62 protein-coding genes are annotated in these 54384 nt (G+C 66.1%); 38 read left to right on the top strand and 24 right to left on the bottom strand.

The features are described 5' to 3' along the window. Positions 1-196: 196 nt before the first annotated feature. From LGY53_RS14165 to LGY53_RS14115, 11 genes are all read left to right on the top strand, one after another. The gene (locus tag LGY53_RS14165; protein WP_225727132.1) at positions 197-1045 is read left to right on the top strand and encodes a helix-turn-helix transcriptional regulator; all 849 of its coding nucleotides are present in this window, start codon (positions 197-199) and stop codon (positions 1043-1045) included. Next, positions 1042-1248, top strand: coding sequence for a DUF397 domain-containing protein (locus tag LGY53_RS14160; RefSeq protein ID WP_225727131.1), 207 nt, complete (start codon positions 1042-1044; stop codon positions 1246-1248). Before LGY53_RS14165 ends, LGY53_RS14160 begins: the two co-directional genes overlap by 4 nt. 303 nt (positions 1249-1551) lie before the next feature. After that, entirely contained in the window at positions 1552-2088 is a 537-nt protein-coding gene (locus LGY53_RS14155) for a DUF3558 domain-containing protein (RefSeq protein WP_225727130.1), read from the top strand. Positions 2089-2122: 34 nt separating this feature from the next. Beyond that, the gene (locus LGY53_RS14150; protein ID WP_225727129.1) at positions 2123-2626 is read left to right on the top strand and encodes a hypothetical protein; all 504 of its coding nucleotides are present in this window, start codon (positions 2123-2125) and stop codon (positions 2624-2626) included. Further along, the gene (locus LGY53_RS14145) at positions 2623-3816 is read left to right on the top strand and encodes a hypothetical protein (RefSeq protein WP_225727128.1); all 1194 of its coding nucleotides are present in this window, start codon (positions 2623-2625) and stop codon (positions 3814-3816) included. Before LGY53_RS14150 ends, LGY53_RS14145 begins: the two co-directional genes overlap by 4 nt. Positions 3817-3957: 141 nt before the next feature. Beyond that, positions 3958-4737 carry an ESX secretion-associated protein EspG gene (locus tag LGY53_RS14140; RefSeq protein WP_225727127.1) on the top strand — a complete coding sequence of 260 codons (780 nt, stop codon included), beginning with the start codon at positions 3958-3960 and terminating at the stop codon, positions 4735-4737. Between the two features lie 206 nt (positions 4738-4943). Next, complete coding sequence (locus LGY53_RS14135; protein ID WP_225727126.1) at positions 4944-5261, top strand: WXG100 family type VII secretion target; 318 nt, start codon at positions 4944-4946, stop codon at positions 5259-5261. A gap of 19 nt (positions 5262-5280) precedes the next feature. After that, positions 5281-5592, top strand: a complete 312-nt coding sequence (locus LGY53_RS14130) for a WXG100 family type VII secretion target (RefSeq protein WP_225727125.1) — start codon at positions 5281-5283, stop codon at positions 5590-5592. Next, positions 5589-7049: a hypothetical protein gene (locus LGY53_RS44135; protein WP_225727124.1), complete on the top strand. Its 1461-nt coding sequence runs from the start codon at positions 5589-5591 to the stop codon at positions 7047-7049. Before LGY53_RS14130 ends, LGY53_RS44135 begins: the two co-directional genes overlap by 4 nt. A gap of 17 nt (positions 7050-7066) precedes the next feature. After that, entirely contained in the window at positions 7067-7549 is a 483-nt protein-coding gene (locus LGY53_RS14120) for a SitI3 family protein (protein WP_225727123.1), read from the top strand. 545 nt (positions 7550-8094) lie between these two features. Next, complete coding sequence (locus LGY53_RS14115) at positions 8095-9522, top strand: pyridoxal-dependent decarboxylase (RefSeq protein WP_225727122.1); 1428 nt, start codon at positions 8095-8097, stop codon at positions 9520-9522. Between the two features lie 188 nt (positions 9523-9710). Here LGY53_RS14115 and LGY53_RS14110 read toward each other — a convergent pair whose 3' ends face one another. Beyond that, entirely contained in the window at positions 9711-10490 is a 780-nt protein-coding gene (locus LGY53_RS14110; protein ID WP_225727121.1) for an enoyl-CoA hydratase-related protein, read from the bottom strand. An 80-nt stretch (positions 10491-10570) separates the two neighbouring features. Between LGY53_RS14110 and LGY53_RS14105 the strand changes: the two genes are divergently transcribed. The 4 genes from LGY53_RS14105 to LGY53_RS14090 are packed head-to-tail and all read left to right on the top strand — an operon-like array spanning position 10571 to position 12026. Then, positions 10571-10849 (top strand): CopG family transcriptional regulator, encoded by a 279-nt coding sequence (locus LGY53_RS14105; RefSeq protein ID WP_225727120.1) that lies wholly within the window; start codon positions 10571-10573, stop codon positions 10847-10849. A 1-nt stretch (position 10850) separates the two neighbouring features. Beyond that, complete coding sequence (locus LGY53_RS14100) at positions 10851-11234, top strand: DUF11 domain-containing protein (protein ID WP_225727119.1); 384 nt, start codon at positions 10851-10853, stop codon at positions 11232-11234. A gap of 23 nt (positions 11235-11257) precedes the next feature. Further along, positions 11258-11677 (top strand): GNAT family N-acetyltransferase, encoded by a 420-nt coding sequence (locus tag LGY53_RS14095; protein ID WP_225727118.1) that lies wholly within the window; start codon positions 11258-11260, stop codon positions 11675-11677. 40 nt (positions 11678-11717) lie between these two features. Then, the gene (locus LGY53_RS14090) at positions 11718-12026 is read left to right on the top strand and encodes a hypothetical protein (protein WP_225727117.1); all 309 of its coding nucleotides are present in this window, start codon (positions 11718-11720) and stop codon (positions 12024-12026) included. Here LGY53_RS14090 and sigJ read toward each other — a convergent pair. Further along, positions 11968-12888 carry an RNA polymerase sigma factor SigJ gene (gene sigJ / locus LGY53_RS14085; RefSeq protein ID WP_225727116.1) on the bottom strand — a complete coding sequence of 307 codons (921 nt, stop codon included), beginning with the start codon at positions 12886-12888 and terminating at the stop codon, positions 11968-11970. The two genes, LGY53_RS14090 and sigJ, sit on opposite strands and share 59 nt — an antisense overlap. A gap of 26 nt (positions 12889-12914) precedes the next feature. Next, entirely contained in the window at positions 12915-13994 is a 1080-nt protein-coding gene (locus LGY53_RS14080; RefSeq protein ID WP_225727115.1) for an FAD-dependent oxidoreductase, read from the bottom strand. 175 nt (positions 13995-14169) lie between these two features. Between LGY53_RS14080 and LGY53_RS44130 the strand changes: the two genes are divergently transcribed. The 3 genes from LGY53_RS44130 (at position 14170) to LGY53_RS14065 (ending at position 16228) form a co-directional block, all read left to right on the top strand. Next, the gene (locus LGY53_RS44130) at positions 14170-14835 is read left to right on the top strand and encodes an LppP/LprE family lipoprotein (RefSeq protein ID WP_225727114.1); all 666 of its coding nucleotides are present in this window, start codon (positions 14170-14172) and stop codon (positions 14833-14835) included. Positions 14836-15061: 226 nt separating this feature from the next. Further along, positions 15062-15592 (top strand): hypothetical protein, encoded by a 531-nt coding sequence (locus tag LGY53_RS14070; protein ID WP_225727113.1) that lies wholly within the window; start codon positions 15062-15064, stop codon positions 15590-15592. A gap of 48 nt (positions 15593-15640) precedes the next feature. Next, positions 15641-16228 carry a hypothetical protein gene (locus LGY53_RS14065; RefSeq protein ID WP_225727112.1) on the top strand — a complete coding sequence of 196 codons (588 nt, stop codon included), beginning with the start codon at positions 15641-15643 and terminating at the stop codon, positions 16226-16228. A 4-nt stretch (positions 16229-16232) separates the two neighbouring features. Here the strand turns inward: LGY53_RS14065 and LGY53_RS14060 are convergent, their stop codons facing one another. Continuing rightward, a complete protein-coding gene (locus LGY53_RS14060) occupies positions 16233-16565 on the bottom strand; it encodes an MmcQ/YjbR family DNA-binding protein (protein ID WP_225727111.1) in 333 nt (110 codons plus the stop codon). 89 nt (positions 16566-16654) lie between these two features. Here LGY53_RS14060 and LGY53_RS14055 point away from each other — a divergent pair, with 89 nt between their 5' ends. After that, positions 16655-17260: a bifunctional 2-polyprenyl-6-hydroxyphenol methylase/3-demethylubiquinol 3-O-methyltransferase UbiG gene (locus LGY53_RS14055; protein ID WP_225727110.1), complete on the top strand. Its 606-nt coding sequence runs from the start codon at positions 16655-16657 to the stop codon at positions 17258-17260. Positions 17261-17264: 4 nt separating this feature from the next. On the opposite strand, the gene LGY53_RS14050 is transcribed toward LGY53_RS14055, so the two are convergent. Together LGY53_RS14050 and LGY53_RS14045 are read right to left on the bottom strand one after the other, a co-directional pair. Then, complete coding sequence (locus tag LGY53_RS14050; protein WP_225727109.1) at positions 17265-17588, bottom strand: antibiotic biosynthesis monooxygenase; 324 nt, start codon at positions 17586-17588, stop codon at positions 17265-17267. 76 nt (positions 17589-17664) lie between these two features. After that, entirely contained in the window at positions 17665-18951 is a 1287-nt protein-coding gene (locus LGY53_RS14045; RefSeq protein ID WP_225727108.1) for a cytochrome P450, read from the bottom strand. 324 nt (positions 18952-19275) lie between these two features. On the opposite strand from LGY53_RS14045, the gene LGY53_RS14040 reads away from it, so the two are divergent. Further along, positions 19276-20214, top strand: a complete 939-nt coding sequence (locus LGY53_RS14040; protein WP_225727107.1) for a hypothetical protein — start codon at positions 19276-19278, stop codon at positions 20212-20214. Here the strand turns inward: LGY53_RS14040 and LGY53_RS14035 are convergent. After that, positions 20211-20546, bottom strand: coding sequence for a cupin domain-containing protein (locus LGY53_RS14035; protein WP_225727106.1), 336 nt, complete (start codon positions 20544-20546; stop codon positions 20211-20213). The genes LGY53_RS14040 and LGY53_RS14035 overlap by 4 nt on opposite strands. A gap of 71 nt (positions 20547-20617) precedes the next feature. Here LGY53_RS14035 and LGY53_RS14030 point away from each other — a divergent pair, with 71 nt between their 5' ends. After that, positions 20618-21553 (top strand): GlxA family transcriptional regulator, encoded by a 936-nt coding sequence (locus LGY53_RS14030; protein ID WP_225727105.1) that lies wholly within the window; start codon positions 20618-20620, stop codon positions 21551-21553. A 71-nt stretch (positions 21554-21624) separates the two neighbouring features. Here LGY53_RS14030 and LGY53_RS14025 read toward each other — a convergent pair whose 3' ends face one another. After that, positions 21625-21969 carry an MmcQ/YjbR family DNA-binding protein gene (locus LGY53_RS14025; RefSeq protein WP_225727104.1) on the bottom strand — a complete coding sequence of 115 codons (345 nt, stop codon included), beginning with the start codon at positions 21967-21969 and terminating at the stop codon, positions 21625-21627. A gap of 127 nt (positions 21970-22096) precedes the next feature. On the opposite strand from LGY53_RS14025, the gene LGY53_RS14020 reads away from it, so the two are divergent. The 3 genes from LGY53_RS14020 to LGY53_RS14010 all read left to right on the top strand — a co-directional run bounded on the left by LGY53_RS14020 (position 22097) and on the right by LGY53_RS14010 (position 24760). Beyond that, a complete protein-coding gene (locus LGY53_RS14020; protein WP_225727103.1) occupies positions 22097-22879 on the top strand; it encodes a CPBP family intramembrane glutamic endopeptidase in 783 nt (260 codons plus the stop codon). A 171-nt stretch (positions 22880-23050) separates the two neighbouring features. Next, positions 23051-24148 (top strand): agmatine/peptidylarginine deiminase, encoded by a 1098-nt coding sequence (locus LGY53_RS14015; protein ID WP_225727102.1) that lies wholly within the window; start codon positions 23051-23053, stop codon positions 24146-24148. Positions 24149-24169: 21 nt separating this feature from the next. Beyond that, the gene (locus tag LGY53_RS14010) at positions 24170-24760 is read left to right on the top strand and encodes a TetR/AcrR family transcriptional regulator (protein ID WP_225727101.1); all 591 of its coding nucleotides are present in this window, start codon (positions 24170-24172) and stop codon (positions 24758-24760) included. A 40-nt stretch (positions 24761-24800) separates the two neighbouring features. On the opposite strand, the gene LGY53_RS14005 is transcribed toward LGY53_RS14010, so the two are convergent. Next, the gene (locus LGY53_RS14005) at positions 24801-26420 is read right to left on the bottom strand and encodes a DUF885 domain-containing protein (protein WP_225727100.1); all 1620 of its coding nucleotides are present in this window, start codon (positions 26418-26420) and stop codon (positions 24801-24803) included. Between the two features lie 45 nt (positions 26421-26465). Between LGY53_RS14005 and LGY53_RS14000 the strand changes: the two genes are divergently transcribed. Further along, positions 26466-26630, top strand: coding sequence for a hypothetical protein (locus LGY53_RS14000; RefSeq protein ID WP_225727099.1), 165 nt, complete (start codon positions 26466-26468; stop codon positions 26628-26630). 49 nt (positions 26631-26679) lie between these two features. Here the strand turns inward: LGY53_RS14000 and LGY53_RS13995 are convergent, their stop codons facing one another. The 3 genes from LGY53_RS13995 to hemW form a co-directional block, all read right to left on the bottom strand. Continuing rightward, positions 26680-26907, bottom strand: a complete 228-nt coding sequence (locus LGY53_RS13995; protein WP_225727098.1) for a hypothetical protein — start codon at positions 26905-26907, stop codon at positions 26680-26682. Positions 26908-27446: 539 nt separating this feature from the next. Further along, on the bottom strand, positions 27447-27719 hold the full coding sequence (locus tag LGY53_RS13990; protein WP_225727097.1) for a hypothetical protein: 273 nt from the start codon (positions 27717-27719) through the stop codon (positions 27447-27449). Positions 27720-27858: 139 nt separating this feature from the next. Next, the gene (gene hemW / locus LGY53_RS13985) at positions 27859-29019 is read right to left on the bottom strand and encodes a radical SAM family heme chaperone HemW (RefSeq protein ID WP_225727225.1); all 1161 of its coding nucleotides are present in this window, start codon (positions 29017-29019) and stop codon (positions 27859-27861) included. 327 nt (positions 29020-29346) lie between these two features. Between hemW and LGY53_RS44395 the strand changes: the two genes are divergently transcribed. The 6 genes from LGY53_RS44395 to LGY53_RS13960 all read left to right on the top strand — a co-directional run bounded on the left by LGY53_RS44395 (position 29347) and on the right by LGY53_RS13960 (position 35523). Further along, positions 29347-29439: an Ms4527A family Cys-rich leader peptide gene (locus tag LGY53_RS44395; protein ID WP_374111177.1), complete on the top strand. Its 93-nt coding sequence runs from the start codon at positions 29347-29349 to the stop codon at positions 29437-29439. 136 nt (positions 29440-29575) lie between these two features. Continuing rightward, positions 29576-31375, top strand: a complete 1800-nt coding sequence (locus LGY53_RS13980) for a nitrite/sulfite reductase (protein ID WP_225727096.1) — start codon at positions 29576-29578, stop codon at positions 31373-31375. Between the two features lie 30 nt (positions 31376-31405). Then, positions 31406-32125 (top strand): phosphoadenylyl-sulfate reductase, encoded by a 720-nt coding sequence (locus LGY53_RS13975; RefSeq protein WP_225727095.1) that lies wholly within the window; start codon positions 31406-31408, stop codon positions 32123-32125. After that, complete coding sequence (gene cysD / locus LGY53_RS13970) at positions 32104-33051, top strand: sulfate adenylyltransferase subunit CysD (RefSeq protein WP_174867322.1); 948 nt, start codon at positions 32104-32106, stop codon at positions 33049-33051. Before LGY53_RS13975 ends, cysD begins: the two co-directional genes overlap by 22 nt. Further along, on the top strand, positions 33051-34346 hold the full coding sequence (locus LGY53_RS13965; RefSeq protein ID WP_225727094.1) for a sulfate adenylyltransferase subunit 1: 1296 nt from the start codon (positions 33051-33053) through the stop codon (positions 34344-34346). The genes cysD and LGY53_RS13965 overlap by 1 nt, the downstream gene beginning before the upstream one ends. A 376-nt stretch (positions 34347-34722) precedes the next feature. Beyond that, positions 34723-35523, top strand: a complete 801-nt coding sequence (locus tag LGY53_RS13960; RefSeq protein ID WP_374111179.1) for a sirohydrochlorin chelatase — start codon at positions 34723-34725, stop codon at positions 35521-35523. Positions 35524-35642: 119 nt separating this feature from the next. Here the strand turns inward: LGY53_RS13960 and LGY53_RS13955 are convergent, their stop codons facing one another. From LGY53_RS13955 to LGY53_RS13940, 4 genes are all read right to left on the bottom strand, one after another. Next, complete coding sequence (locus LGY53_RS13955) at positions 35643-36335, bottom strand: TIGR00266 family protein (RefSeq protein ID WP_225727092.1); 693 nt, start codon at positions 36333-36335, stop codon at positions 35643-35645. A gap of 101 nt (positions 36336-36436) precedes the next feature. Further along, the gene (locus LGY53_RS13950) at positions 36437-37057 is read right to left on the bottom strand and encodes a TetR/AcrR family transcriptional regulator (protein WP_225727091.1); all 621 of its coding nucleotides are present in this window, start codon (positions 37055-37057) and stop codon (positions 36437-36439) included. 372 nt (positions 37058-37429) lie between these two features. After that, positions 37430-37927, bottom strand: a complete 498-nt coding sequence (locus LGY53_RS13945; RefSeq protein ID WP_225727090.1) for a hypothetical protein — start codon at positions 37925-37927, stop codon at positions 37430-37432. A gap of 215 nt (positions 37928-38142) precedes the next feature. Next, complete coding sequence (locus LGY53_RS13940) at positions 38143-39084, bottom strand: YafY family protein (protein WP_225727089.1); 942 nt, start codon at positions 39082-39084, stop codon at positions 38143-38145. A 96-nt stretch (positions 39085-39180) separates the two neighbouring features. Between LGY53_RS13940 and LGY53_RS13935 the strand changes: the two genes are divergently transcribed. The 3 genes from LGY53_RS13935 to LGY53_RS43950 all read left to right on the top strand — a co-directional run bounded on the left by LGY53_RS13935 (position 39181) and on the right by LGY53_RS43950 (position 41109). Next, positions 39181-39591 carry a VOC family protein gene (locus LGY53_RS13935; RefSeq protein WP_225727088.1) on the top strand — a complete coding sequence of 137 codons (411 nt, stop codon included), beginning with the start codon at positions 39181-39183 and terminating at the stop codon, positions 39589-39591. 205 nt (positions 39592-39796) lie between these two features. Beyond that, positions 39797-40339 carry a sigma-70 family RNA polymerase sigma factor gene (locus LGY53_RS13930; RefSeq protein ID WP_225727087.1) on the top strand — a complete coding sequence of 181 codons (543 nt, stop codon included), beginning with the start codon at positions 39797-39799 and terminating at the stop codon, positions 40337-40339. After that, complete coding sequence (locus LGY53_RS43950) at positions 40336-41109, top strand: anti-sigma factor (protein ID WP_305082707.1); 774 nt, start codon at positions 40336-40338, stop codon at positions 41107-41109. The genes LGY53_RS13930 and LGY53_RS43950 overlap by 4 nt, the downstream gene beginning before the upstream one ends. 1 nt (position 41110) lies before the next feature. Here the strand turns inward: LGY53_RS43950 and LGY53_RS13920 are convergent, their stop codons facing one another. Beyond that, positions 41111-41905, bottom strand: coding sequence for an HAD family hydrolase (locus LGY53_RS13920; protein ID WP_225727086.1), 795 nt, complete (start codon positions 41903-41905; stop codon positions 41111-41113). An 82-nt stretch (positions 41906-41987) separates the two neighbouring features. Beyond that, positions 41988-42626, bottom strand: a complete 639-nt coding sequence (locus LGY53_RS13915; protein WP_225727085.1) for a TetR/AcrR family transcriptional regulator — start codon at positions 42624-42626, stop codon at positions 41988-41990. Between the two features lie 74 nt (positions 42627-42700). On the opposite strand from LGY53_RS13915, the gene LGY53_RS13910 reads away from it, so the two are divergent. Next, positions 42701-43711, top strand: a complete 1011-nt coding sequence (locus tag LGY53_RS13910; protein ID WP_225727084.1) for a threonine/serine dehydratase — start codon at positions 42701-42703, stop codon at positions 43709-43711. A gap of 48 nt (positions 43712-43759) precedes the next feature. On the opposite strand, the gene LGY53_RS13905 is transcribed toward LGY53_RS13910, so the two are convergent. Beyond that, entirely contained in the window at positions 43760-43918 is a 159-nt protein-coding gene (locus LGY53_RS13905) for a hypothetical protein (RefSeq protein ID WP_225727083.1), read from the bottom strand. 15 nt (positions 43919-43933) lie between these two features. Here LGY53_RS13905 and LGY53_RS13900 point away from each other — a divergent pair, with 15 nt between their 5' ends. Continuing rightward, positions 43934-44836, top strand: a complete 903-nt coding sequence (locus LGY53_RS13900) for an aminoglycoside phosphotransferase family protein (RefSeq protein WP_225727082.1) — start codon at positions 43934-43936, stop codon at positions 44834-44836. A 224-nt stretch (positions 44837-45060) separates the two neighbouring features. On the opposite strand, the gene LGY53_RS13895 is transcribed toward LGY53_RS13900, so the two are convergent. Then, positions 45061-47004, bottom strand: coding sequence for an Hsp70 family protein (locus LGY53_RS13895; RefSeq protein WP_225727081.1), 1944 nt, complete (start codon positions 47002-47004; stop codon positions 45061-45063). 541 nt (positions 47005-47545) lie between these two features. On the opposite strand from LGY53_RS13895, the gene LGY53_RS13890 reads away from it, so the two are divergent. Then, complete coding sequence (locus LGY53_RS13890; RefSeq protein WP_225727080.1) at positions 47546-48307, top strand: SDR family NAD(P)-dependent oxidoreductase; 762 nt, start codon at positions 47546-47548, stop codon at positions 48305-48307. 28 nt (positions 48308-48335) lie between these two features. After that, the gene (locus LGY53_RS13885; protein ID WP_225727079.1) at positions 48336-48938 is read left to right on the top strand and encodes a DinB family protein; all 603 of its coding nucleotides are present in this window, start codon (positions 48336-48338) and stop codon (positions 48936-48938) included. An 8-nt stretch (positions 48939-48946) separates the two neighbouring features. Here LGY53_RS13885 and LGY53_RS13880 read toward each other — a convergent pair whose 3' ends face one another. From LGY53_RS13880 to LGY53_RS13865, 4 genes are all read right to left on the bottom strand, one after another. Next, entirely contained in the window at positions 48947-50527 is a 1581-nt protein-coding gene (locus LGY53_RS13880; RefSeq protein ID WP_225727078.1) for an FAD-dependent oxidoreductase, read from the bottom strand. Beyond that, a complete protein-coding gene (locus tag LGY53_RS13875) occupies positions 50527-51531 on the bottom strand; it encodes a diiron oxygenase (protein WP_225727224.1) in 1005 nt (334 codons plus the stop codon). Before LGY53_RS13875 ends, LGY53_RS13880 begins: the two co-directional genes overlap by 1 nt. A 173-nt stretch (positions 51532-51704) precedes the next feature. Next, complete coding sequence (locus LGY53_RS13870; protein ID WP_225727077.1) at positions 51705-52925, bottom strand: Hsp70 family protein; 1221 nt, start codon at positions 52923-52925, stop codon at positions 51705-51707. Between the two features lie 571 nt (positions 52926-53496). After that, positions 53497-54141 (bottom strand): hypothetical protein, encoded by a 645-nt coding sequence (locus LGY53_RS13865; protein WP_225727076.1) that lies wholly within the window; start codon positions 54139-54141, stop codon positions 53497-53499. Positions 54142-54384: the final 243 nt, after the last annotated feature.

Here is a 54384-nt window from a genome sequence, read left to right as displayed (position 1 = left end):
CGATGGCGACCGGGCGCGCGTTCAGTAGAGCACCGGTAATTGGGGCGAGGAATCTCTTCGACACACGGAACCGGCCGAATGGTCGCAAAGTTCCGATGGTTCCCGCAGCGAGGTTCCAGTTACGAACGCAACTGACTAGTGAGACTACGAAAGGGGATTCGTCGTGACACCAACAGGTTCGACCCTCCCGCGTCGCATGCTGGGCCGCCAGTTGCGCGATCTCAGAGAGAAATCCGGGGTGAGCGCCGACGCCGCCCGGCAGGCGATAGGCGTTGCCAAACAGACGCTTTGGCGGATGGAGACCGGACAGGAGGTGCGGTTGAATCCACTGTTCATCGAGCGGTTGTGTCAGATGTACGGTGCGACGGAGAAGAAGACGAATGTGCTTCTCGGGTTGACCGAGGAAACCAAACGCACCGGGTGGTGGTACGCGTACAACGACGCAATCCCCGATGGCTTCGACCTTTTCATCGGAATGGAAGAGGCCGCCAAGAAGCTCATTTCGTATCAGAACGCGCTGCTGCCGGGGCTGCTTCAGACAGATGAGTATCGGCGAGCGATGATCTGGGTGGAATCGCCCACGATGCCCGGCAGCGAGGTCGAGCGACGCATCGAGATGTTCGCTCGCCGAAAGCAACGACTGACCAGCGCCAAGAGACCACTGACGCTGGAAGCGATCATCGACGAGTCCGCGCTGCGGAGGGCGATCGGCGGTTCGTCTGTGATGTCGGATCAGCTGAAACACCTTGCGCGAGTGGGCGAGTTGCCGAACGTCTCGATCCGGGCGATACCGCTCAGCGCGGAAGCATACGGCGGACTGATCGTCGGACCGTTCGTCATCCTCGAATTCCCAAGGCACCCAACGGCTCGCCTCACCGAACCGCCCTGCGTCTTCGTGCAAGGCTTCACTGGCGAGCTGTACCTTGAGAAGACCGAAGAAGTGCGCCAGTACCAACGGGCATACACCGAACTTCAACGTTGCGCCCTGGATGAGGGACAAAGCCGGGCCCTCACCCTGAGGATCGCGAAGGAGTACCTGATATGAGCAGCGACCTTTCCTCCGCCGCCTGGTTCAAGAGCAGCTACAGCAGCCCTAGCAAGGACTGCGTCGAAGTCGCTTTCCTCGATCGGAACCGGGTCGGGGTGCGCGACTCGAAGAATCCGTGCGGGCCAGCCCTGGTGCTCGCATCAGATCAGTGGGCTGCGTTCGTCGCGGATATCGCCACTGGACGGTTCGACCAGCGCTGACGCGGAAAGAATCTGCCGTCCGAGCGGGTGGGCGATTCCCGCGATCCCCGGATCGCCCATTCGCCGGACAACAGGGCAAGTGACCAGCTGGTGTGAAACATGCCCTAACCTGCGCAGCCGTATGCTTGCAAGCCCATAGACCCACCGGTAGCGTCTGCATGAGCTGACGTAAGGTCGGCAAGTCTGAGGGGGCGGAGAGGCCGGTCCGACCCCTACAGGCCACTAGGCGGGTACCGGCGTGTAGGGAAATCGATGACGAGTAGGTCGAATTCTGCGCGGCTGGCAGCCCTAGCGCTCGGTGCAGTGTTCGTGCTCGCGGGGTGCGGGTCATCGAAGGACGGGACTCCCGAGCCGACGTCTGGTAGCGACAAGTCGACTTCCTCGGCGAAGCCAGCTCCGGATGTACCTGCTGGATACAACGCCTGCAAAGACGTTCCCCAGAGCATTCTCGACTCCGAGCAGCTTACAAATGAGGGCCCAGAAGACTCAAATGCGCCGCAAGGCGGGATCATCTGGCGTGGCTGCATGTATTTGCACCATGGTGGGTACGCCTCTTCGATTCAGACAACCAACGCCACGGTGGATGCGGTCCGTGACCAAAAGTATCCCGAGACAACAGAGTTCACCATCGGTAGTAGGCGAGCAATCTCTACTCGTCGATTCGTTGGGCCACATATAAAGGACTCGTGCACAGTTGATGTTGAGATGAAGGGCGGCAGCCTTGAAGTCGACGTTAACAACCCGCCCGATCAGTCCTCGGTGACTAAAGATCTCGATGCTTGCGATATCGCCAAGTCTTTAGCGCAAAAGATTGCACCCACCCTGCCTGCTGGAGCCTGACCGTCATATTAAATTTCTCGTCGGGAGGGAAAAGATGAGCGACGACAATACTCAATCACATCGGCCGTTGGCGAACATCCTGAAAGAAGTCCAGGATGGACATGTGACGATCAAGCTATCGCCGGAGGATTTCGTAAATATCGACCGCGATTGCGAAAGTTTCAAGGATATAATCCGGAAGATAAGGGAAAAAGCCACAAGGATCTACGCAACCGGAAGTTGGGGACTCGGAGAAAACAGTTCGAACGCCTGGGGTGGCGTAGGACACGCTGTAGAAGGCACAAAAGAGTTGGTCTCCAGCGACACCCTTGTCAATCGGTTCAAGACCAAGGCGCAAAACGACCCAAACAGCCTTTACGAGATCATGGACCAACACATGAAGATCGTCGAGGACATCCAGAACGCCCACCGGATCGTCCGTGATCGCATGGTCGAATCAGACGCCAACTTCGCGGCCGCATTCAAGACAGCGAACGAGGCCCCGGACACCCGGCCGAAGGTCGAACCCCCCGCTCTCGAGTCGAGGCCGCACAAATGACGACAGAATACGAGGGACCGAAGATTCCAGGCGGCGGAGAGAATCCGAACAGCTGGAGCCACAAGGATATTCACAATACTTTCCAGCCGCTCGACCCAACGAAAGCGGTGCAACCCGGACAAGAGTACGCCGAAGCCTGGAAGCTCTGGGAACAAGGGTTGACCACCTTCAACCGCTCTATCCAGAAGTCGCTCGACGGCGCATGGCAGGGTGGAAAAGCGGCTCCTCTAGCCATGCAGGCAATCAAGGACTACATCACCAAAGCCCACGAGCTGAGCGGGCCCATATCCGAGATGCAGGACCGAGTCGACCAAGCCTTTAATGCGGTCAGCCGAACCCAGAAGGCGATTCCCGGATTGGTGGATGGTGACCAGCACTGGTACAACCCGTGGAGCTGGGGCAAGAACGGCGAGAAGTCGCGGAAGCAATCAGAAGCTCGCGAAGCGATGGAAAACGATTACGTGAAGCCCATGTCCGCCGTCGACGCCAAGATTCCGGTTTTCCCCACCCCGAGCAGCCCGACCAACCCGGTCGACATCCCCAACGCCCCGCCCGGCGGATGGGACTGGCAACCGAGCAACCCCGGCCCGAGCACCCCGGGCCCGCAGACCACCCCTGGCCCCAAAACTCCAGGCGACCCGGGCCCAGGCACCAACGACAAAAACGATAAGAACGACAAGAGCCAGCAACCGGGCACGGATAACCCGTCGACCAACCCGACGTCGACGAATCCGACCACCACGCAGGACCCGTCGACTCAAAACCCGTCCAACACAAAGACTCCCACCACACCGACGGGTGTCGATCCGACGAAGACGAGCCCGACTTCGGTGAATCCGACGACGACCAGCCCGTACGTTCCGGGCAGGCCGAACTCTCCGAGTCCGGGCACGACTCCGGGTGCGCCGAAGACGACGACTCCGGCTCCGCGGCAGAACATTCCGGGTCTTCCGGGTTCGCCCGCCGCGACTCAGGCGGCAGCGGCGGCGGCACGAAATGCCGCGGCGGCGGGTACGGCGGGCGGCTTCGGTATGCCCGGTGGGGCTCGCGGTAAGGGCGACGACGACAAAGAGCATAAGATCCCGGATTACCTGATCAACCAGGAGAATACCGAGGAGCTGCTGGGCGAGCAGCCGAGGACGCTGCCCGGCGGTGTGATCGGGACGAACCCGGAATTCACGGACGGCTGAGCGGCACAGCGGTTTTCGCTTCACCAGGCGTCGGGGGCCACGCCCCACCCCGGCGCCGATGCCGCGTCCAGGTGATGCTGGGACGCGCCTGAACGACCGGTATACGGGACGATCTGGAATTACCGAGGAGAACGAGCACGCATGGCCGAATGGAGTTGGGATCCGGACGATTTCGCGGCGCTGTGGTTCAGCGACGCCTACGACCGGTTCCCCGACCCGCTGCAGTACACGAGCCGCTTCGAATTCCGCGACGGTTTCGCGGCACACCGAAAGGCCGTGCACGCCCGCTATTCCCGGGATGAACGGTACGAGATCCAGGCCGCGCTCGATACTCTCGGTCGCGCCGAGCTGCGGATCGAAATCATCGGCGGCACAAGCAAACACAAGAACAGCACCGGCCCCGGCGATGTCCGCGAGTACCGGATCGTCGGCGCGCGCACCCAATTCGGCGCCGTGGTGATGAGCCAGTACGGCGCCGACCCGGATTACGGCCCGATCCGGGTGCGCACCTTCAGTTCGGAGAGTCTGCCTTCCCGGCTGGCCGCGAGCCTCCCGGCCTGCCCGCCCGGATCCGGCAAACCCCTCATGCTGCACCCGGACGACCTGCGCCCCCGCCGCGACGGCTACATGGAGGACGTCGCCCGCAACACACCGCGCGAGCAATACCAGCGCCTGGTCAACCGCCCCACCGACGGCGGCGGCACGGCGGTCCTACTCGCGGGCCCCTTCCACGCGAACACCAAACCGTGGAATGTCCTCACCTGGCGCGACATCAACAAAGACGGCCGCTACACCGAACAACGCGCCGAACACATCACCGTCCGCCCCACCACCGTCCCCGACCTGACCGCAACCTTCACCACCTGGATAGACCGAGCCCAATCCCGCCTCGCCGACAAAAACAAAGAACCCTGGGACTAGCTTCGGGCCGGGTTCCGATTACCAGAGAGTGAGAAAGCGATCGGTGACGATCCGACTGGCCCGAATCTCGCCCTGTTCAGCAGGCCGCGACCTTCAGACCCTTCCATCGCTAACGTTGCGTCGACGCCTCGACTAGTCGACGGTAACGGCATGATGCCGAGTGGCTGGTGTAATTTCTGTATCACTGGGCGAGGGAGGATGCCTCTATGACACAGGCGTGGGACGGGAGATTCGAGGTCGTCCCAGCCGAGGTCGCCGACGCCGGCCGCTATGTCCAGCTTACGGCGCAGGAACTGGTGGCTGGCCTGCGCTCGATCGATGCCGAGGTCAACAAGCTGCTGGAGAACTGGACTGGCAACTCCGCGACCTCCTACCGATCGGGCTGGGAAGAGACTCGCAAGGGCGCGGAAACCGTCCTGGAAGCATTGGCGACGTTGGCCGAATTGCTCGGCGTGGTCGCCGACACCCACACCGATCTCGACACACAGCGCGCTGCAGGCACCAGCTCACTGGACCTACCGTAGGCATGGGGAGGGCAAATTCATGACCGACTCATTCCGGGTGAACCTAGACGAGCTCGATGACATCTCCAACCAACTCAAGGGCTTTGTCGGGTTCCTCACCGAAAGCATCGCCGGAATCCAGCAACGCACCGCTGGCGTGCAGTCCAACTGGACCGGCCCGTCCGCCATTGCTGCCAACGAGGCGTTCACAAAATGGGTGACCGGCGCTCAGGATGTCGCTGAAGGCATCGAGACGATGCGCACCGCAGCCATTGCTGCGCGGGACCGCTACCAGACCGCCGTCACGACGAACCTGCAGATGCTCGGACGCAATACAGGCAGTCAGTCGTGACCGTTCTCGACGTCTCAGCGCAAACCTACTACGACGCTGGCGACATCTGTGCGAAAGCGTCCTCTGGCTACTTCGAGGCTTTCAAAGCCGCGATGCAATCATTCGGCGACACAACCAATATGGCCGGAAGTGTCGGCGACGGAAAGAAGTGGGCCGAATCTTACGACCAGCAATGCAAAGACATCTACACGATGTCCATTGACATGGTGCTGGCATTGGACGGCTATGCCCAAGTGCTCAAACAGGCCGGCTACAACCACGCTCTTGCCGACTATGACAAAAACAGCGGTCAACCCGAGCCAGCCGCTCCCAACCTGAATCCGTCGTTCACCCTCACCCCACAAGAACTAGCCTCACTGCTGGTACCACCTTCTGCCGGCGGACCCGGCCGCGGGCTCGTCGACGACGGCCTGGAACTCGCCGTGAAAGTCGGCATCCCTATTCCCGACGGAGACACGACCAAACTGTCGCATTCCGGCGACGTCTGGAATAGCCTCGCCAATAACGCCACTGTGACCGCGACCCCCGGTGAGCTCGAACGTGCGGCCGCGCTATTCGAACAAGTGACCTCTCCTGACGCGAACTTCATAGACGAAGATCTTCGCGAGCTCAAAACCGCCGCAAGCGACCTTTCCGGCGCCTACGGGGAATTGGCCCAAGCCTGCCGGGATCAGAAAAAAGCCCATGACGACATGCGGGCCGATCTCGAGCAACTGGTCAAAGACCTCGCCACAGAGCGAGCCACAGAAGTTGTCGTCGACCTCACGCTCTCGGTGCTCGCCTCATGCATCAGCTTCGGCGTAGGCGCCTCGGCGGTGGCCGCCAAAGCCGCAGTCAAAGTCGCCAAAATAATCGAGAAATTTGCCGACCTGATCAAGAAGGCCGTCCAGGCGGCGAAAATCCGGGCTGCGGTCAAGATCGAACGCGCCACCGCAAAAACTAAGGAAACCATTCAACGCATAAAAGAACTCGGGACCAAGCTGGTCGAAAAGTTCAAGAGTAGGCTTAACCCTTCGGACACGACCAAGCCGTCCGGAAAGGCCGATCCTAATTCCATCCCCAGTGGCAGACGAACGCAAATCGATCCCAATGAACGGGATCCAGCCAACATTCGCGCCCTAACGCGGGAAAATGAATCCGCCGATATCTTGTCCCGCGGCGGATACAAGGTCGAACAAAATCCAGATGTTCCCGGCACGGCCAAGAACCCTGATTATAAGATCGAAGGCAAGATATTCGACAACTACGCGCCATCGACAAGTAATGCTCGAAATATTGCGTCAACTATCGAAGAGAAGGTTTCCTCTGGCCAGACCGAGCGAGTCGTGCTAAATCTCGCTGACAGCAATGTCGACTTGGCCGTTATGAAGGCCCAGCTGAAAGATTGGCCGATACAAGGTCTCAAAGAGGTCCTTGTCATCGATAAGACCGGAAGTATCGTTCCATTATTCCCGTAGCCAGAAGGAGGCATTGAATGGCGTTGGATTACGTGTTCAAGATAGCGACGCAGACATCTGTCGATGAATTTTCCAACACCTTGATAGATATAACAAAAGCCTTGGACATTCTCGATACCGAATCGAACACTGAGGCATTGCAGTCGGACGGTATCATCACTCACCTCGGAACCTGGATCAGGGTAGGCGTCGCTACGCCATCACGTTGGGGCGATCCAGTAGCGGAAGACTTCGGATTCTCTCCGACGTTATTCGCAAGATTCAGATACGGAAAGAATTCCCCTACATCGGCCCAGGGCGATGATCTGGTAAAAGTTGTCGCCGGGCTGCTGGGGCGCGTAGCGGGCGATGCCCTTCTGTATCTAGAGGGCTCTGAAAAATTGTGGCTCCTACGACGCGACGGCGACCTCCGTCTCAGCGAAGACGAGGCCGTCTGGGATGCGGGGAGACTCAGTTCTATCCACATGCCATATAGCCGTAAGAACTACTTCTTCTCCTGACCTCGATCTTTCGCTGAACCTTCGGCCCGCCGTAGTCGGGCTGGGACTGTTGCGGCGGGTCAGCGCCTCGCAGGTTGTTCAATGCCGTCTTCGCGGCCTGTCGGACGTGTTCGTGCGGATCGGCCAGATACGGCTCGATCGCCGGAATCGCTTCGATGATTCGCCATCCGCCGAGAACTTTCGATCAAATCGGGCAACGACAGCGCGGCGAGCCGCGAACGCATTTCCGGCAGAGGTCAGATCCTCGGACCAGAGAGGTTTATTCATCCAATCTCCCTCTCGATCAATAGATGCCTTGCGGCCAAGACGTTGGTGGCCTGCCGGCCCGGAGGCGTCATCAACGTCATTGCCGCTCACACCTAGCAGACACCGCACGCTTTCTTGATGTCGTTGAGCGTCATGTCCGCGACGAAGGCCCGCCCGATAGCTGGCTCGAATAGCCGGTGGCCAGCGGCGAAGGTTCGGCAAACGATATCCGACAAGACCCGGAATATATTGGGCCGCAGGCTATTTACAAGCGAATCGGTTGACGGTTCGGTGAGGGGATGAGTGATCCGCTGAAGGAGCAAGAGGACGCGGTGCGGGCGTTGGAGTTGGTGCACGGGGCGGCCGGGCCGTATCTGGCGAGCCTGTCGGAACGGAAGGTGCACGATTCGGCCAACGACGTGCTCATCGATCGGCTCGATGGTCCACTGCCGGAACAGGGTTCGGGCACGGTGGCGACGATCGAGCGGTTGCTCGCCGTCGCGCCGGAGGCGGCGACGCACGCGTCCGGACCGCACTTCTATCACCTCGTGGTGGGCGGTGCGACGCCCGCGGCGATGGCGGCGGACTGGTTGGCCTCGCTGCTCGACCAGGCTGCAGGACTGTGGATCGGGTCGCCGCTGGCGGCCAGGATGGAGGCGATCGTCCTCGACTGGCTGAAGGAATTATTCAGCCTGCCAAGCGATTTCGGTGGCGTACTGACCCCGAGTGCCACCTTCGCGAACCTCACCGGTCTGGCCGCGGCCCGGCGCTGGTGGGCCGAGCGACTGGGCTCCGACGTCACGTCGCAGGGTTTGTCGGGTCTGCCGCCGATGCCCGTGTTCAGCAGCGGATATGTGCACGCCAGCGTCCGAAAGGCGTTGCAGATACTCGGTTGCGGGCGCGATACGGTGCGCACGTTCGTCCGCGACGACGCCGGGCGGCTCGACCTCGCCGCCATGGAGGAGGGGCTGCGCGGGCTCGGCGGCATGCCCGCCGTACTCGTCGGCAATCTCGGCGAGGTGAACACCGGCGATAGCGACCCCATCGCTGAAATGGCCGATCTGGCGGCCCGTTACCACTGTTGGCTGCATGTGGACGGCGCGTTCGGGCTGTTCGCGGCGGCGTCGCCGCGCACGGCGCACCTGACGCGCGGCGTCGAACGCGCCGACTCGATCACCGCCGACGGGCACAAATGGCTGAATGTGCCCTACGAGAGCGGCTTTGCGTTCGTGAAGAACAAATCCACACTGACCGAGGCATTCGGCGGCTGGGGTGCGGCCTACCTGCCGGAGTTCGATGAGGAGTTCCCGAACTTCAATATGCTCGGTCCCGAATCATCCAGGCGGGCACGGGCATTCCCGATCTGGGCGACACTGCACGCCTACGGGCGGGACGGCTACCGGGAGATGGTGGAACGTCATCTCGACGTGGCCCAGCGACTCGGCCGAATAGTCGACGCCGCACCGGATTTCGAACTGATCGCCCCGGTGCAGCTGTCGGTGACCTGCTTCCGCTATCGCCCGCCCGGCGTCCCCGAGCCCGAGCTGAACGACCTCAACGCCCGCCTCGGCCGAGCCGTACTCGCCGACGGCCGCGTCTACGTCGGCACCACGATTTATCGCGGAATGACCGTGCTGCGACCGACTTTCGTCAACTGGCGAATCACCGAAGCCGAGGCCGACCTGCTGATCGAGGTGATCCGCGAACTAGGTCCCGAGCTGAACTGACGCTCGCGGTCCGCACCGCCATTCCGGGCGCCAGGCTCGTCGCCGGTAAGCAACGGCATCTGGTGCTGCCGCAGCTCGTGCCGAACAAGTTACCGAGTTCGATTCCGGCCACCAGCGGCTGCGCCACCGCCGCGGCGGCCGAATACCTGCTGCGCGGAAGGCTTCCGGACACCGACATGCGCGCCGGACTAGTCGGGCCAGGCCGGTTTGCGTTTTTCCAGGAACGCGGCCATGCCCTCGCGGGCGCCGGGCAGTTGCGATGCGGCGGCCATCACTTCCAAAGCGATTGTGTAAGCGTCGTTTTCGGGGCGGTCGAGTTGGGCGTAGATGGTGCGCTTGCCGAGCGCCTTACTGGCCCGGCTGCCCCGAGTCGCGCGGGCGAGCAGTTCGGTGACCGCGGCGTCGAGGTCGGCGTCGGGCACCGCGCGGTTGATCAGGCCCCAGTCCGCGGCCGTCGCGGCGTCGATGACATCACCGGTCAATGCCAACTCCAGCAACCGTTTTCGCCCGATCGAGCGGGCCACCGGCACCGCCGGCGTGTGACAGAACCAGCCGCCTTTGCCGCCTGGCAGTGCGAAGCCCGCCGATTCCGCCGCCACCGCAAGATCGCACGACGCCACCAGCTGGCAGCCCGCCGCCGTCGCCAAACCGTGCACCCGGGCGAGCACCACCTGCGGCACCGATCGCATGGTGCTCATCAGATCGGTGCACACCGTGAGCAACTCGCGCACGCCGAGCAGATCTCGGGTCGCCACATCCGCGAAATCGTGCCCGGCCGAGAACACCGGGCCCACCGCGCCGAGCACGATCCCCGTCGCATCGGTCTCCCCCGCCGCCCGGAATGCCGCGAGCAGTTCGCCGAGGTGTTCCGCCGACAGCGCGTTGCGCCGCTCCGGGCGGTTCATGGTGATCCGGATGGTGTCGCCGTCCCGGTCGAAGAGCAGATGCCGATATTCCAAGGCCGTCATGACTACACGGTAGTTTGTGAATTAAGTAACCAGTCGCCGAATCGCTGGCTATGCCAGGGCACCCGCCGCATCATTGGCAGATGCGATTGACCGTGAAGCTCGATTACGACGTCGCGCAGCTCATCGAAAGCACCGCCAGCAAAGCAGGCCGATCCAAGACCCGCATCGTGAACGATGCCCTGCGCCAGGCGCTCGCTCCCCTCGCCGAACAGCCCGCCACATCCGCTTCGTATCAGGTCGAGATCCCACCCCGTCCCGCCGACGAGTCCGATCACGCCGCGATCACCGAGGCGATGGCCCGCTACTTCGGCCTCCCGGCACCGCCACCGCTGCTGCGGGTGGTGCGAAACGAGGATTGACATGCGTGGATTCGCCGTGGCGCTGGCCGGACTTTCGGCTGCGCTGGCCTTCGCCGCACCCGCACACGCCGCGGGACAACCGGATCTGGAGGTGTACACCGCCTGCGGCGGCGCCCTACCCGGCATGCCGCCGCCACTGAGCGTCATCGTCCGGAACATCGGATCGGCGACGGCCGAAAATGTCACCGTGGATTATTGGTCGCCGTTCGGGCCGACGGGTTCTCGCTTCGCCGCGGCGATCGAGCCGGGCGATATCGTCAACTATCCCGTCGGGCAGGCTCGCACCCTCGAACTGCTCGCCGCCTCGGTCCGCAGCGGCACCCCCGACGCGGACCCGGCCAACAACGTTGTGGTGCAGCCGATGTTCTGCCTGCCGTCGATGTGAACAGGCACCCGTAGGCTCGTGCGGTGACCATATTGCGATCGGCCACCGAAGCCGATATCCCTGCCGTACTCGGCTTCTGGCGGACCGCGGCCGAGGACGCGCACCGGCCCGCCGACAGCGCCGCCGCGCTCGGCGCACTGCTCCGGCGCGATCCGGCGGCGCTGGTACTGGCCTGCGACGATTCCGGCATAGTCGGCACCGTGATCGCGGGCTGGGACGGATGGCGCTGCCACATCTACCGGTTGGCCGTCGCGCCGCATCGCCGCCGCACCGGGATCGGACGGCTGCTGGTGCAGGCCGCCGAACAGCGGTTTCGCGAGATGGGCGGAATACGGGCCGACGCAATGGTTCTCGACGACAATACGCTGGCGCACAGCGCGTGGAAGGCGAACGGGTATGCACCGCAATCCGAATGGTCGCGGTGGGTGAAGCCGTTAAGCTAGGGCATCATCGGCTGATCCGGCGACGAGACGAGGGCGAAGAGTGACGGCTGGGTTGCGGCGAATCCGATTGTCGGACAAGGCGATCGACACCTCGCTGGTCTATGGCGAACCGTACGAGACCGACGACGGCACCACGATCATCACCGTCGCCCGACCCGGCGGACTGTTCCGTCCCGCGGCGCGGCCCGCCGGGATATTCGTCATCCGGGAGGGCAAGACCAGGTGGGTGCCCGCGGCCGACAGTCACCGCCTCGCCCTGGTCGCGATAGTCGGCGGGCTACTGCCCGCGATCATTGCTGCCGTCGCGGTGCTGCGCCGTCCCCCGTGGCCGGATCTGCCCGGCCGCTGAACATGTGAGTGAGCTTGTCCGGGTTCACGATCGAATAGATACCGGTGATCAGCTCACCATCCGGCTCGACGACCAGCGCGGCACGCAACGCCCCGTCCTGTAGCGCCAGCATCGCGGGGACCCCGTTGACGGAGGCGGGCACGAGTTCGATGCCCGCAGCGCGCGGATTCGATCCGAACGCGGCGAAGTAGCGGGCGACGGCGGCGCGGCCGTGAATCGGACGACGGGCCACCGCTATTCGACCGCCACCGTCGGCCCATGCGGTGACCTCATCGGCCAGCGCCGCGGCCAATTCGCCGACCGCGCCGCGCCCGGCCGCCGCGAAGAAACGGCCGACGATCTCCGCGTGCCGATCCGGATCGACCGGAAAACGCCTGCGGTGCTGGGCGATATGTGCGTTCGCGCGGTGATAGAGCTGACGCACGTCGGCCTCTTCGCGGTCGAGCAGATCGGCGATCTCGCGATACCGGTATTCGAACGCGGCGCGCAACACGAATACCGCACGCTCCGGCGGCGTGAGCCGTTCGAGTAGCAAAAGCATTGCCAGCGTTACGGTTTCGCGCTGCTCCACGGTTTCCAGCGGGCCGAGGTCGGCGGTGCGGACCGGGGTCGGCAGCCACGGGCCGAGATATTGTTCGCGGGTGGTGCGGGCGGCGGTGAGCCGGTTCAGGCACAGGTTCGTCACCGCCTTGGTGAGCCAGGCGGACGCGGTGCGCACCGGGACGTCGGCTGCGGCGCGCGCCTCCCATTTGAGGTAGGCGTCCTGCACGACGTCCTCGGCCTCCGCTGCGTCACCCAGCAGGCGATAAGCCAGCCCGAACAGTCTGCCGCGCTGCTCCTGGAAGATCGCCAACGTCTCCATGCCCGCAGCCTGCCATCCGCGCGCGCTCAGCGCCGGACCGCCCACATCGCGCCGCGCGAGATCAACTCCTTGAACCACGCCGAGGCGCGGCCGGTGAGCACGAGACCGGTCGGGCTGTCGTCGAACCGGGTGAACTGGGTGACGCCGTCCCCACGGCCCAGGCTGATGTTCTGCCAAAAATAGCGCAGCACAATCGGTTTCGACTTACGTCCGCGAAGCGCCCTGGCGATCTCCTGTGCGACGTACGGACCCATCTGCATACCGGTCTGGCATGACATGCGCACCCCGTCACCGGCCGCGTCGCCGACGCCGTACACCTCCGGATGTGAGATCGACCGCAGGCGATCGTCCACGAGCAACCGGCCGCGCGCATCGGTGGCCAGTCCGGCCGCGCGGGCCAGCTCGGGCACCTGGAATCCGGCGGCCCACACGATCAGGTCGGCGGGGACGGTCCGCCCATCCTCGGTCACCAACCCGTCCGGCCCTACCTTGGCGACGCATACTTCTTCCATTACCGATATTCCCTTATCCGCGAACGACTTTCGAAGATGACGCTGTGCACGTTCGGAGAGCCATCCGCCCACCGGAGCACTCGAAACCAGTTCGACCCGCAGCCGCGGATACGCCTGCGCGATCTCGGTCGCGGCCTCGATACCGGTCAGCCCGCCACCGACCACCACGACCGAACCGTCGAGCCCGCACAGTTTTTCGCGCAACCGGAGCGCCTGGGTTCGCTCGGCCACCGAGTACGCGTGCTCGCGCACACCGGGGACCGCGTCCAGATCGGCGTCGCTGCCCAGTGCGTAGATCAGCGTGTCGTAGCCGACCGGAGCGGAATCCGTTCGCACGATGCGGTTTTCGAGATCAATGCCGGTTACGGTCGCCACCGTGAGTTCGACCGCGGTACCGGCGAGCAGCCGCCGCAGCGGGCGGTCCGGCAGTTCCTGCCCGGCCGCGAGCTGATGCAGCCTGATCCGCTCCACGAAACGGTCGGTCCGGTTGATCAGCGTCAACCGGATGTCGCGGCCGCGCAGCAGGCGGGCGGCGCGGGCCGCGGCGTTGAGTCCGGCGTATCCGGCCCCGAGCACGACGATGCGGTGCGTCACGAGAAACCTCCTGGTCTGAAAATTCGGATCGGAGGGGTGAACCGGGAACCTTCGTGTTTTGTGACAACGAAGCATCCGTTGCGCGCCAACGTGTCTCGCCGCAGCCCCAGAACTGGGGTCGTAACCGAAATGTCCCATTACCGATTTATCAAATGACAATTCAACGGGAGGTCAAGTGAAGAAGATCATCGGTGCGTTCATCGCCGCCATCGCGGTGACCGCAGCGGTCGGGGGATGCCAGAGCGATTCGAGTACGTCGGCGACCGGAACGACCCATCCTGGGCAAACCATCACGCAGGCACCCGGCCCGGCGCCGACACAACCGGGCAATACCGATCAGCCACAGACGGGTAACACCGACCAGCCGCAGTCGGGTGGCCAGCCCGCGAACAGCGACGCACCGGCCACCAGCGGTAAAGGCCGCTGCGTCGACGTGAATTCCGCCGTGGTGGGCAGGGCGGTCAAGTCGCTCGGCCCGTCGGTGGGCGGCGATTCGTACTACGTGGACAGTGCGCTCGACGCACCCATCGGATCGTGCCCGAAGCTGCTCTGGGTGCTCGTCGGGACGCCGCACGGGACCGCGAGCTCACCATGGCACGTGCTGTTCTTCAACCACAACGGATATCTCGGCACCGCCACGGCGAAGGCGACGTCGTATACGAAGGTGGTCGGTTCGACCGAACGCAGTGTGCAGGTGCAATACCGGTGGCTCCAGGGCAATGACGCGAACTGCTGCCCATCCGGTGGTCCGGTCGTCATCAGCTTCGACCTCGGCGCCGACGGCCGGACCGTGACACCGGATCCGGCGATCCCGGACCAGGTCGCGAATCCGAGGCGCTGACCACGGCGGGGGCCCGCCCTCGCTCAGGTCTGCCGCTGATCCGGTACACGTCGCACTGATCCACGGTCGGTGTGTATCCCGTCCGGGGGATACGACAGCCGAGTTTTGGGCAGCGATCGAAAAGCCGCACTTCGACAGTGGTTGCCGCGCGAAAATAGGGATGGCCGAAATCCGGCCCGCAAGGGGAAGTGTCGACCCTGGCGGTCGACGGAATGTGGGGAAAGCCATGAGAGCCAACAAGTTCGCCGCCACTGCCCTGCTAGCGATCGGCGCCACCGGCGTCACCGCGGGCGCCGTACAAGCACAGCCCGCGCCAGGCGTGCGGGGTGTCGATCACGGCGTCACCTTCACCGCCGCACCGACAGCCGACCATCTGGGCGTCACCGCCACCGTCGAGGCAGGGCATTTCGCACTGACCCCCGGCGCGGTGACGCTCACCAACGCCGAAGGCGCCACCGTGGCAACCCTTCCGCTCGATCTGCGGACCGCGGGCGGCACCGTCGGGCTCGCCCCGCTGATCGGCAACGAAGGCCGAACCCTCACCCTCACACCGCAATCCGATGCGGCCCAGACCGCGCAGGCCATCGACGAGGCCTCCGACACGCTCGCGCGCAAGCAGTACAACGCGGGCATCGGCGCACTGATCGGCGCCGGCATCGGCGCGGTGATCGGCTTCTTCCTCGGCGGCGTCGGCGCGCTGGTCACCATCCCGATCGGTGCGGGCATCGGTGCGCTGATCGGTTTCGCCACACCGTAAAACCGGTCACGCCACGACAATTCGGACAACGCCGGGTAGGAATATCCGGTGAACACTTCGCGACCGGAACCCAGGCAGTGGTCGTGGGCCCGCACCCTGGACGATGTGGCGGAGCGCCGCCGCCACATCGAGCCGCTGATCGGTGCCCGGCTCACGGCCGTCCGGTACTACCTGTGCGACTACGACCGCGAGGAGCGCAGCCCCGAATTGGTCGGCGCGGGGCCGATTTTCGTAGAAGGCCCGGAACCGCTGTGGCGCTGCGACGGTTTCGACAGCCTCGACTACGGGTTGGAGCTCGAGACCGATTCCGGGCTGATCTACTCGCTCACCTGGGATCCGCTGGGCGACCGCGAGGGCATCGGGCTACGCCGGATTCCCATGCTGGGCAGCGGTGTTCAGGCGGATGCCGATATCACCGTTTGGCGCGGCGGCGAGATTTGGCCGCTCGGCGTGCCGTTCACCGATATCCGACTGCACTACGAGCCGTATCCGCCCGGATTCTGGTGTCCGCGTATCAGTTTCCACTGGCGGGACCGGAAACTCGAGGTGATATTGGGCGAGTCGGCCGACGGCGTGCTTGTTCCGTCGGCCGACAATGTCGCGGTGCTGTACCCGGAGACCGAGCTGCCGGGCTGACGTTTCATCCGTCGAGTAGGTGGCGGGGTGCGGCCTGCCGCCAGGAGTCGAGGACTATGGCTTCCAGTTCGGCGCGGTCGTCGAGCGCCGCCAGCCGGACCCGGACCCAGGCGTTGCCCGACTCGTGCGCGGCGATCCAGAATTTGTCCGGTTCCGCGACCACCAGTTCGTCGCGGTCGATGATGGGGCAGCGCACCGCCATCGACGACTCGGCCTCCGGCAGGGTCAGGAACAGTTTCTTCGTCACCCGGAAGATCGGCATGCCCCAGGCGAACTCCTCCGCTGCCTCGCGCAACGACAAAGCGAAGGCGCGGACATCGTCTCCGGTGAAACTCATGCACCATATCCTGCCAGGGTATGTGGACTATGCCGGTCCGATGCGGGCACAGGCAGGCGGCTGGTCGGCAGGCGTGCCAAGATCGGCACATGGAGGTTCCCGACGCGCGACGGTGGAATATCAACATCCACTTCCACGATTTGGTGGTGCGGGCGGTATCCGGCGCGGCCGATGTGCTCGATATCGGTTGCGGGGAGGGGATGCTGGCGCGACGGCTGCGGCGCGAAGCCGATGCGGTGACCGGAATCGATCTCGACGCGGCGAGTATCGAGCTGGCGAAGGCGCAGTCGCCCGGTGGCGAAATCGATTACCTGCGAGCGGATTTCCTGGCCCATCCGTTCGAACCGGAATCGTTCGACGGGATCGTCTCGGTGGCGACGCTGCACCATATGGATCCCGAGCGCGGGCTGAACCGGATCAAGGAGTTGCTGCGGCCGGGCGGTACGGCGGCGGTGATCGGCTTCGCCCGCAACGAATTTCCCGCCGACCTGCCCCGCATGCCTGCGACGGTGCTGGCGTATGCCTGGCATGTGGTGCCCAAGAAGCAGTGGCGGCATCCGTCGCCGATCGTGTGGCCGCCGCCCGACACCTACCGAACGATGCGCAAGCTCACCGAGCGAGTGTTGCCGGGCGCGCGATTCCGGCAGCACCTCCTGCCGCGGTACTCGATCGTCTGGACGAAACCGTCGAACTAGGCGCTCAGCCCTCGGCGTCGATATCGACGTAGTTCGCCAGATCCGCTTCGATGCCAACGCGTTCGAAGAACTCGACCGGCTGGAATTGCGCCGCCTCATGGGATCGATCGACGGCCGACTTGGCTGCGGCAAGGTCGTCCTCCGATGACCACTTGACGATCGTGACCGCATTGAACCGGCCAGACCCGGAACGCTGTTCCAGCAGGGTGTCCGCCAAGAACCCCGGCTGATCCCGCAGCACGGAGTGGGTTCGCCGCACATTGGCCCAGAACTCGTCCCGCGCCGGCGCGGGAACGACGAACTTGTCGATTCGGTACACGACTGGCATTCAGACCTCCACAGCGTTCGATCAGGAATTCACCGTGAGGCTAAGACCTGAACAACACTCGAGGTCAAGCATCGCGCTAGCGCGATGTGACGCGCATGAGGATATCGTCGGCGGCCCACAGCACGAATCGTTCGATCGGCACCACCGGATGATCGGCGACGAGCTCGAAGTGGAAGCGCCGCAACAGGATCGCGAGCATCAGCTCGGCCTCCAGCTGGGCCAGCGCCGCGCCCTCGCAGCTGCGCGGGCCGAAGCCGAATGGAAGGTAGGCCAGGCGCGGGCGTTCGGCGCTGCGCGCCGGAGTGAACCGCTCCGGATCGAAAACCTCCGGTGCGGGCCAATATTCGGGGTTCAGGTGGATGGCCCAGATCGGGCAGAAGATCGTCGTGCCCGCGGGCAGCAGATATTCGCCGAGCCGGAGTTCTTCGGTGGTCTCGCGGGCGCCGTAAGGCCCTGGGGGATATAGCCGCATCGACTCCTTCAGCACCATGCCGAGATAGGTCAGCTGCCTCAGGTCGGCGTAGTCGGGGGCAGGACGGTCGCCGAGCACTTCGGCGAGTTCGGCGGCCACCCGGTCGGTGATATCCGGATGCCGCGCAAGCAGATAGAGGGTCCAGGACACCGCGACACCGGTGGTGTGGTGCGCCGCAAGCATTGTCATCAGCACCGAGTCGCGGATCCGCGCGGGCGGCTGACCCGCCGCGGCCAGGGCGGCGATGAGATCGCTGCCGCCGCGGTTCGCCGCGAGCACCTCGTCCACGCAGTGACGCAGATAGGCCAGCGCGGCCTGTGCCCGTTCCGGATTCGACGGCGCGTCCGGCTGATACAGCCGGGTCAGGTATTCGCTCAACACATCGTGGAACGCCGCCACGATCCGGTCCGGTTCGGCCGAATCGCTGCCCAGCGCATACGCGCAGATCAGCCGCAGTGACAATGCGCTCAGGTCATGTTGCAGGGCGATCGGTCCGTCGGCGGCCGCCCAACGGTCGGCCAGATCACCGGCCAGCGCGACGAATTCGCCGAAATGCGCCTCGTGCGAGGGACGTCCGGCCAGCACCGAGAGCAGCGCCCGCCGCCACGGCGTGTGCCGGGCGGCGTCGATCGTCTGCAAGTTATCCGATTCTTGTAGCGGCGCAAGGAATTCGAACAACTTCTCCGGCCGCTTATCGATCTTCGCCGCTGACTCGAGCAGCACCGGATCGGCCACCGAGACCGCGGTATCCGCGCCGGGCAGCCGGAAGCGTGCCACCGGACCGTATTCGGCGTGCAGCTTCAGCTGATAGTTGTGCAGGCCACCCGCTTCGGCGATATCGGCGAAACTGTCGGTGTCCGGGCCTGGAATCCGTGCGGCAGCACTCGTCATAACATTCCTCCAGATCCCGTCCGAGCGACGGCCCGGACGCCAGATGTGATGCCGGTAGGTTGTGCTCCCCCGCCATGCTTCCCCTCCCAGCCGACCGGTGCAATCGCGAAAACCGCTGTCGGCGGCCGGATATCGCGGGGCCAGGGCCTGTCCTCGCGGCCCGGCTGGCCGCATCAGCGGTCCAGCTCGTCGCCTGGCAACGCGGAGGGGCCGATACCGGGGTTGTATTGGCGACGACAATGCGGCGAGCTGGACCGTGGAGGCGCCGGATGGGACTCTGCGGGCGCACCCTACGGTGGTATAGCCGCATGGAAGGAGGCCGGAATGTTCCGAGCGCTGCTGGTGCTCCGCATCAATGCGCACACCATCGAACGAATCGACCTGGCGGACAATACCGTTCACACGGTCATCGCCGATACCGGCCCGCATCCGGACGGCGTCGCCTACGATCCGAGCACCGACCGGATCTATTGGACCACCATGGGAACACCGCGCCGGGTGCCGGGCAACGACCGCGATTTCACCCGTCGGGACGGTTCGGTGCGGTCGGCCCGGCTCGACGGATCCGATTACCGTCACGTGGTACCGGACGGCGGGCTCACCACCGGGAAACAGCTCACCGCCGATTTCGCGACGCAGCGCCTCTACTGGTCGGATCGCGAGGGCTGCAAGGTGAGCCGGGTGAATACCGACGGCTCGGGCCGCACCGACCTCGTCGTCAACCCGCGCACCGACCACCGCATGTCCGAATGTGTCGGTATCGCAATAGATTCCGTCAACGGTCAGCTCTACTGGACGCAGAAGGGTCCCGCCGACGGCGGGCGCGGCCGGATCCTGCGCGCCGGACTGGAGATCCCGGCCGGTGAAACCGCCGCGACCCGCTCGGATATCGAAATCCTCTGGGACGCACTGCCCGAACCCATCGATCTGCACCTCGACCCGGCCGGAATGATCTATTGGACCGACCGCGGCGCAGAACCGTTCGGGAACACCCTCAACCGCGCACCGATCCCCCACAAGGACGAACGCGGCGACCCGCCGGAGATTCTGGCCCGCGGCTTCGGTGAGGCCATCGGCGTCGCGGTCGACACCGACCTCGCCTACGTCACCGATCTCGCGGGGACGGTGCGTGCGATACCGATCGATTCATCAAGCAGCGCAACGGAATACGTCGTCGCCCGGTTCGCCGGACAACCGCTGACCGGCATCGCGGGCATTCCGGCCCGAACACCCGCGCACGACCGGAACGAACGCGCGGCCTAACCCTCCGGGTAGAAGACGAACAACGTGCAGCCGGTGGCGGAGGCGGGCACATGCCACGATCCGGCCGGGGCGTGCAGGAAGGTACCCGCCGGGTAGTCGCGCGCGCCGTCGTTGAAGGTGCCCGACACCACGAAGACCTCCTCCGGACCCGGCTCGTGCACGTCGCGGCGCGGCCAGGACGTGCCGGGATCCATCTCCAGCACGTTGGCGTGCGCGCCGTTCGCGCCTTTCCACAGGTGACGGGTCCGGATTCCGGGGAAGAGCTCGCGGACAGGCGCCTCGTCGAGGGAGATGGAGGTGTAGCCCTCTTGGGTCAAGATCTCAGGATGCATGCCCCCAACCGTGCCGCAGGCGAGCCGTGGCGGAAAGTGTCAACAAAGACACCATAGGGTACTTTCTTGCCATGCATCGTGTGGTGGCCCTGGTCCGCCCGGTCCAGTCGACCTTCGAGCTCGGCTGTGCCACAGAGGTTTTCGGGATGGTGCGGCCAGGTATCGCCCAGCACTACGAATTCGAGGTGTGCGCCGAGAAGCCGGGGCCGGTGCCGACATCGGCCGGATACTCGATCGCCGTCGCCCGCGGTCTTTCGGCGCTCGACACTGCGGATACCGTGCTCATTCCAGGCTGGACACCGGTTGAAGCGCCACTTCCCGCCGCCGTGCGCCGGGCACTGCTGCGGGCACACGCGCGCGGTGCGCGACTGGTGACCATCTGCACCGGAGTGTTCGCACTGGCGCGCACGGGATTACTGGACGGCCGCTCGGCCACCACGCACTGGGCGCGCGCCGAACAGCTGCGGCGGGAGTTCCCCGAGGTGCTGGTGGAACCGGACCGGCTCTACATCGACCACGGCGACGTCGCCACCAGCGCCGGGGCGGGCGCGGGTATCGACCTGTGCCTGCATCTCGTCCGGCGCGATCACGGCGCCGCACATGCCGCCCTCGTCGCGCGGCATATGGTGATGCCACCGCACCGCGACGGCGGCCAGGCGCAGTACGCGCCGCCCGCACCGCCCGAGGAGGCGCTGGACGGTCTGCTCGAATGGGCGGGCGCACGCCTGGGAACACCGTTGTCGGTGTGCGATATGGCCGCACACCTCAACGTCTCGCCACGCACGCTGGCCCGGCGCTTCGCCGACCAACTCGGTACCGCCCCCGGCGCGTGGCTGCTGTCGCGCCGGATCGCCGAGGCGCGCACGCTCCTGGAGGAGACGGATCTGCCGGTCGAGGCGATCGCGGCGCGGGTCGGGCTCGCCTCGGCGGTCAATCTGCGTCGGCGATTCCGCGCCCAGGTCGGGACGACCCCCGGGGCCTACCGTCGAGCATTCCGGGTGCCGTGAACTCCCCCGAACCCGGCCGCCGAACACGAAATCGACCAGGGCCGTTCAGTTTTCGGCCCACGGCGATGGCATCAAATATGTGTGCTCGGATGGTCGTGTAGAAACTTCGGCACAACCATCCGCCACGCGTCCACCACCAGCTCGCGCATCTCCGCCTCGTCCAGCGCGGCCATCGAACATTCGACCCAGTTGTAGCGCAGATCCGACGGCCACGGCAGCTGGAACTTGTCCGGCTCGGCGGCCACCAGCGCGGCCCGCTCCGCCTTCGGGAAGGCGAAACCCAGCACGGTCTCGTCCCGGGAGAACGCGAGATAGACGATCCGGCCGACCCGGAACTTGATCCGGTCGTGCACGATCACCTCATATGAGCGGGGCAGGATCTTCGCCACCCGGCGAACGTCATCGACCGTGAACACACCGCGGATGATGCCATCCCGCACCGACACCATCCGGCCGTACCAATCTTGTTGTGCGGGTTCAGTACCGCTGCGCCGCCCGAAAACCCGGCGACGATCGCGTGGCGATCTTTGTATCGTGAGCGTCGTGGATTCGCGAGCCCGCCCGGTACTGTTCCTGAGTCTGCTCGCGGCACTGTCGATTCCGTTCTTCGTCCTCGGGGCGGTCACCGGCGGACTGTCGATAGGCGCGATGCGACTGCCGAGCAGCGCCGTCATGTTCGTGCTGCCCGTCGCGGTCGCGGCGGCACTCACCTGGCGCGACGGCGGTGGTGCCGCCACCGCCGGATTGTTGCGCCGCGCTGTCGATCGGCCCGCGGCCCGGCCGCGCTGGTATGTGGTTGCCGCACTGCTGATTCCGGCGATCGCCGTGCTGTCGTATCTGCCACTGCGCTGGTCCGGGCAGGTGGATGCGGCGCTGCCGCTGTCGCCGACGGCGGCGCCCGCGATACTCGTGATGTATCTGCTGGCGGCCACCTGCGAAGAACTGGGCTGGACCGCGTATGCGACCGATCCGCTGCAGCGGCGCTTCGGTCCGGCCGCCACCGGAATCGGGCTCGGCGCGTATTGGGCGCTGTGGCATCTGATTCCGCTGCTGCAGGCCGGGCATCCGGCCCAGTGGATCGCGGGCTGGTTCCTCGGCACCGTCGCCGCCCGGGTGCTCATCGTTTGGCTGCACAACAACACCGGGCACGGAGTGAGTGCGGCGATCCTGCTGCATGCCATGTTGAACGTCACCGAGGCATATACCCCTGACCTGGACAAGCCGATCACCATGATCACCACCGGCGTCCTGACCACGGTGGTAGCGGTGGCGGTTATCGCGAGCCAGCGTACGAACCGGACAGATTCGGCACAACTACCCCGCTGAAGCGCCTGCGGGCCGTTTATAGACGTCCGCGTCAGCGATCTTGACTAAATTTTTAGTCAGCACTACTCTCATCGATTGCCAGATGATCGCCGATAGTTGGTTATCGCACCGGCCCTTTGTGCGGGCGATCACGTAGATGAGCGAATTCATACAGGACAAGGAAGTATCGCGATGCGTAGGCGTCGATTCATCGGTACCGGCGCGACCGCGCTGAGCGGTTTGCTGCTGTCCGCATGCGGCACCGGCGCAAGCGGCAAGGACGACGGGCGGCCATGGCTGATGCCCGACGAGGGACAGCCGCACAAGCGCACCTGGATGGCGTTCGGCGCCAGCGAACGGATCTGGGGTGCGAAGCTGCTGCCGCGGGTGCGCCGCGATCTGATCACCGTCGCGCAGACGATCTCCCGGTTCGAACCGGTGTCGCTGCTGGTGCGGCCCGCGGAAATGGATATGGCGCGCAATATGATCGGCGCAGCGAATATCGAACTCGTCGCCGCCGAACTCGACGACCTGTGGCTGCGCGATACCGGCCCGGTCTTCGTGCGCGACGGATCCGCCAGGGCCGCAGTGGATTTCAACTTCAACGGTTGGGGTAATAAGCAGCAGCACGGCCACGACGCGAAGCTCGCCGGATTCATCGCCGACCGCGCGGGCGCGCAGGTGCGCCACACCGACCTGGTCTTGGAGGGCGGCGGCCTCGGGGTCGACGGTGCGGGCACCGCGCTCATCACCGAGAGCTGTGTGCTCAACAACAACCGCAACCCCGGCTGGAAGAAACCCGACGTCGAGGCCGAACTCCGCAGGCTGCTCGGCATCGAGAAGGTGATCTGGCTGCCCGGCATCGCGGGCGAGGACATCACCGACGGGCACACCGACTTCTACGCCCGCTTCACCGAACCCGGCGTCGTGGTCGCCGGACTCGAAAACGATCCGGATTCCTTCGATTACGACATCACCCGCCGCCACCTCGACATCCTGCGCACGGCCACCGACGCACGGGGACGGCCGCTGCGGGTCGAGGTGCTGCCCGGTCCGTCGACCGTGCGAGAAGCCTTCGCCCACAAGGATTTCGCCGCCGGATATATCAACTTCTACGTGTGCGGCGGCGCGGTGATCGCCCCCGAATTCGGCGATCCGGACACCGATCCGGCGACCAAGGCGACACTGGAGCGCCTTTTCCCCGGCCGGGAGGTGGTACAGATCAATATCGACGGCATCGCGGCGGGCGGCGGCGGCATCCACTGCACCACCCAGCAGGAACCCGCCTGACCGCCCATAGAGTGGAGTGCCGTGCGAGAGACACCAACCCAAACGCAGGACCGGCAGACGCAGATCCTGGAGGCCGCGGTCCGCGTCATCGCCCAGGACGGCGTGCGCGGGCTGCGCATCGAGAAACTTGCCGCCGCGGCCGGGGTGTCCACCGCGCTGATCTATTACCACTTCAAGGATCGCGCGGGCATCCTGCGAGCGGCGCTCGGTCACATCAACCAGCGCGCCGAGCGCTACACCACGGCCGGCACCGGCGACCCCCGCGACCGGCTCGAACAGATGCTGCTGCTCGAACTGCAGGACGATGCCGATGTGCGCGAAAACAGCGTCGCCTGGGGCGAATTGCGGGCCACCGCGGTCTTCCAACCGGACCTGCGCGAACAGTTAGAAAGCACAACGCGCCGATGGAACGACGATGTGGAAAGCCTGGTGCGCCAAGCACAATCGTCAGGCGCCGTAACCGCGGACGTGGATCCGGCCGCCGTCGCCGAACATCTCACCGCGCTGGTGGAGGGGCTCAGCGAACGCTGGCACAGCGGCTCGACGACGCTCGACCGCGCCCGGGCGGTTCTCACCCGGGCGATCGCACTCGAGCTCGGTGAACGCGCCTGAGCCGCTTAACCTTTCAGATCGGATAGTCGAATCCCGAGCGTCAATCGATGCCGAGCAGGGTCCGCAGATGCCTCGGCGCGGGCGAACCGTGCGCCAGCATCGCATCGTGCCACGCCCGCTCGGTGGTGCCTGCGGGCCGCGCCGCGGCGATCGCCGAAACCTCGGTATAGCCAACGAAATACGTCGACAGCTGAGTGGAGCTGAGCAGCGTCCGCCGCCACTTGCCCGCCGCCTCGCCCTCCTCCTGGAAGCCGCGGCGCAGCATCAGGTCCATCGCCTCGGCCTCGGTCATACCCTCGCAGTGCACCCGCTGGTCCAGGATGGCGTTGATGGTCATCCGCAGCCGCATCTTCAATTGCTGCAGGCGCACCCGCAGACCGCCGAATCCGTACCGCGCCATCAGCTCTTCGGTGTACACCGCCCAGCCCTCGACGAAGGTGCCGCTCCAGCACAGCGCCCGCGCCGGGGTCGAACCGCGGAACCGCCGGGCATGGGCCAGTTGCAGATAGTGGCCGGGCATGGCCTCGTGCACGGTGAGATTGCGCAGCATATGGTCGTTGTATTCGCGATAGAACGATGCGACCCGCTCGGCCGGCCAGTCCGCCGGAGTCGGCGAGATGGCGAAAAATGTTGGTATATCGGCCGTTTCGAGCGGACCGACCGGATCGCAGTAGGCCACCGCGACACCCCTGGCGAATTCCGGCATCGGCTGCACCACCAGCGAGTCGTGCACCGGCGTCACCAGATCATGTTTCACGACAAAGTCTTTCGCGTCGGCGAGGGCGGCGACGGCGCGCGCCACGACCGTATCGTCGTCCGGGTGTTCGGCAGCGACACGGTCGAGCGCGGTGCGCACGGTGTCGTCATCCGGACGCGCGACACCGAGCAATTCGCCCGCGACGGAACGGATTTCGTCGATGGTCTGCTCCAGCTGCCGCTCCGCGCGGTCCAGCAGATCGGCCGCGGACAGGTCGGTGTCCAGGGTGTGCCACAGCTTGGCATCCCACTGCCGCCGCCCGAGCCGCGCCGTGCGAGTGGTGGAGCCGTCGAGCCGATTGGTCAGCCAGGCGACGAATTCGGTGATCGCGGCGATCGCCGCATCGGACACCTTCGTCACGTTCGCGCCGGGCACCTGCGCGGCCAGCGCGGGGACCTCGTCGCGAATCAGCGCGGCCACCCCGCCGAACTGGGCGATCGCGGTCTCGATATGGACGCGCGGACAGTCGCCGTCGAGCGCGACCCGGGCGGTGGCGAGCGCGTCCGGCACCAGCTCCAACCGGGCGGCGAGCTTGTCCAGCCGCTCACCGGCCGGCGCGAACGGCCGGGCCAGCAGGCCGTACAGCAGCGGACCGGGGTTGTGCACCAACGGATTCCATTCGTGCTCGCGCACGTCTTCGAGCATGAACAGTCTGCTGTCCACCTCGTGCTGCAGCATGGCGTGGTCCACCCTGTCCTCGGGTGTGAGCTCCAGTTCGTCCACCTCGGCCAGCGCGTGCGATGCCTCCCGCAACATGGCCGTCTGGTCGCGCACGGCCGCGAGGGACCAGTCCGGCAGCTGATCGTCCACTCGATGATCACCGGCGAAATAGGCGGCGTGCGGATCGGATTGCAGTACCGCGTCGACGATCCGCCCGGCACGTTCTACGAAAGTTCCCGACATGCGGCCACGCTACCTCGGACCCCGATGCCTGGTTATCGTGAATATGTGGGTGTCATAGGCGAACTGTTTCCCGGCAAGAAGCTGACCGACGAGAGCGGTGAGGACAGCAACGGCGAGCAGCACCGTCCGCGCGTCGAACTCGATCTGGACGCGGGCGTCATCCGCTTGTCCCCACCGAGCCCTCGCCAGGAAGATCCGGCGCCCGAATAGGATTCCGCGCCGATGGCCGCCATCGGACCAGGCGGCCGGTCACGGCAGGTCAGTGGACGGCGAGTTCAGGGAAATTGGGGTCGGTGTCGTTCACGGGGATGTGCGCGCCGCCGCAATCGGCGGTCCTCGAACCACCCGAGAGCGATTGCAGCAGACAGCCGACATTGATCTGCGAGCTGATCGAAGACGATCCGGTCTCCGCGTTGGCCAGCGGAGCTACCGCCAAAAGTGAAGCAGCGCACAGTAATCCACTCGCCATGAATCTTTGAACTGTCATATTTCAAATCTTGCACTGCCGACCGGACGAAGTGGCACCCCCAATTCCTCTGTCCCTGCGTGGCGATGATCACGCCCAGCACCGGACGGAGCGCACCCTCGATATCGGCACGCCGGGCATCTGGTCGGCGCTGAAAGCGGCCGGATCGAATCGCAAGGGGTTCGACTCGATCCGGCCACGTTTTTCAGCGAGCGGCTACCGCCGCAAATGCGCCGCACCCGGCGCGGATCAGGTTCATCCTTGAACCTCCTTGCCGCTGAGAGCTTCCCCGCTCGCGGTACCTGATATCGCGTACCGCTTATGGTGCTTCAGAATAGTTCCGTCGCGCCGCATTCGGAAGCAGCACAGCGTTTTTCGTTGCTTTTGCGACGATTGGGGAGGTTTTGCTCAATATGTCCCGAACAATCGCATAGGGGTTACCCCAGCCGGTGACGCATCACTTCTTCACATAGCGACACACATGGCGAAAATTGTTGACACGCAACGGTAAATACCCGCACGACCCGGCATCGCATCGTGCGCGGCGGTGGTTCGATAGGTCAGATGCGCCCGCCGCCGGCGAGCTTGCCCGCCATGGCGTCGAGACCGAGCATCGCCAATAGCGACATACAGTCCGCGGCATTATGGGCATGACTTGCGACGGTGCGCGCGGCAATCGCGCTTTGCCTGGCGGATTCGGCTCTTTCGGCCGCCCGCGCCTCGGCGAACTCACCCGGTTCGTGAAGCGGGGCGATATCGGCGGGTAAGACGCTGATATCCGAACTGCCGATATCCCGGCTCTCTGGAGGACGACGATGGCTGTCGAGAGACATGGGACTCCTTCGGGTTGCCCGCAGCCTATCTCCCCCGCCCGCGTGCCGCAGCAGGAACTCGACGAACAATTCCGTCCGCCAGCAAGCGGCGTCACCAGCACCTTTTCAGCAATCGGGCAAACACGATCAAAACCGCGCCCTACGGCACGAGCAATTGCCGCACCACATTGTCGGCCAGCAGCCGACCGCGATCGGTCAGGACGAGACGGTCGCCGTTCCGGACGGCGAGACCGTCGGCGATAACGCGTTCCGCCGCCGCGATCTCGGCGGAATCGAGCTCCCGCAGCGGTAGGCCGGTGCGCAGGCGCACCGCGAGCATCACACGTTCGCTGTGCCGCTCGTCAGGGGTGAGCGCCTCCCATCCCGCGGCGGGCAATCCGCCATCGGCGACCCGATCCACATAGCGCGCAGGGTGTTTCACATTCCACCAGCGCACGCCGCCGAGGTGGCTGTGCGCACCCGGCCCGGCGCCGAGCCAGTCGCCGCCGTCCCAGTAACCCAGATTGTGCCGACAGCGCGCGGAATCGCCCGTGGCCCAATTGGACACCTCGTACCAGGCGAATCCGGCCGCGGTGAGGCGGGCGTCGATACGTTCGTAGCGGGCGGCCAGCACATCGTCGTCCGGCGCCGGGAGTTCGCCGCGACGCACCCGCCGGGCCAGCGCCGTACCGTCCTCGACGATGAGCGAATAGGCGGAGACGTGATCGACGCCCGCGCCGAGCACGGCATCGAGGCTGGCGTCCAGGTCCGCGTCGCGCTCGCCCGGCGTCCCGTAGATCAGATCGAGGTTGACGTGTTCGAATCCGGCCGCGCGCGCCTCCATCGCGGCCGCGACCGCCCGGCCAGGCGTATGCGTGCGGTCCAGCACCCGCAGCACGTGCGCGGCGGCCGATTGCATACCCAGCGAAATCCTGGTGAATCCCGCGACACGCAGTCGATCGAAGAATTCCGGCCCGGTCGACTCCGGATTCGACTCGGTGGTCACCTCCGCGTCCGGCGCCAGGGTGAAGTTGGCGCGGACCGCGTCCAGCACCTCGGCCAGGCCGGCGCCGCCGAGCAGCGATGGCGTGCCGCCGCCGACGAAGATCGTCGCCACCGGCGGTGTCGGCGTCGGTAGCGCGCCGAATCGGGCCGCCGCGGCCGCCAACTCCCCTTTCAGCGCCTCCAGCCACGACCGCGGCGAGGCCGAGGTGCCGAGTTCGCCCGCGGTGTAGGTGTTGAAGTCGCAGTATCCGCAGCGCGTCGCGCAGAACGGCACATGCACGTACACACCGAACGCCCCACCCCCGAAATCGTGCAGTACGGGTGTCGTCGACTCGGCCTCCTGGCGAACTGCGGAATTCACCGTTCCAGTTTGACCGCCGCCCGTGCCCGACCCGACCGCGGGCCGGAACACCTGACGTGATCAAGAACTCGATACCGGTGCGGACGGAATGCCGATGATTCGCAAATGATGCGTATCCCGGTTCACATCGCCCGAATCGGGCCGCGTATCGCTGCGCGACGGGGTCGGCCGCTATGACTACCGTCACAGCGACCCCTTACGGTCCAGGGCATTTCCCTCAAGAATCCGGAAAATATCGGACCGAGGTCGGAACCGCCCGGCTGACGTGGCACAATAAGGCTCATGCGCGCTTCGGAGGTACGACTGGTGGCACGTCGCCACGTCGATTACAAGCGCGTTTGCAGCGCTTCTTGTCTGCCCGGTTCCTCGCGGTAGTTCAGCGCGCCGTCTCCGGGTTCACCCGGCAATTCTTCGATATCGACACAGCATCGGTCCGCTGACACCGTAGGCGCGGCTCAGCCCGCCGCGCCCTCAGCACGGACGTATCACAGACCCCAGCAGGAGCGACCCCATGACGTCGAGCACCGACGCCGGTCCCATCGATCAGCCAACCCAGGGACAGCGGACGAAACCGGAACGTCCCGCGTCCGAGCGCCGCGTCCGGCCGGACCGTCCCCAGCCCGCCGCGGGCACCGCGCCCCGGGAACGCACCGGAAAGCCGGTCCGCCGCAAGGCCGAAGGCCAGTGGGCGCTCGGCTACCGGGAACCGCTCAACCCGAACGAGCAGTCCAAGAAGGACGACAACCCGCTCAACGTGCGGTCCCGCATCGAGAACATCTACGCCAAGAACGGCTTCGACTCGATCGACAAGGGCGACCTGCGCGGCCGCTTCCGCTGGTGGGGCCTCTACACCCAGCGCGAGCAGGGCTACGACGGCAGCTGGACCGGCGACGAGAACATCGATCTGCTCGAGGCGAAGTACTTCATGATGCGCATCCGCTGCGACGGCGGCGCGCTCGATGTCGGACAGCTGCGCGTCCTCGGCCAGATCTCCACCGAATTCGCCCGCGACACAGCCGATCTCAGCGATCGCGAGAATATCCAGTACCACTGGATCGAGATCGAGAACGTACCGGAGATCTGGCGGCGGATCGAGACCGTCGGGCTGAAAACCACCGAGGCGTGCGGCGATTGCCCGCGCGTCGTGCTCGGCTCGCCGCTGGCCGGTGAATCCCTCGGCGAGGTGCTGGATCCGACGCCCGCGATCGACGAGATCGTGCGCCGCTACATCGGCAAGAAGGAATATTCCAATCTGCCGCGCAAGTTCAAGACCGCGATCTCCGGCCAGCAGGATGTGGTGCACGAGATCAACGACGTCGCATTCGTCGGCGTGAATCATCCGGAACACGGTCCGGGGCTTGATCTTTGGGTCGGCGGCGGCCTCTCGACCAATCCGATGCTCGCCCAGCGGGTGGGCGCCTGGGTGCCGCTCGACGAGGTGCCGGACGTATGGGAAGCGGTCGTCGCGCTCTACCGCGACTACGGATACCGCCGCCTGCGCACCAAGGCTCGGCTCAAGTTCCTCGTAAAGGATTGGGGCATCGAGAAATTCCGCCAGGTGCTGGAGGACGAGTACCTGAAGCGGAAGCTGATCGACGGGCCCGCGCCGGAACAGCCCACCCGGCCGATCGATCACGTCGGCGTGCAGAAGCTCAGGAACGGCCTCAACGCCGTCGGCTTCTCGCCCATCGCCGGACGCGTCTCCGGCACCATCCTGCAGAAGGTCGCCGACGCGGTGGAAAAGGTTGGCTCCGACCGCATTCGGTTCACGCCGTACCAGAAGTTGATCGTGCTCGACGTCGCCGACGACAAGGTCGACGAGCTCATCGCCGAGCTGGAACCGCTCGGGCTGCAGGCGCGTCCATCGATCTGGCGGCGAAATCTGGTGGCGTGCAGCGGTATCGAGTTCTGCAAGCTTTCGTTCGTCGAAACCCGCAAGCGGTCGCAGGCGCTCGCCCCCGAACTGGAGGAGCGGCTGGCCGATATCAATGCGCAACTCGACGTGCCGATCACCATCAATATCAACGGTTGCCCGAATTCGTGCGCCCGCGCCCAGATCGCCGATATCGGCTTCAAGGGTCAGCTGGTGGACGACGGCAACGGGAATCAGGTGGAGGGTTTCCAGGTTCATCTCGGAGGCAGCCTCGGCTTCGACAGCGCGTTCGGCCGGAAGTTGCGCCAGCACAAGGTGACCAGCGCCGAACTCGGCGACTACATCGAGCGGCTGGTGCGCAACTTCATCAAGAACCGCGACGAGGGCGAGCGCTTCGCACAATGGGCGGTCCGCGCCGATGAGGCGGACCTGCGGTGATGACGACAAGTTCCCGCAAGGAGAAGGCCGATGCCTGAAACGACGCTGGCAAAACTGGATGAGAGCGAACTGCGCGCGATCGCCGCGCACGGTGCGGCCGAACTCGGCCCCGACGCCACCGCCACCGAACTGCTCGAATGGACCGACCGCACCTTCGGCACCGGCTATATCGTCGCATCGAATATGCAGGACGGTGTGCTGGTACAGCTCGCGGCGCAGGTCCGCGCCGGAGTGGACGTGCTCTTCCTCGACACCGGCTACCACTTCGCCGAAACCATCGGCACCCGCGACGCGGTCGAGGCCGTCTACGGGGTGAACGTGGTCAACGTCCGCCCGGAACACACTGTGGCCGAACAGGATCGGTTGCTCGGTAAGGATCTGTTCGCCCGCGACCCGAACGAATGCTGCCGCCTGCGCAAGGTGGTGCCGCTGCGGCGGTCGCTGTCGGGCTACAACGCGTGGGTCACCGGTATCCGCCGCGTCGAGGCGCCGACCCGGGCGAACGCACCGCTGATCTCGTTCGACGAGGCCTTCGGACTGGTGAAGATCAACCCGATCGCCGCCTGGTCCGACGACGAGATGCAGTCCTACATCGAACAGCACGGCATCCTCGTCAATCCTCTGGTGGAGGAGGGATATCCGTCCATCGGCTGCGCTCCGTGCACCCGGAAGCCGGAGCCGGGATCCGATCCGCGAAGCGGCCGCTGGGCCGGCCTCGCCAAGACCGAATGCGGGTTGCATCAATCATGACCGAAACCATCAGCGCACGTTCACTCGGAATCAGCGAATTCGACACGCTCGCCGCGCTCGAATCCGAATCCATCCACGTATTCCGTGAGGTGGCAGGCGAATTCGAGCGGCCGGTGATCCTCTTCTCCGGCGGCAAGGATTCGACGGTGCTGCTGCATCTGGCGTTGAAGGCGTTCTGGCCCGCGCCGCTGCCGTTCGCGCTGCTGCACGTCGACACCGGGCACAACCTGCCGGAGGTGCTCGAATTCCGGGACCGGATCGTCGAAAAGTACGGGCTGCGCCTGCATGTCGCCCGCGTCGAGGACTACCTCGCCGACGGGCGGCTCACCGAGCGCCCCGACGGCATCCGCAACCCGCTGCAGACCGTCCCGCTGCTGGACGCGATCGGTGAGCACCGCTTCGACGCCGTCTTCGGCGGCGGGCGCCGCGATGAGGAGCGGTCCCGGGCGAAGGAGCGAATCTTCTCGCTGCGCAACGCATTCGGGCAGTGGGATCCGAAGCGACAGCGGCCCGAGCTGTGGAACCTGTACAACGGGCGGCACGCGCCCGGCGAGCATGTGCGGGTCTTCCCGCTCAGCAACTGGACCGAGCTCGACATCTGGCGCTACATCGCCAGGGAGAACGTGGATCTCGCCAGCATCTACTACGCCCACCAGCGTCCGGTGTTCCAGCGCGACGGCATGTGGATGACGCCCGGCGTATGGGGCGGCCCGCGCGAGGACGAGACGCTGGAGGTCCGTTCGGTGCGCTACCGCACCGTCGGTGATGGATCATCCACCGGCGCAATCCTTTCCGAAGCGGCGACGAACGAGGACATCCTCGCCGAGGTGGCGGCGTCTCGGCTCACCGAGCGCGGCGCCACCCGCGGTGACGACCGGGTTTCCGAGGCCGCGATGGAAGATCGTAAGAGAGAAGGATATTTCTGATGGCCGACCTATTGCGGCTGGCTACCGCCGGTTCTGTCGACGACGGTAAGTCCACCCTGGTCGGGCGGCTGCTCTACGACACGAAATCCGTACTGGCCGACCAGATCGACGCCGTCACCCGCGCATCGGTGGACAAAGGTCTGGCCACCCCGGATCTTTCACTGCTCGTCGACGGGTTGCGCGCCGAACGCGAGCAGGGCATCACCATCGATGTCGCCTACCGCTACTTCGCTACGCCCAAGCGGTCTTTCGTGCTCGCCGACACACCGGGACACGTGCAGTACACCCGCAACACGGTATCCGGCGCGTCCACCGCACAACTGGTGATCCTGCTGGTCGACGCGCGCAAGGGCGTCGTCGAGCAGACACGCAGGCATGCGGCGGTGCTGGCGCTGCTCGGGGTGCCGAAACTGGTGCTCGCGGTGAACAAGATCGACCTGGTGGATGACGCGGCCCAGGTGTTCGCCGATATCTCCGCCGAATTCGCCACGCTGACAAGCACACTCGGCTGGGCGCGGGAGGATGTGCTGGAGATTCCGGTGTCCGCGCTGCACGGCGACAATATCGCGTCGCGCTCCGCGAATACCCCGTACTACGACGGGCCCTCGCTTATCGAGCACCTGGAATCCGTTCCGGTGGACGCGGATTCGGCGGGCAGGCATGCGCTCGGTTTCCGCTTCCCCGTGCAGTACGTCATCCGGCCGCGCACCGCCGAATACCCGGACTACCGCGGTTACGCCGGACAGATCGCCGCCGGTTCGGTCTCGCCTGGTGACGAGATCGTGGTGCTGCCTTCGGGTATTCGCACCACCGTCGCCCGCGTCGACACTCCCGACGGTGAGCTGGCCGTCGCGCAGACCGGTCGCAGCGTCACCCTGCTGCTGGCCGACGACGTCGACATCTCCCGCGGCGATATCCTCGCCTCCCCCGCCGACGCACCGGAACCGACCGACAGCTTCGACGCCACCGTCTGCTGGCTCGGTGACAAACCGCTGCGCCCCGGCGCCCGCCTGCTGCTCAAGCACGGCACCCGCACCACCCAGGCCATCGTCGGCGCGCTGCTGGAGCGCTTCGACGAACAGCGCCTCACCGCCGAACCGGACCCGGAAACCTTGGCGCTCAACGATATCGGCCGCATCTCGATCCGCCTCGCCGAACCGATCCCCGCCGACGACTACCGGGTCAACCGCCACACCGGCAGCTTCCTCCTCATCGATCCTTCCGGCGGCAACACCCTCGCCGCCGGACTGGTCGGCGACGTGCTGACCGCCGTCGAGGTCGGCACCGGGGCCTGAGATGGACTGGGCGGCAATATTTCCCGCTGCTTCCGGCGCCCTCGGCGCAGTACCATCGCGCTTCGATACCGCGCCGCGCCTCGGCACGGCTCAGCGGCCCGGGATCGTGGCTCCGAAGAACACCCTGGCACCGGTCCCCGTCGTGACAAAACCCATCACATCACGGCCCGATGCGGCGGCGTCCATCGACACGACCGCGACAGCCGCAGCGACGCCGGGGGAAGCCGTCGCACTGGCCGCCGCCGCGCCACGGCACACCGCACCGCGACCCGATGCGGCAGCGGACATCGACACAACCGAGACGGCGACGCCGGGGGATGTTCCCGCGCTGATCGCCGTCGCGCACGGCAGCCGGGATCCGCGGTCGGCGGCGACCATGGCGGCGGTGGTCGCCGGTATCGCGGCGGCACGGCCGGATATCGATGTGCGCCTCGCGTTCCTGGATCTGAGCGCGCCGTCGGTCGATCAGGTCATCGATGCCGTTGCGGCGCAAGGACATACGCGCGCGGTGGTGGTACCGCTGCTGCTGGGCAGCGCATTCCACGCACGGGTGGATCTCCCCGGGATACTCGACACCGCCCGCTCCAGGCATCCACTGCTGCGGCTGACGCAGGCCGATGTCCTGGGTCCCGATCCGCGGCTGGTCCGCGCGCTGCGCGACCGGGTCGCGGAAGTCATTGCCACGCAGCAACATTCGTCCATCACCGAGATAAGTACGCCGGTCAGCTCCGTCGGCCCGCGCGAAACCGATGCCAGGCCTCTCTTATCGGCAGCCCAAACGATGCCCACCGAACTCCAACTGCTCGCAGCGGGGCACAGCGCCGGGAGCATCGGCGTTGCGGTCGCCGCAGTCGGCTCGTCATCGGCCGCCGCGAATACCCGGACCGCCGCCGTCGCCCGCAGACTCGCCGCGATCACCGGCTGGCACACCGAAATCTGCTTCGCGACCACCGAACCATCCCTCCCCCAAGCCATTTCCCGCCTAACCACCCGAGGCGCGACTCACATGTTCGTCGCCCCGTGGTTCCTGGCTCCCGGCCTACTCACCGACCGCCTACTCTCGTCCGCCCCGGACATCCCCCACGCCAACGCAATCGGCCCCCACCCCGCCCTCACCGAGATCGTCCTCGACCGCTACGCCGCCGCCCTCCCCACCCGCCTCGCCCGCACGGCCTGAGCCCCAACCTTCCTGGTTGGCGTTGCGCGTCAACGGGATTGGCAATATCGCAGATTGATCTGTGCGGTCATGGCTTCCTGTGAAACTCGCCGCCGGGTAGCCGAGGCGACGTACCTCGGCTATCCGCCCGCTGATGGCAGGTAAGGCGTGAGGGCGTGGGCCAGGTTGCTGATTGTCATGGATTGCAGCCAGACGCGGCCGGGGCCGGTGAGTTGGGCGAGGAAGAGGCCGTCGCCGCCGAAGAGGATGTTGCGGACGCCGCGGATTATGGTGATGTCGAAATCTACCGAGGCGTCGAACATTCCGATGTGGCCGGGGTGTACCCGCAGGGTTTCGCCGGGGGCGAGGGTGTAGGGCACTATCTCGCCCGAGAGTTCGATCCATGCGTTGCCGGAGCCGCTCAACTTTTGCAGGGTGAAGCCGGCGCCGCCGAAGATGCCCGCGCCGAGCCGCCGCTGAAAGCTGAGCGCCAGGCGCACATCGGCGGTGGCACAGAGAAATCCGTGCCGGTGCACCAGATATTCCCCGCCCGGCTGCAGGGCGACCGGAACGATATGGCCGGGCAACTTGGCCGCGAATGCCACCCGCCCGGGTATTTTCGCCGCGGTGTATTCGGTCATGAACAGGCCGCCGCCGCTGGCCGCCCGCCGCACCGCGCCGAACAAACTCGAGCTGGCCCCTTTGGTCGAGGTGTGCAACCGGATGGACTCCGTCATCCAGGACAGCTGTCCGGCCTCGGCATTGAGCCGGTCGCCCGGGTCCAGCGTGATCTCGAGCACCGGCATGACGCCACCGATGATCCTGGAGTCCATCTTCGTCCCCGTTCGCTCGGGCCACCGCGGATGTCCGCGATCTTACGCCCGCGCCGCGTACCCGTTCGGGCATGTCGAAGTAGCGTGTCCGGCAAAGAGTTTCAGGTCAGCAACCGATCGATGATGGCGCGCGCGGTGGCCACGCCCGGTTCGTCGCCCATCTGACGCGCGGTATTGGCCGCGGATACCACGGCGTCGAGTTCGAACGCGATCATGTCGGCGTCGCGGGCACCGAGCCGCCCCTGTTCCTGTGCGCGGCGAATCTCCTTGGCCAGCAAGGTGAGCCAGTCGCGGTGGTCTTCGGCGATGACATCGCGGACCGGGCCGGGCCTGCTGTCGAATTCGGCGATGGTGGCGACGCGGAAACAGCCGCCGGGAAAGACCGGGCTGGTGATGTGCTCGAACCAGCCGTCGATCAGTGCCCGCAGCCGAGGTAGCCCGTCCGGTTCGGACATGGCCGGGGCGACAACCTCTTCGATGAACACTTCCCTGGCCGCCTTTACCGCCGCCACCTGCAGCGCCTCCTTGCTGCCGAACAGGGTGGCGATACCGCTCTTGCTGATGCCGAGGTCGGTGGCGAGCCTGCCGATGGTCACCCCGTTCAACCCCTCGACCGAGGCGACGTCGACCGCATGCCGGGCGATGGCGGCTCTGGCGCGGGCGCCCTTGGCCAGGCGCTGATCGGTTCCCTGCTGGTCGGAGGTGGTGTTCGGGGTGGCCACGGGTCTATTCTTCCATCCCCGCCTCACATATACGAACGGTCGGTCGTAGTTTTATTGCACGAACGGCGACACACCGTCGCGGCGGTTCGCGGATGGCGCCGATGCGGCCGATGCGCACACCGATAGCCAGGGTGAACGAGGTTATTCGGGCGACGGCCGCGCGCAATGACGCTGTGCTGGTGGGCTTCTGGGATATCCGCTGCGGCTGCGCCCGGATCTGATGAGCGCCGATCTCATCCATTTCACCGCGAGCGGTCACGCGATGGTGGCCGGCGAGGTCATTCGCGCACTGGTCGGCGCATCTCGGCCCATTGAACGAAAAATGGGCCGTGCCAAGGACTTTCGTCCTCGACACGGCCCAAGATCACCCTATCAGGGCAGTACCTGCGGGACGGCCTGCGGCGCGACCGCGCCGACCACCAGACCGATCACCGCACCCCACAGCGCGCCGGAGATGGCGCCGCTGATCGCGAGCGGGATGCTCATGATGCCGAGACCGCTCACCGCACCCAGGATGCCGGAAGCGGCGGCGCCGGCCATGATGCCCGCGACCGCGCCGTTGGCCAGCGGATCGTGGTTCTGCGCATTGGGATTGGTGGCAACCTCATCCAACGGCAGTCCGGCCACCGGGGTGGCGGCCGGCGCCTGCACCGCGGCGACGGGCTGTGCGACCGGCGCCTCGACCACCGGCTGCGACGCGACCGGCGCGGAGACCTCGGCAGCGGACTGCACGAGCGCGACCGGCGCGACCGCCGAGGCCACCGGCCCCGGATCGGCCGCGGCCACACCGGAGAACATGACTCCGACCGCCAGCGGCAGTGCGGCTGCGATCACCTTGACACCGGTGCGCCCAAAGGTCCGACGGACCATATTCGTTATCCCTTCCCCTGACGTCCCCAACGGACGTCTCGAATCAGCTGCCCGGCCCACATCGGGCCGAACGCCCCAACATATCGGACACTTCGGACATCACCAAAACCGGGACGAACGCGTTATTCCTTCTGTCACAATGGATTTCGATTCACATAGCCGAATCGGACAGACCGCGATCCCCGCCCTGAAATTCGCACGGCGAGCCCTCGGATTCACCGGTACCGGTCGACCAGCTCCCGCCCGATGGCCGCCAGTTCCTGCCGAACCGATTCCGGCCCGAGCACTTCGATATCGGCGGCCCAGCCCGCCAGTTGCTGGGCGAGCATGTGCGGCGTCGGCGCGGTGACGCGGCACCGAGCCCGTCCGTCGGCCGCTTCGCCGTCCGGAACACAGTTGCGGCCCTGCTGTTTCCGCAGCACCGGAAGCAAATGGGCGGTGATCAGCACGGTGGCGGAGGTTTCGGCGCGCCGCCGCTCCATTTCGTCCACCACCCGGGCCCAGGCGGCGTCGAGGTCGAAATCCGCTGGCCGGTGCGCCGTTTCGTCCGTCACCACCACTTCGGATATGCGGTCGACCCGAAATGTGCGCTGCCCCTGTTCCGTTCCGGCGATGAGATACCAGTCGGCGTCCTTGTCGACCAAACCCCATGGGTCGACGGTGCGTTCGGACGGCGCACCGCCCCTGCTCCGATATCCGAAGCGAACCTTCTTGCGCTGCACCACCGCACGCTGCAGCAGACCCACCAGGGTGGGTATCTCGCGATTCGGCTGACCCCAGCGCGCCGGATCGATGATCACCGCGTCCGCGGCCGCCTGCGCATCACCCCGGAACGTCTGCGGTAACGCGCGCACCAACTTTCGCAGCGCCGACTTCGCCTCCGGCACCGACCCCGCGGTCGGCCCGGCCAACAGGAACAGCGCCCGGGCCTCACCCGCCGTCAATCCGGTGAGATCGGTGCGCGCGCCGCCGATCAGCGACCAGCCACCACCCCGGCCCGGCTGCGGATAGACCGGAACGCCCGCCGCCGAGAGCGCCTCGAGATCGCGGCGGGCCGTCGCCACCGAAATCTCCAACTCCGCGGCCAGTTCCGCCGCGGTGACCCGGCCACGCGCCTGCATCAGCAGCAGGGTGGCCACCAACCTGTCCGCTCGCATGAATCCGATTCTGCCGATAAAAGTGCTCATTCGGTGCGCACTTTGAGTTCGACGATGGAGACAAGCAAGTCGAAAACGACCCGAAGGAGATCCGAAATGTTGCGCGGAATGGCGACGAGCACCTTCTACACCGACGACCTGGCGGCGGCCCGAGCCTGGTACACCGAGTTCTTCGGTATCGAGCCGTACTACCAGGTACCCGGCGGCTACCTCGAGTGGCGGCTCGGCGATTACCAGCACGAATTCGGCATCATCAATCGTGCGTACGGCCCGGCCGGCGCCGAGAACCCGCCCGGCGGGGCCATCCTGAACTGGCATGTCGACGACCTCGACGGCGCGCTCGCGCGATTGCTCGAACTCGGCGCGACGCAGTACCTGCCGGTCACCAGGCACGGCGACGGTGATTTCGTCACGGCCTCGGTGGTCGATCCGTTCGGCAACGTGCTCGGATTGATGTCGAACCCGCACTACCTGGAGGTACTGGCGCGGACCGGCGGAGTCGACTGACGGATCCCGCTGCCGCGCAGCGTTTTCCCAGCGATTGCGCACCGCCGAGCAACGGTCGCGCCCCGCCGGTAACGGGCGCGACCGTGCAGGTTGTTGCGGAATCGATGCGCGCGAAACAGGTAGCCGAGGCGTTGCGATGCGACCGGGGTCCTATGATCTGGCACACACCAGCCGTCGGCCCCGGTCGAGCTTGGAAGGACACCGCATGGTCAGTCGCACCCGAGCAGTACCCACCGCCGCACCGCTCGAGCGGTTGCTCGGCCGCGTCGCCTGCGGCGACGAGCACGCCTACGCCGAGCTCTACGACGCGATCGCCGGACCGGTGCTCGCCATCGTCACCCGAATCCTGCACGACCGGGACCTTGCCGAGGAGGTCGCCCAGGAGGTGCTGCTCGAGGTCTGGTTGAAGGCGAACCGGTTCGGCGAATCCGACGGCGGCGCGCTGGCCTGGGTGCTGACCATCGCGCACCAGCGCGCGGTCGATCGGGTGCGCTACGAGCACGCGCGCGATCGACGCCCCGGGCAGCGGTTCGACGAGGCGGGCACGCTCGACGAACTGGCGCACGACCCGGTGTCGGCCGCGCTGAACCAACTCACCGAACCACAGCGGCGGTCGCTGATCCTCGCCTACTACGGCGGATACACCGATCACGAGGTGTCCACCGCGCTGGCCGAATCCGTCACGGTCGTGCGATCGAGTATGCGCGACGGCCTGATCATGCTGCGCGATATGGGGGTTCGGGCATGATCTGCGAAAGCCGTTCCGACACCGGCGCTTACGTACTCGACGCCTTGAGCGCCATCGAGCGGGCCACCTTCGAATCGCATCTGCTCGATTGCCCGGACTGTCGCCGGGAAATCACCGAATTACGCTCGGTGACAGCGCGATTGGCGCTCGCACTGCCACCGGCCCGAGCCGGGGCGGTGAAAGTCAAGGTACTGGCCGATATCCGGGCGCATCAGCGGCTCGACAGCACCGCCGTCATGCCGCCGCTCGACGACCTCACCGGCACATCGATCATGCCGCCGTTCGAATTCGACACCGAACCGGCGCGCACCGGCGGCCACCGGTGGACCACCCGGATCGCCGCCGGGCTCGCCGCCACCGCAGCCGCCGCGACCTTCGTCGGCGGACTGCTTCTGCTCGATCACGAACAGGAGGCGGGCGCCCCGGTGCCGCTGGAGCAGGTTCGGCGGGCTCGCGACGCCGTGACCAGGGACGGCGTCGTCGTGGTCGGGGGCGGATCGGCCACCGCGGTGCTCTCACAGAGCGTCGGGAAGGTGGCGGTCTCCGCCTTCGGGCTGCCCGCGCTGGACAACGAGCACGAATATCAACTGTGGCTGGTCCGCCACGACGGGACGGCGCGATCGGCGGGCATGATGCGAACGGCGGGTAAGAGCACCGAACTCGTCGCCGACCTCCCCGAGGACATCCGGCTGGTCACCATCACCGCCGAACCGATCGCCGGTTCCGCCGGGCCGACGACGCCGATGGTCGCGCAGATCGATCTGGCCTGAATCAGAACCAGCGTTCCAGCACCGCCGCGACACCGTCGTCGAGCACATCGCCGGTGATCTCGTCGGCGTACTCCTTGACGTCGTCCGGCGCGTTGGCCATGGCGACGGAATGCCCGGCCCAGTTCAGCATTTCGCGGTCGTTGTAGCCGTCGCCGATGGCGAGGGTGGCCGCGCCCGGGATACCGAGCGCGCACCGAAGGCGTTCCAGCGCCCAGCCTTTGGAGACACCCTGCCGGGAAACCGTGAGCCACGGCCCGAATTCGCCGTGCACCCAGCTCGCACCCGGCACCTCGAACGCGGCCAAGGTGAGCAGCATGTCCGCCAGCGATCCGTTCGGCAGCCAGCAGTTCAGTCGCGGGGTGGGTTCCGCGCTCAACTCGCCGTGGTCGACGAGCAGAAATTCGCCGAGGGTGTACCCGGCCGGTCCGACCCCGGTGGCCCAGGTGCCGACGCCGACCTTCTCCACCGCGAAGATCATCTCCGGGAACAGCATTCGCAGCGCCGACACCGCGGGCGCCGGATCGAACGACTGCACGGTGACCGGGGAGCCGCGCGCCACATCGATGTGCACCGCGCCGTTCGAGCAGAGGGCATGGCCGTCGACGAGCCCGAGCTCCGCCAGTACCGGGCGGGTCGCCAGCAGCGTCCGGCCGGTGGTCACCACCACGTGCGCACCCGAGGCAACCGCCGCCCGGACGGCATCGGCGACGCGCGCGCTCACCGGCATCCCCGTCTGTAACAGGGTGCCGTCCACATCCAGCGCGATCAGCTCGGGTGCTCCCCCACCGTCTTCCATCGGACCATTGTGCCCCGCAGGGGTATCCCGCGTCCCCGGGTTGCTTCGAGATCGCCACCCGCGGTTGCCGGTTCGATATGAACTACCGCACGGGGGCGGCGGCGATCAAGCGGCGCAGGCCTTCGTAGTACACCTCGTGATCGACGAGAGCATCGGCGATCGTATCGAAATCCGTTGTCAAACAGGGGAATTCGTCTGGATCCAGGGTGGCGAGCGTCGCGCGGGTGCGGCGGCGGCTCGATTTCGGATCGCGGTGATCGACGAAATTCGCGGCGCCGAGGGTGAACAGATACAGCTGACGATAGGTGGAAATCGCCTCGGCCAGCGACATTCCCGCCGCGATACTGTCCGCGAGCTGCGGCTCGACCAGGCGTTCCAGGATGCGCGGTCCGAGCCAGGAGCGCGCGCCGCGCAGCGCCGCCAGGCCGGTGTGCGCGATCAACAGCCGGTAGAGCCCGCGGAAACGGATCTCCGTCGCCTCGGCCCACGCGGCGCCGGGCGACGGCTCGGGTAGCGCGCTCACCAGATGATCGACACACAGGTCCAGCAGGCCCGCGATATCGCCGCAGCGGCGCTGCACGGTGGCATGCGAGATATCGAGGCGGGCGGCCACCGCGCGGAAACTCAGCGCGTCGGGACCCTCGGCGTCGATGATGGCGAGCGCCGTCGCGGCGATCCGCTCCTGCGTCGCCCGCGTCAGGGCCGCCGAATGTCTAGGCATGGGAGACATCGTACGATACGTTGTATCTGTCTGGCGCGCCGCCGCACCGGCGGAGTGGAATACCAAGGAGTGCAATGGAACTGAACTATTCCGAGGTCGAGGCCGCCGCGGCACGGATCGCCGGGCAGGTGCGTCCGGTGACGATCGCGCCGATGGATCACGGCTTCGTCCGCGCCGCGGGCGAAGAACCCTGCCAGGCGTGGCTGGCGCTGGAATTCATGCAGCACACGGGTTCGTTCAAGGCGCGCGGCGCACAGAATTTCATCCGGGCGCACCGGGACGGCGGCACCCTGCCCGCGGCCGGGGTGACCATCGCCTCCGGCGGCAATGCCGGGCTGGCGTGTGCGTGGGCGGCGCGACAGCAGGGTGTGCGCGCCACCGTATTCGTGCCGACCACCGCACCCGCCGTAAAGGTCGACCGGCTGGTCGAATACGGCGCTGATGTGCGCTTGGTCGGCACCGGATACGACGAGGCGCTGGCCGCCTGCCGCGAATTCGCCGCCACATCGGGCGCACTGCTGTCGCATGCGTACGACAACGAGCTGATCGCCGCGGGCGCGGGCACGCTCATGCTGGAGATCCGGCGACAGCTGCCGGATCTCGACACCGTTGTCGTCGCCGTCGGCGGTGGCGGCCTGTTCGCCGGAATCGCCACCGTCGCAGCACATTTCGGCATCCGGACGGTTGCGGTCGAACCGGCGAACTGCCGCGCGCTCAACGTCGCGATCGAGGCGGGCCGGGTGGTGGACGGGCCGGTCGACTCCATCGCGGCCGACTCGCTCGGGGCCGCCCGGGTGACCGAACTGGCCCTGCATGCGGCCCAAAACTACGATGTCCGTTCGGTTCTCGTCCCCGACCCGGCCATCACCGCCGCACGCGCCGCGCTCTGGGACTGCCGCCGGATAGCCGTAGAGAACGGCGCCGCAACCGCTTTCGCCGCCGTCACCGAATTCGACAGGGTTCAGGCCTACCGTCCCGCGCCCGGTGAGAAACTGTGCGTCATCCTCTGCGGCGCGAATACCAACCCCGCCGACCTGGCCCCCAACTCCGACGCCGACACTGCTTTGCTCGCTGGAACCGCCTGAGCCGACCGACGGGCGGCCTGTCGTCAGGTTGGTGCCTCGGGAGTCGTTCTACAGGCCGTCGATCGCGGCACCGAGATCCGCACCGTAGCTGGACCAGCAGAAGATCGGCTCCCCCGGTTCGCCCCGGTGGCCCATGTACCACTCGTCGTCGTCGACGCAGTGTGCGAGGCACAGACCCGTGAAGCCGATGACCTGATTCTGCGGCATGTTTACAGTCGGGGTGTGATCGACATCCCCGACGAATTCGCCCGCGAGACAGTGCTGCGCGAAGGAGAGTCCGGCCAGGCATGGCTCGACGTACTGCCCGGCCTCGTCGACGAACTGTTGCAGCGCTGGTCCTGTACACCGGACGGGCCCATCATGCACGGACATGTCGGAATCGTTGTGCCCGTTCGGCATCCGGACCTGCCCGCGGCGGTGGTGAAGGTGTCGTTTCCCCATCCGGGGAACGTTCACGAACCCGATGCGTTCACTGTATGGAACGGGCGCGGCGCGGTGCAGCTCTACGCCCGCGACGACGACCGATTCGCGATGCTGCTCGAACGATCCGGACACGCGACGCTTGCCGAGGTAACCGATTTCGACCAAGCCGTCACCGCATTGGGCGAATTGTCGCGGCGATTGTCGGTCGACGCCCCCGCAGGGCTTCCGCGCATCAGCGATATGGTCACCGACTGGGAACACGAGATCCGCACCACCGCAGCCGAACTCGGCCATCCGCTGCCTCGCGCAGTTGTGGACGCGGCCCTGGCCACCCTTCGCGAACTCGGCCCCGACCAACCCGAAACCCTCGTCCACGGCGACCTGAGCGACAGCAATGTCCTGACCGGCGGACGCGAACGCCTGATGGCGATCGACCCCAAAGGCTACGTCGGTGACCCCGCCTACGACACCGCCACCGTGATCCGCAGTCGCCGTTTCGCCCCGCTGCTGTTCACCCCCGACCCCGAAGCCAACCTGTTGCGCGGACTCGACATGTATTGCGACGCGGCCGATATCGACCGCGATCGAGGTCGTCGCTGGGCGCAGGCTCGTGCGGTCAGATCCGCGCTCTGGGGCCGTCAGCACGGCGATCCGGACTGGATCATCCAAGCCACCGACCAGCTCGCAGGCATCCTCACCTGACCGGTCACGAAACCGAGCAAGATCCAACGGCGAGATCCCCGAGTCGGCCGCTCCGCCAACGGGTCCGGGCTCGCCGATCGAATTTCCGCATCGCAGGGTGAAGGCATCACCTCGAGGACGATTCACCGGCACCAGACAATTCCGTTTCCGCCGGGCGGTTCAGCGTGGGCCGAGCTACGACCGGAGCAGGAGAAACGAACCATCGGGAACAGCTACACAGTGGGTCAGTGGCCGCGCGCGCCACCGGAGGATGAGCCGCCGTGCGAGCTTTCGTGGGAACCGGCGGCTTCGGCGGATCGGCCGGACGAGGCGCCTGCGGAAGATGGTCCGCTGGACGAGGTTTCGTGTGACGAGGTGGTGGATTTTTCACCGGTGGAGCCGCCCTTCGCGGATGAACCGTCGTTGCTCGAGCCGGAGGTATGGTCGCCCGAAGAGGAGTTGCCCGAGGACCGGCCGGAGGGGTTGGAGCCCGCGGAAGCGCCGCTGCTCGACGACGTATCCTTCGCGGCGGTTCCACTGGAAGAGCTTGTGCTGGAGGATGTTTCGCTGACGGTGCCGGTCGACGGCGACCCGCCGTTCGATGCGGGTGCTCCGGATTGGGTACCCGTCGAGACCGTGCCGGTCGGTGATCCCGCACCACTCGACGCGGGAGTACCCGAAGCGGCCGTACTGCTCGGAGTGCTCGCGGAAACCGTTGTATCCGTGGGTTTTCCGGGAGTGGTCGGCGCGCCGACGGGCGCAGGAGCCGGGCCGCCCTGGGGCGGAGCCGATACCGGCGCGGGGGGCTGCGGCGCGGGGGCGGGCGGCTGCGCTGCGGGAGGTACCGGAGCCGGTGCGGGCCAACCCGATTGCGGTGTGACACTCGGCTGCGAACGCAGGAACGGGAGCGGGTTCACGAACTGCGCCGGGTTGGCGTAGGTGTACATGGATTCCACTGAGTCGCTGAGGCTTCGGGGATCGGCACGGTGACCGATGAGGCTGTCGGCCATGGATGGGCCCAATTGGACGGACCGGGCGACGGGGGTGATGAACCGGCCGTATGCGGATCCGGCGATGGGGTTGCCGCTGGTGCGCGTCAGGCTCCATTCGGAGACCGGAGCATCCCGGTTGAGCAGGTCTTCGGCGTGCATATCGTAGAGCAGCGCATCGACCGGCGCGTCGATCGCCGGGAACGGGTCGAGTATCGCGGTGGGCCCGGGACCGCCCGGCCCGCCGAATACCGTCATCGCGGACATCGCCATGGCGGAAACCGCTGCGGCGCTGGAGAATACGGCGACACGCGGCGTCTTGTTGTCGCCGGGTCCGGTGGGTGCCATGGTGCGGGCCGCCATGAACGCGGCGCCCGCGGCGATGGAATGGCCCGGATCCGCCGAGATCACCACGGGGCGGCCGAGTTCGGCGAGGGTGCGGGCGACCTCGGGCGGCCGGGCCGCACCGCCGACCAGCAGCACCCGGGTGATATCGGACATGGTGATATCCGCCGAGCGCACGCAGGCGCGAACTATCTCCAGCGAATCGCGCACGTGTTCGGTGCGCAGGCTGTCGATATCGACGATCGATGTCATGGACAGCGATCCGGACCGATCGGGCAGCACGCCCTTCGCATAGCGCGCGATCATCGCGCCGAGTGGACGCCCGCCGAAATCGTATGAGCGCATGGGCTTTCCGACCATCGGGTGGTTGTCCCAGTCGGGGCCGACCCGGACCACCGCGACGTCGAGGCAGTTGCCGCCGAGGTCGTAGACGAGGACGAAGCCGGTTTCCAGTGGCCCGTATTCGTGTGCGAGCCATTCCGCAGCGGCCACCGGCTCCGGCACCAGCATGACATGCGCCGCGCCCGCGAGATCGAGCGCCTGCCGCAGCAGCGCCACCTGTTTCTCGGAATAGGTTGCGGGATAGGTGGTTACGACTCCGGCATTCGGTTCGGCCGCCTCGATCAGCCCGTTCACCACGGCGGCGACGAGATTCGTCGGCGACCAGAGCCTGCCGCCGACGACCACCGATTCCGGATCGCGGGTCAGATCCGCGAAATCGGTTACCGCCATGGTGAATTGGGGTATGCCGCCGATCCGCGCGCTGCCCGTGCTGTCGAAGGTCACCGCCGTGCGCCGCGTGCGCACGGCCGGTCGGGGTCGCTCACCGGTCACCGAGGCCGAAACCGAGTTCACTGTGCCGATGCTGCACCCAAGACCTATTGTCATTCGCTATCCCGTCAACGTACCGAGACCACGTCCAGTGCACAGGGGCCCATGTGGCCGCGGTCGTCTTCCAAACAGCCTCTACAGGTTAACCGTTCGGTGCGCTATCGGATACCGGATTGATACGAAAGGTTTGTCCGATCGCCATCATTTCAGATATTCGCAGGTAGAGCGGTTTCTTCAAATCCGTTCAGCCCCCTGGACTTTCGCAAACCCCTTGCGACACGGGCGATTCGGCTACCCCTTGGCGATCAGGGAAATTTGGGTCATCACCGTACCTGCGCCCGGTTTTCGCGCACTTTCCCGCATTACCATGACGCACCAACTGGTCGGTAACTAAATCATTGCTCGCATCGCGTATTTCGGCATCGCGTGACGAAAGGCGGCGACCAATGATGCATCAACTACAGGACCGTTTTCCGCCAGCAGCGCACTCCCACAGCGGGTTGACTCGGTTCCGCGATGACGTCGACCGAGGCGAAATCGCATGGACGGAAAGGAAATCGAAACGATGTCTACCCGATTCGCGAACCAGGTCGCGCTGATCACCGGCGCCAGTTCCGGAATCGGCCGGGCCGTCGCCCTGCGACTGGCGGCCGAGGGCGCCGCGGTCGTCCTCGGCTCGCGCGGCAAGGACGCGGGCGAGGCGGTGGCCGAGGAGATCCGCGCCACGGGCGCGCGGGCGGTATTCGTGCCGACCGATGTCACGTCGGAGGCCGATGTGGCCCGCCTGACCGAGGCCGCGCTCACCGAATTCGGCAGGCTGGACATGGCTTTCAACAATGCCGGGACCATCACCGCCATCGGCCCGGTGCAGGATATCGACGACGCGGGTTGGCGCGCCGATCTGGAGGTGAATCTGACCAGCGTGTATTACGGTATGCGACACCAGGTTCCGGCGCTGGCCGCCTCGGGTGGCGGGGTCATCCTGAACAATGCGTCCAACGTCGGCCTCGTCGGAATGGGTTCCATCTCACCGTATGTCGCCGCCAAGCACGGCGTGGTCGGGCTCACCCGGGCGGTCGCGCTGGAGACCGCGGCACAGGGCATCAGGGTGAACGCCCTGTGCTCCGGAGCAGTGGACACTCCGGCCTTCCGCGCCACGATGGGCGCGACCCCGGAGAGCCTGGCGTCGATCGAGGCCCTGCACCCGATCGGCCGGATCAGCACCCCCGACGAAATCGCCTCGTTCTGCGCATACCTGCTCAGCGAGGAGGCGAGCTTCATCACCGGCGCGGCCCTGTCCATCGACGGCGGCTTCACCGCCCGCTGATCCTGGCGGAAATGGCAGAGTGCAGGATATGACTGTCTCCGGTCCCAAAGCGGATCTGCACCGTTATCTGCGCTCTGCCCGTGAAGCCATGCTGTGGAAACTCGACGGCCTGTCCGAGTACGACGTGCGTCGCCCGATGACACCGACCGGCACAAATCTGCTCGGCTTGGTCAAACACCTCGGCACCGTCGAGTTCGGCTACTTCGGTGACACATTCGCCCGACCCGTATCCGGCGAACCATTCACCGAATACGACTTCGAGGCCGATCCGACGGCCGACATGTGGGCCACCACCGAACAGTCCCGCGCGGACATCATCGGGTTCTACCGTCGGGCCTGGGCATATGCCGACGCCACGATCGACAGCCTCGAGCTGACGGCCGAGGGCTCGGTCCCGTGGTGGCCCGAGGACCGCCGGACCGTCACGCTGCACCAGATCCTGGTGCATGTGGTCGCCGAAACCAACCGGCACGCCGGACATGCCGACATCGTCCGCGAGTTGATCGACGGCGCGGCAGGCCTACGTGACGGCAACGACAATATGCCCGCCCGTGACTCGACCTGGTGGCAGCAATATCGAGCGAAGCTGGAAGACACGGCGAAGCAGTTCGATAACACCGCTCCCGCATAGGTTCCGGCTTACGCGCGGGTGAGCAGGCGACGGACCGGGTTGCGGCGGGCCGCCGCGCCGCCCGGTAGCGCCGAGGGGCGGCGCGATCGGATCAAGCGATCGAAATCCGTTGCACCACCGGCTGGTTCGTTCAGTCGGCCCGCGTTGTAGTCGTCGGCCAACTGGCGGACGGTCTCCTGGGCGCAGGACTTGTTGGTTCCGATGAAACCGGTCGGCCCGCGCTTGATCCAGCCCGTCACGTAGGTACCGGCGACGACCGCACCGCCGGACTGCTCCAGCACCCGACCGTTGAGATTCGGGATGACACCGGCCTTTTGGTCGAACGGCAGGCCGGGCAGCGCGACGCCGCGGTAGCCGACCGAGGTGAGAACCAGTCCCGCGTCGAGGAATTCGGACTCTCCGGTGGATACCGCGCGCACTTCGCCGTCCGTGTCCGTGACGAGCGCATTGCGGGAGATCTCGACGCCGGCGACCCGGTCGGTGCCGCCGATCGACAGCGGAGATGCCAAGTACCGGAATATGATTCGCTTCCGCGACCCGAATGGCCGATCCGCGACCGAACGCAGCAACCGCAGCTTCTGCGCCACCTGGTACGGCAGCTCGGCACCGTCCGGTAGCTCTCCCTCGACGGCGATATCCACATCGGAGCCGAGTAGGCCGACGAATTCCGGCACGGTGAAGGCGGATTCGGCCGCACCGCGACGGCCGAGGATCACCACTTCCTCGATCTTGCTCTCCCGCAGCGCCCGCAGGGCGGACGGCGCGATATCGGTGCGTGCCAACGCTTCCGGATCGGCGGTGAGTATCCGCGCGACGTCCAGCGCGACATTGCCGTTGCCGACGATCACCGCCCTGCGGTCGGTCAGCTCGAATTCGTCGCCCGCGTGATCGGGATGCCCGTTGTACCAGGCGACGAAGTCGGTGGCCGATGCCGTGCCGGGCAGTCCTTCGCCGGGAATGCCGAGTTTGCGATCCGAGGACGCGCCGACGGCATAGATCACCGCGTGAAAGTAGCCGAGCAATTCGTCGTGCGAAATATCCCGCCCCACTTCGACATTCAGATACGAGCCGAATGCGGGCTGGGCCGAGATGACGTCGAACAGCCTGCGCACCTGCCGGGTCTTCCCGTGGTCCGGCGCGACGCCGTGCCGGGCCAGCCCGTACGGCACCGGCAGCCGGTCGAAGACGGTGACCGATACGTTCGGCTGGGTGAGCAGCTCATCGGCGGCGTACATGGCCGACGGCCCGGAACCGACGATGGCGACCCGCAGCGGCGCGCGCCCGGTGCGGATCTCGGCGGCGGGCACCGGGCGGGCCAACAGCGGGCGCGGGCGCGACTGCCGGTAGAAGTCGGCATTGATCTCGATGAACGGTTTCTCTTCCGCCGTAAGCTTTTTCGTCGACACGATGGCATCGACCGGGCACGCGGTCGCGCAGGCGCCGCAGTCGACGCACGCCTGCGGGTCGACGTACAGCATCTCCGCGGTCAGGAAGTCCGGCTCGTCGGGCGTCGGATGGATGCAGTTGACCGGGCAGGCGTATACGCAGGACGCGTCGCTGCAGCAGGACTGCGTGACGACGTACGGCATCAGCCGGCCTTGGCGGCGCGCAGCGGCTCGGACCGGTAGCGGGTGGTGTGGCCGTCGATCTTCAGCAGCTTCCACACCGCCTTGCCGATCGGGTTCATCAGGCCGATGTCCTGGGCCAGCGTGCGCACGTCACCGAAGAAGTCACTGAATACCTGCTTGGATTCCTTCGAGCCGTAGAACAGCTCCTTGCGCACGGAATCCGGGATGTCGAATTCCTTGAAGAAGGCTTTCGGCGGGGTGAAGATCGAGCGGCCCAGTATCCACATGACGATCGGCATGGCGATCGAGAGCACCAGCTTGTTGAACGGATTGGCGTCCGGCACATGGTTTTTCAGGTACTCGTGGGCGAAGGAGATATGCCGGGCCTCCTCGGCGATGTGAATCGCCATGACGCCGCGCATGATCGGATGCACTTCTTCGTCCGAGCGCAGGATCTGCTTCTGGATGTGGTCGATCGGCTCTTCTCCGGCCAGCACCGCCATGAAGAACAGGTTCGGGAACAGCGAGGCGACCGGTGCGCCGAGGTATTTGAACTTGCTGACCAGCGGCCCCATCCCGGGGACATCGGCGCCGATCCGGTTGACCATCTCCTGGAACATCAGGGTGTGGTTGTGCTCCTCGATCATTTCGTGGGAGCAGTAGCGGAATTCCGGCGAGCCGTTGGGCTGGTTGAAGTTGTGGATCACCATTCCACTGATGAGGATGGATTCGAACTGCAAACCGACCTTGGCGACATTGGCTTGCCGGTACCGCCCGATCTCGATCTGGCGCTCGACGGGCAATGCGAGATACCAGGGATGACGGCCGAGGAGGTCGGCGGACTTCGGCAGAATCCACCGCTCGACACCGGCGTCGGCGGCGAAGTCCGGATTGTCCCAGTCGATATCTTCGAACGGGTCGAAGTGCTTGTTGACCGAGCCCTCGGACAGCAGCAGCAGTTTCGCGGCGTATTCCTGGGCCTTCGCGACATCGGGGTCGACGGCGGGCGTGATGGCTGTGGACATCGTCGTCACTGCCTCTCCTCATGGGACCTGTTATCTGTATCCCATAGTTACACTTACGAGGAGTCACGTCAACTGGCACATCCGACGTATGTGATCAGCTATTCCGGCGGCGACCGGCACCCACTGCGATCGCCGCCGGATAGCCTTCCCCATCCGGCACACCGGACGAAGTACTAGCGCAACCCGAGTTGTGACAGGCCCGCGACCAGCCCATCCGCAGGCAACGCGAACGCCAGACCGACTCCACCGAGTGACATACCGGCCGCCACAGCGACCCTGGTCAACCGGCGGCGCGTACGCCTGGAGAGCACCAGCGCCCTGGTGGCCGCGCGATGCGCGCCGCTGCGCCTGCCGTGCTGGCGAGCGGTCGACTGCTCCGCCTCGGCCGCGGCGCGCCTGCCGAGGATGGCGGCGCCGTCGGCGATGGTGCGTTCCGGATCGGGCGCGGTGATCACCGGCCGGGCCAGCTCGCCCGCGAGCACCTGGGCGACCTCGACGGGCCGGGCCGCGCCGCCGACCACCAACACGCAGTCGACATCGGCCATGGTGACGTCGGCGATGCGTAGGCATCGATAGACGAGTTCGAGCGAATGGCGGACGTGTTCGATGCGTAGCTCATCGGTGGATGCCACGGTGAGCGAGCTGGAACAGATGCGCGCACGTGCGGCCCGCTCGGCCACCATGGCGCCGAAGGCGCGGCCGCCGAAACTCGGCGAGCGCAGCGGTTCGCCGACGATCGGATTCTCCGGGCAGCCCGCGCCGACCCGCACCAGCGTGATGTCGAGGCTGGTGCCGCCGAGGTCGTACACCAGGGCGAGGCCGGGCATGAGCGGACCCCGATCGGCCTCCAGCCAGGTGGCGGCCGCGATCGGTTCGGCAACCAGCGCAACGTGATTCAGTCCGAGTGCATCCAGCGCCGAGCGTAGATCCTGTATGTGTTCGGGCGCGTAGCGCGCGGGATGGGTCAGCGTGATGCCGACGCTCGCACCCGCCCGCCCCGCCGGCTTGGTCTCCGGCCAGCCCTTGGCGCCGCGATGATCCTGCAGCGCCTCGCCGATCAGCGATTCGGCGACCATCGCGACCAGATCGGCCTGGGACAGCGCGCGGTGCCCGAGCCGCGCCTGCCCGATGGATCGCTGGGTGAGATCGGCGAATTCGGTGATGGCCCGACCGTGCCGGGGAATCATGCCGACCCGTGTCATTCCGGTGCTGTCGAAGGTGAGGGTGGTGCGGCGGGTGATGGCCTGCTGCTGGGACCGGCGGCGCCCCGGCGGGGCACTCGGGGATGGTCGGAGGCGGAGCCGACGGGATGGGTCGGCTCTGTCCGAACCCTCTTCCGCGAGCGCGGAAACCGTGTTCACCGTACCGATGCTCAACCCGAGTCCAACCGCCATCGCAATCCACCTGATCGCCGAGCCGATTTGCTTCGAACTCCCCTCACGCAACCACTCCGCGACTCACCTGCCAACCACCGGACAGCCGATTGTCCGCACCCCGCCTGTTTGGGGAGGCGTTGGCGGACAAGATCATTCGGCAGGTCTGCGGCTCGTACCGGCCGCGCGACGGATTGCGCTGCGCCAGGCCGAAGTTCGGCGTCGACCGGCACCGGGTTGCCGACGCGCCGACCTCGACACACCCCGGGTCCGAAGCCCACGTCACATGCGGCAATAGCCCCTAACAGATCCCTAATCCGCTGTCGCGCAACGCACTCCGGACCGTCCAGTCCGAATGGCGACCCGCCGGGCGACCTGGGTCGCCCGGCGGCGGTCACCGTCGCACGCACCGTCATGCGCTCCAGGCCGGGACCGGAAAGACACACCGGGCGCGAACCGCCCGACATGCTATCCGGCACGTCATCGACACGCCGAAGCCCAAGTGCGGCAACACTTTAGATAGTGACCGAGCAACCTTCCAGCCGACCCTGCGACCGGCGACTCGGCCACCATTACAGCAAACATTCAGCGTTCACTGACCGAGCAGGATCCGCATCGTCAAGATCGCCGCCTGCTCCTGCCACCTCGCGTACGCGGTCGGGAATGCCGAACCCTGCGTGGTCTGCGCCGCCTGCCACAGCGGCACCGACGCGTAGTCGGGCACCTTCCGCTCGAGCACGTCCAGGAACGTGTTGGTGGCGTAGACCGGATCGGTCAACTGTTCGGGCCTGCCCCAACCGGCCGACGGCCGCTGCTGGAACAGTCCGAGCGAGTCGTAGTCGACCGCCTCGGTGAGGTTGCGCAGCGTCGACTCCTGCAGCGCGGTGGCGAGCGCGATCACCGCGGCGATCGCGGGCATATGCCGCTGCCGGACGACTTCGACTATGCGCCTTGCGTTTTCGAACTGCTCCGGACTGGGATCGAGCCGCAGCTGCGGACCGTCCAGCCCGGCGAGCAACTGAGCGAGCGTCACGCCCAGGTACGGGTCGATCGCCTGGGCGATCGGCGCCGCGCTGAGCGGCGGGCTCGCCGTCGGCGCGGGTACCGGCGTGCGTGGCACGTCGGGCAGGTCGAGCCGCCACTCCTCCACGGTCACCTCGGGCGGCTCGGCGGCCGCGGAATTCGCCGGAAATATGGCGATCGCGCAGCCGATCACAGCGGAGAGAATCAGGTTCATTCGAATCGACATTGCATTCCCATGCATTCTCGACAGGTGCCGACGACCCAGCTCGCGTCCACCTTCCCCGCGCACGCGAAACAGGCCCGGCGAATTATTGGGGAGACTCGCCAACCAATCGCGAGTCGCGGCATGGCCGTATATTCGGCCCTACGAGATCACATTCCGAAAAACATCGGGGTCACTCGTTCGTCATGGGGCATATTCGATCACATCGGATTCGGATTCAACGACATTTCACAC

The sequence above is a fragment of the Nocardia sp. JCM 34519.1 genome (genome assembly GCF_020361265.1).
Taxonomy (GTDB): Bacteria; Actinomycetota; Actinomycetes; order Mycobacteriales; family Mycobacteriaceae; genus Nocardia; species Nocardia arthritidis_A.
This window is presented reverse-complemented; position numbering and strand designations above follow the sequence as displayed.

What these genes read in the sequence shown, in the direction of transcription:
- LGY53_RS14060 (WP_225727111.1), bottom strand. Translation starts at nt 16,565, where the DNA reads ATGAGTTTCACCGGAGACGATGTCCGCGCCTTCGCTTTGTCGTTGCGC.
- sigJ (WP_225727116.1), bottom strand. Translation starts at nt 12,888, where the DNA reads ATGGAGACGTTGGCGATCTTCCAGGAGCAGCGCGGCAGACTGTTCGGG.
- LGY53_RS14005 (WP_225727100.1), bottom strand. Translation starts at nt 26,420, where the DNA reads ATGTCGGGAACTTTCGTAGAACGTGCCGGGCGGATCGTCGACGCGGTA.
- LGY53_RS13965 (WP_225727094.1), top strand. Translation starts at nt 33,051, where the DNA reads ATGGCCGACCTATTGCGGCTGGCTACCGCCGGTTCTGTCGACGACGGT.
- LGY53_RS14050 (WP_225727109.1), bottom strand. Translation starts at nt 17,588, where the DNA reads ATGCCAGTCGTGTACCGAATCGACAAGTTCGTCGTTCCCGCGCCGGCG.
- LGY53_RS44395 (WP_374111177.1), top strand. Translation starts at nt 29,347, where the DNA reads ATGCGCGCTTCGGAGGTACGACTGGTGGCACGTCGCCACGTCGATTAC.
- LGY53_RS13980 (WP_225727096.1), top strand. Translation starts at nt 29,576, where the DNA reads ATGACGTCGAGCACCGACGCCGGTCCCATCGATCAGCCAACCCAGGGA.
- LGY53_RS13875 (WP_225727224.1), bottom strand. Translation starts at nt 51,531, where the DNA reads ATGTCCACAGCCATCACGCCCGCCGTCGACCCCGATGTCGCGAAGGCC.
- LGY53_RS14070 (WP_225727113.1), top strand. Translation starts at nt 15,062, where the DNA reads ATGAGAGCCAACAAGTTCGCCGCCACTGCCCTGCTAGCGATCGGCGCC.
- LGY53_RS13910 (WP_225727084.1), top strand. Translation starts at nt 42,701, where the DNA reads ATGGAACTGAACTATTCCGAGGTCGAGGCCGCCGCGGCACGGATCGCC.
- LGY53_RS13915 (WP_225727085.1), bottom strand. Translation starts at nt 42,626, where the DNA reads ATGCCTAGACATTCGGCGGCCCTGACGCGGGCGACGCAGGAGCGGATC.
- LGY53_RS14130 (WP_225727125.1), top strand. Translation starts at nt 5,281, where the DNA reads ATGACCGACTCATTCCGGGTGAACCTAGACGAGCTCGATGACATCTCC.
- LGY53_RS14055 (WP_225727110.1), top strand. Translation starts at nt 16,655, where the DNA reads ATGGAGGTTCCCGACGCGCGACGGTGGAATATCAACATCCACTTCCAC.
- LGY53_RS13935 (WP_225727088.1), top strand. Translation starts at nt 39,181, where the DNA reads ATGTTGCGCGGAATGGCGACGAGCACCTTCTACACCGACGACCTGGCG.
- LGY53_RS13885 (WP_225727079.1), top strand. Translation starts at nt 48,336, where the DNA reads ATGACTGTCTCCGGTCCCAAAGCGGATCTGCACCGTTATCTGCGCTCT.
- LGY53_RS14105 (WP_225727120.1), top strand. Translation starts at nt 10,571, where the DNA reads ATGCGATTGACCGTGAAGCTCGATTACGACGTCGCGCAGCTCATCGAA.
- LGY53_RS14100 (WP_225727119.1), top strand. Translation starts at nt 10,851, where the DNA reads ATGCGTGGATTCGCCGTGGCGCTGGCCGGACTTTCGGCTGCGCTGGCC.
- LGY53_RS13920 (WP_225727086.1), bottom strand. Translation starts at nt 41,905, where the DNA reads ATGGAAGACGGTGGGGGAGCACCCGAGCTGATCGCGCTGGATGTGGAC.
- LGY53_RS14150 (WP_225727129.1), top strand. Translation starts at nt 2,123, where the DNA reads ATGAGCGACGACAATACTCAATCACATCGGCCGTTGGCGAACATCCTG.
- LGY53_RS13945 (WP_225727090.1), bottom strand. Translation starts at nt 37,927, where the DNA reads ATGGTCCGTCGGACCTTTGGGCGCACCGGTGTCAAGGTGATCGCAGCC.
- LGY53_RS14015 (WP_225727102.1), top strand. Translation starts at nt 23,051, where the DNA reads ATGCGTAGGCGTCGATTCATCGGTACCGGCGCGACCGCGCTGAGCGGT.
- LGY53_RS13890 (WP_225727080.1), top strand. Translation starts at nt 47,546, where the DNA reads ATGTCTACCCGATTCGCGAACCAGGTCGCGCTGATCACCGGCGCCAGT.
- LGY53_RS13995 (WP_225727098.1), bottom strand. Translation starts at nt 26,907, where the DNA reads ATGACAGTTCAAAGATTCATGGCGAGTGGATTACTGTGCGCTGCTTCA.
- LGY53_RS14145 (WP_225727128.1), top strand. Translation starts at nt 2,623, where the DNA reads ATGACGACAGAATACGAGGGACCGAAGATTCCAGGCGGCGGAGAGAAT.
- LGY53_RS14120 (WP_225727123.1), top strand. Translation starts at nt 7,067, where the DNA reads ATGGCGTTGGATTACGTGTTCAAGATAGCGACGCAGACATCTGTCGAT.
- LGY53_RS13870 (WP_225727077.1), bottom strand. Translation starts at nt 52,925, where the DNA reads ATGGCGGTTGGACTCGGGTTGAGCATCGGTACGGTGAACACGGTTTCC.
- LGY53_RS14140 (WP_225727127.1), top strand. Translation starts at nt 3,958, where the DNA reads ATGGCCGAATGGAGTTGGGATCCGGACGATTTCGCGGCGCTGTGGTTC.
- LGY53_RS13955 (WP_225727092.1), bottom strand. Translation starts at nt 36,335, where the DNA reads ATGGACTCCAGGATCATCGGTGGCGTCATGCCGGTGCTCGAGATCACG.
- cysD (WP_174867322.1), top strand. Translation starts at nt 32,104, where the DNA reads ATGCGGGTTGCATCAATCATGACCGAAACCATCAGCGCACGTTCACTC.
- LGY53_RS14030 (WP_225727105.1), top strand. Translation starts at nt 20,618, where the DNA reads ATGCATCGTGTGGTGGCCCTGGTCCGCCCGGTCCAGTCGACCTTCGAG.
- LGY53_RS13960 (WP_374111179.1), top strand. Translation starts at nt 34,723, where the DNA reads ATGGCGGCGGTGGTCGCCGGTATCGCGGCGGCACGGCCGGATATCGAT.
- LGY53_RS14165 (WP_225727132.1), top strand. Translation starts at nt 197, where the DNA reads ATGCTGGGCCGCCAGTTGCGCGATCTCAGAGAGAAATCCGGGGTGAGC.
- LGY53_RS14035 (WP_225727106.1), bottom strand. Translation starts at nt 20,546, where the DNA reads ATGCATCCTGAGATCTTGACCCAAGAGGGCTACACCTCCATCTCCCTC.
- LGY53_RS14110 (WP_225727121.1), bottom strand. Translation starts at nt 10,490, where the DNA reads ATGACGGCCTTGGAATATCGGCATCTGCTCTTCGACCGGGACGGCGAC.
- LGY53_RS14040 (WP_225727107.1), top strand. Translation starts at nt 19,276, where the DNA reads ATGTTCCGAGCGCTGCTGGTGCTCCGCATCAATGCGCACACCATCGAA.
- LGY53_RS13930 (WP_225727087.1), top strand. Translation starts at nt 39,797, where the DNA reads ATGGTCAGTCGCACCCGAGCAGTACCCACCGCCGCACCGCTCGAGCGG.
- LGY53_RS13905 (WP_225727083.1), bottom strand. Translation starts at nt 43,918, where the DNA reads ATGCCGCAGAATCAGGTCATCGGCTTCACGGGTCTGTGCCTCGCACAC.
- LGY53_RS13880 (WP_225727078.1), bottom strand. Translation starts at nt 50,527, where the DNA reads ATGCCGTACGTCGTCACGCAGTCCTGCTGCAGCGACGCGTCCTGCGTA.
- LGY53_RS14160 (WP_225727131.1), top strand. Translation starts at nt 1,042, where the DNA reads ATGAGCAGCGACCTTTCCTCCGCCGCCTGGTTCAAGAGCAGCTACAGC.
- LGY53_RS13975 (WP_225727095.1), top strand. Translation starts at nt 31,406, where the DNA reads ATGCCTGAAACGACGCTGGCAAAACTGGATGAGAGCGAACTGCGCGCG.
- LGY53_RS13940 (WP_225727089.1), bottom strand. Translation starts at nt 39,084, where the DNA reads ATGCGAGCGGACAGGTTGGTGGCCACCCTGCTGCTGATGCAGGCGCGT.
- LGY53_RS13865 (WP_225727076.1), bottom strand. Translation starts at nt 54,141, where the DNA reads ATGAACCTGATTCTCTCCGCTGTGATCGGCTGCGCGATCGCCATATTT.
- LGY53_RS14115 (WP_225727122.1), top strand. Translation starts at nt 8,095, where the DNA reads ATGAGTGATCCGCTGAAGGAGCAAGAGGACGCGGTGCGGGCGTTGGAG.
- LGY53_RS13990 (WP_225727097.1), bottom strand. Translation starts at nt 27,719, where the DNA reads ATGTCTCTCGACAGCCATCGTCGTCCTCCAGAGAGCCGGGATATCGGC.
- LGY53_RS14135 (WP_225727126.1), top strand. Translation starts at nt 4,944, where the DNA reads ATGACACAGGCGTGGGACGGGAGATTCGAGGTCGTCCCAGCCGAGGTC.
- LGY53_RS14045 (WP_225727108.1), bottom strand. Translation starts at nt 18,951, where the DNA reads ATGACGAGTGCTGCCGCACGGATTCCAGGCCCGGACACCGACAGTTTC.
- LGY53_RS43950 (WP_305082707.1), top strand. Translation starts at nt 40,336, where the DNA reads ATGATCTGCGAAAGCCGTTCCGACACCGGCGCTTACGTACTCGACGCC.